55 protein-coding genes and 1 tRNA gene (1 of these 56 only partly in view) are annotated in these 53,128 nt (G+C 53.7%); 36 read left to right on the top strand and 20 right to left on the bottom strand.

Annotated elements, in window-relative coordinates; translation table 11 throughout:
- Nucleotides 1-220 precede the first annotated feature (220 nt).
- Complete coding sequence (locus J2I47_RS27080) at nucleotides 221-499, bottom strand: PF20097 family protein (RefSeq protein ID WP_510186167.1); 279 nt, start codon at nucleotides 497-499, stop codon at nucleotides 221-223.
- A 508-nt stretch (nucleotides 500-1,007) separates the two neighbouring features.
- On the opposite strand from J2I47_RS27080, the gene J2I47_RS03565 reads away from it, so the two are divergent.
- On the top strand, nucleotides 1,008-1,310 hold the full coding sequence (locus J2I47_RS03565; protein WP_207363156.1) for a type II toxin-antitoxin system RelE/ParE family toxin: 303 nt from the start codon (nucleotides 1,008-1,010) through the stop codon (nucleotides 1,308-1,310).
- Entirely contained in the window at nucleotides 1,310-1,654 is a 345-nt protein-coding gene (locus J2I47_RS03560; protein WP_207363155.1) for a HigA family addiction module antitoxin, read from the top strand. Before J2I47_RS03565 ends, J2I47_RS03560 begins: the two co-directional genes overlap by 1 nt.
- Before the next feature lie 175 nt (nucleotides 1,655-1,829).
- On the opposite strand, the gene J2I47_RS03555 is transcribed toward J2I47_RS03560, so the two are convergent.
- Both J2I47_RS03555 and J2I47_RS03550 read right to left on the bottom strand, forming a co-directional pair.
- Nucleotides 1,830-2,330: an SRPBCC family protein gene (locus J2I47_RS03555; RefSeq protein ID WP_207363193.1), complete on the bottom strand. Its 501-nt coding sequence runs from the start codon at nucleotides 2,328-2,330 to the stop codon at nucleotides 1,830-1,832.
- Entirely contained in the window at nucleotides 2,320-2,646 is a 327-nt protein-coding gene (locus J2I47_RS03550) for an ArsR/SmtB family transcription factor (RefSeq protein ID WP_207363154.1), read from the bottom strand. The genes J2I47_RS03555 and J2I47_RS03550 overlap by 11 nt, the downstream gene beginning before the upstream one ends.
- A 249-nt stretch (nucleotides 2,647-2,895) precedes the next feature.
- On the opposite strand from J2I47_RS03550, the gene J2I47_RS03540 reads away from it, so the two are divergent.
- Nucleotides 2,896-3,708: a class I SAM-dependent methyltransferase gene (locus J2I47_RS03540; protein WP_207363153.1), complete on the top strand. Its 813-nt coding sequence runs from the start codon at nucleotides 2,896-2,898 to the stop codon at nucleotides 3,706-3,708.
- 68 nt (nucleotides 3,709-3,776) lie between these two features.
- Here the strand turns inward: J2I47_RS03540 and J2I47_RS03535 are convergent, their stop codons facing one another.
- The gene (locus tag J2I47_RS03535; protein ID WP_207363152.1) at nucleotides 3,777-3,980 is read right to left on the bottom strand and encodes a hypothetical protein; all 204 of its coding nucleotides are present in this window, start codon (nucleotides 3,978-3,980) and stop codon (nucleotides 3,777-3,779) included.
- 131 nt (nucleotides 3,981-4,111) lie between these two features.
- Nucleotides 4,112-4,909, bottom strand: a complete 798-nt coding sequence (locus tag J2I47_RS03530) for an alpha-L-fucosidase (protein WP_207363151.1) — start codon at nucleotides 4,907-4,909, stop codon at nucleotides 4,112-4,114.
- Between the two features lie 173 nt (nucleotides 4,910-5,082).
- Between J2I47_RS03530 and J2I47_RS03525 the strand changes: the two genes are divergently transcribed.
- From J2I47_RS03525 to J2I47_RS03510, 4 genes are all read left to right on the top strand, one after another.
- Nucleotides 5,083-6,321 carry a cysteine desulfurase gene (locus J2I47_RS03525; protein WP_207363150.1) on the top strand — a complete coding sequence of 413 codons (1,239 nt, stop codon included), beginning with the start codon at nucleotides 5,083-5,085 and terminating at the stop codon, nucleotides 6,319-6,321.
- 153 nt (nucleotides 6,322-6,474) lie between these two features.
- The gene (locus J2I47_RS03520) at nucleotides 6,475-6,894 is read left to right on the top strand and encodes a SufE family protein (RefSeq protein WP_207363149.1); all 420 of its coding nucleotides are present in this window, start codon (nucleotides 6,475-6,477) and stop codon (nucleotides 6,892-6,894) included.
- Between the two features lie 11 nt (nucleotides 6,895-6,905).
- On the top strand, nucleotides 6,906-7,217 hold the full coding sequence (locus J2I47_RS03515) for an SUF system Fe-S cluster assembly protein (protein ID WP_207334154.1): 312 nt from the start codon (nucleotides 6,906-6,908) through the stop codon (nucleotides 7,215-7,217).
- A gap of 96 nt (nucleotides 7,218-7,313) precedes the next feature.
- Nucleotides 7,314-7,739, top strand: coding sequence for a BrxA/BrxB family bacilliredoxin (locus tag J2I47_RS03510; RefSeq protein WP_207363148.1), 426 nt, complete (start codon nucleotides 7,314-7,316; stop codon nucleotides 7,737-7,739).
- A 105-nt stretch (nucleotides 7,740-7,844) separates the two neighbouring features.
- On the opposite strand, the gene J2I47_RS03505 is transcribed toward J2I47_RS03510, so the two are convergent.
- Both J2I47_RS03505 and J2I47_RS03500 read right to left on the bottom strand, forming a co-directional pair.
- Nucleotides 7,845-8,759: a TIM barrel protein gene (locus J2I47_RS03505; protein WP_207363147.1), complete on the bottom strand. Its 915-nt coding sequence runs from the start codon at nucleotides 8,757-8,759 to the stop codon at nucleotides 7,845-7,847.
- Between the two features lie 393 nt (nucleotides 8,760-9,152).
- Nucleotides 9,153-10,145, bottom strand: coding sequence for a cation diffusion facilitator family transporter (locus J2I47_RS03500; protein ID WP_207363146.1), 993 nt, complete (start codon nucleotides 10,143-10,145; stop codon nucleotides 9,153-9,155).
- Between the two features lie 51 nt (nucleotides 10,146-10,196).
- Between J2I47_RS03500 and J2I47_RS03495 the strand changes: the two genes are divergently transcribed.
- The 3 genes from J2I47_RS03495 to J2I47_RS03485 are packed head-to-tail and all read left to right on the top strand — an operon-like array spanning nucleotide 10,197 to nucleotide 12,069.
- Complete coding sequence (locus J2I47_RS03495) at nucleotides 10,197-10,745, top strand: NUDIX domain-containing protein (protein ID WP_207363145.1); 549 nt, start codon at nucleotides 10,197-10,199, stop codon at nucleotides 10,743-10,745.
- 33 nt (nucleotides 10,746-10,778) lie between these two features.
- Nucleotides 10,779-11,420 (top strand): LysE family translocator, encoded by a 642-nt coding sequence (locus J2I47_RS03490; protein ID WP_207363144.1) that lies wholly within the window; start codon nucleotides 10,779-10,781, stop codon nucleotides 11,418-11,420.
- A gap of 13 nt (nucleotides 11,421-11,433) precedes the next feature.
- Entirely contained in the window at nucleotides 11,434-12,069 is a 636-nt protein-coding gene (locus J2I47_RS03485; protein WP_207363143.1) for a LysE family translocator, read from the top strand.
- 60 nt (nucleotides 12,070-12,129) lie between these two features.
- Here J2I47_RS03485 and J2I47_RS03480 read toward each other — a convergent pair whose 3' ends face one another.
- Both J2I47_RS03480 and J2I47_RS03475 read right to left on the bottom strand, forming a co-directional pair.
- The gene (locus J2I47_RS03480; RefSeq protein ID WP_207363142.1) at nucleotides 12,130-12,285 is read right to left on the bottom strand and encodes a hypothetical protein; all 156 of its coding nucleotides are present in this window, start codon (nucleotides 12,283-12,285) and stop codon (nucleotides 12,130-12,132) included.
- Nucleotides 12,286-12,295: 10 nt separating this feature from the next.
- Nucleotides 12,296-12,526, bottom strand: a complete 231-nt coding sequence (locus tag J2I47_RS03475) for an adhesin (RefSeq protein ID WP_207363141.1) — start codon at nucleotides 12,524-12,526, stop codon at nucleotides 12,296-12,298.
- A gap of 176 nt (nucleotides 12,527-12,702) precedes the next feature.
- On the opposite strand from J2I47_RS03475, the gene J2I47_RS03470 reads away from it, so the two are divergent.
- Both J2I47_RS03470 and J2I47_RS03465 read left to right on the top strand, forming a co-directional pair.
- On the top strand, nucleotides 12,703-13,740 hold the full coding sequence (locus tag J2I47_RS03470; RefSeq protein WP_207363140.1) for a glycoside hydrolase family 130 protein: 1,038 nt from the start codon (nucleotides 12,703-12,705) through the stop codon (nucleotides 13,738-13,740).
- A gap of 264 nt (nucleotides 13,741-14,004) precedes the next feature.
- Nucleotides 14,005-14,763, top strand: a complete 759-nt coding sequence (locus J2I47_RS03465; protein ID WP_207363139.1) for a DUF5602 domain-containing protein — start codon at nucleotides 14,005-14,007, stop codon at nucleotides 14,761-14,763.
- A gap of 120 nt (nucleotides 14,764-14,883) precedes the next feature.
- Here J2I47_RS03465 and J2I47_RS03460 read toward each other — a convergent pair whose 3' ends face one another.
- Nucleotides 14,884-15,918, bottom strand: a complete 1,035-nt coding sequence (locus tag J2I47_RS03460) for a hypothetical protein (RefSeq protein WP_207363138.1) — start codon at nucleotides 15,916-15,918, stop codon at nucleotides 14,884-14,886.
- A 202-nt stretch (nucleotides 15,919-16,120) separates the two neighbouring features.
- On the opposite strand from J2I47_RS03460, the gene J2I47_RS03455 reads away from it, so the two are divergent.
- Nucleotides 16,121-16,954 (top strand): OmpA family protein, encoded by an 834-nt coding sequence (locus J2I47_RS03455; protein ID WP_207363137.1) that lies wholly within the window; start codon nucleotides 16,121-16,123, stop codon nucleotides 16,952-16,954.
- A 173-nt stretch (nucleotides 16,955-17,127) separates the two neighbouring features.
- On the opposite strand, the gene J2I47_RS03450 is transcribed toward J2I47_RS03455, so the two are convergent.
- Both J2I47_RS03450 and nadE read right to left on the bottom strand, forming a co-directional pair.
- Complete coding sequence (locus J2I47_RS03450; RefSeq protein ID WP_207363136.1) at nucleotides 17,128-18,000, bottom strand: DMT family transporter; 873 nt, start codon at nucleotides 17,998-18,000, stop codon at nucleotides 17,128-17,130.
- Nucleotides 18,000-20,066, bottom strand: coding sequence for an NAD(+) synthase (gene nadE, locus J2I47_RS03445; RefSeq protein WP_207363135.1), 2,067 nt, complete (start codon nucleotides 20,064-20,066; stop codon nucleotides 18,000-18,002). Before nadE ends, J2I47_RS03450 begins: the two co-directional genes overlap by 1 nt.
- Nucleotides 20,067-20,237: 171 nt before the next feature.
- Here nadE and J2I47_RS03440 point away from each other — a divergent pair, with 171 nt between their 5' ends.
- Nucleotides 20,238-20,567: a hypothetical protein gene (locus J2I47_RS03440; RefSeq protein ID WP_207363134.1), complete on the top strand. Its 330-nt coding sequence runs from the start codon at nucleotides 20,238-20,240 to the stop codon at nucleotides 20,565-20,567.
- Between the two features lie 96 nt (nucleotides 20,568-20,663).
- Here the strand turns inward: J2I47_RS03440 and J2I47_RS03435 are convergent, their stop codons facing one another.
- A complete protein-coding gene (locus J2I47_RS03435; protein WP_229374231.1) occupies nucleotides 20,664-21,374 on the bottom strand; it encodes an HAD family hydrolase in 711 nt (236 codons plus the stop codon).
- Between the two features lie 351 nt (nucleotides 21,375-21,725).
- Between J2I47_RS03435 and rpoN the strand changes: the two genes are divergently transcribed.
- The 7 genes from rpoN to J2I47_RS03400 all read left to right on the top strand — a co-directional run bounded on the left by rpoN (nucleotide 21,726) and on the right by J2I47_RS03400 (nucleotide 28,908).
- Nucleotides 21,726-23,174 (top strand): RNA polymerase factor sigma-54, encoded by a 1,449-nt coding sequence (rpoN, locus tag J2I47_RS03430; RefSeq protein WP_207363133.1) that lies wholly within the window; start codon nucleotides 21,726-21,728, stop codon nucleotides 23,172-23,174.
- Between the two features lie 134 nt (nucleotides 23,175-23,308).
- Nucleotides 23,309-23,947, top strand: a complete 639-nt coding sequence (locus J2I47_RS03425; protein WP_229374230.1) for a hypothetical protein — start codon at nucleotides 23,309-23,311, stop codon at nucleotides 23,945-23,947.
- 55 nt (nucleotides 23,948-24,002) lie between these two features.
- On the top strand, nucleotides 24,003-25,220 hold the full coding sequence (locus J2I47_RS03420) for a helix-turn-helix domain-containing protein (protein ID WP_207363132.1): 1,218 nt from the start codon (nucleotides 24,003-24,005) through the stop codon (nucleotides 25,218-25,220).
- A gap of 69 nt (nucleotides 25,221-25,289) precedes the next feature.
- Complete coding sequence (locus J2I47_RS03415) at nucleotides 25,290-26,495, top strand: acyltransferase family protein (protein WP_207363131.1); 1,206 nt, start codon at nucleotides 25,290-25,292, stop codon at nucleotides 26,493-26,495.
- A 77-nt stretch (nucleotides 26,496-26,572) separates the two neighbouring features.
- Nucleotides 26,573-27,367, top strand: a complete 795-nt coding sequence (locus tag J2I47_RS03410; protein ID WP_207363130.1) for an enoyl-CoA hydratase/isomerase family protein — start codon at nucleotides 26,573-26,575, stop codon at nucleotides 27,365-27,367.
- 65 nt (nucleotides 27,368-27,432) lie between these two features.
- Nucleotides 27,433-27,506: transfer RNA gene (locus J2I47_RS03405), tRNA-Arg, on the top strand.
- A gap of 247 nt (nucleotides 27,507-27,753) precedes the next feature.
- A complete protein-coding gene (locus J2I47_RS03400) occupies nucleotides 27,754-28,908 on the top strand; it encodes an ATP-binding protein (protein ID WP_207363129.1) in 1,155 nt (384 codons plus the stop codon).
- Nucleotides 28,909-29,023: 115 nt separating this feature from the next.
- Here the strand turns inward: J2I47_RS03400 and J2I47_RS03395 are convergent, their stop codons facing one another.
- The 4 genes from J2I47_RS03395 to J2I47_RS03380 all read right to left on the bottom strand — a co-directional run bounded on the left by J2I47_RS03395 (nucleotide 29,024) and on the right by J2I47_RS03380 (nucleotide 32,801).
- Nucleotides 29,024-30,001 carry a formylglycine-generating enzyme family protein gene (locus J2I47_RS03395; protein WP_207363128.1) on the bottom strand — a complete coding sequence of 326 codons (978 nt, stop codon included), beginning with the start codon at nucleotides 29,999-30,001 and terminating at the stop codon, nucleotides 29,024-29,026.
- A gap of 35 nt (nucleotides 30,002-30,036) precedes the next feature.
- Nucleotides 30,037-31,143: a glycoside hydrolase family 18 protein gene (locus J2I47_RS03390; RefSeq protein WP_229374257.1), complete on the bottom strand. Its 1,107-nt coding sequence runs from the start codon at nucleotides 31,141-31,143 to the stop codon at nucleotides 30,037-30,039.
- Nucleotides 31,144-31,490: 347 nt separating this feature from the next.
- The gene (locus J2I47_RS03385) at nucleotides 31,491-32,141 is read right to left on the bottom strand and encodes a PepSY-like domain-containing protein (RefSeq protein WP_207363126.1); all 651 of its coding nucleotides are present in this window, start codon (nucleotides 32,139-32,141) and stop codon (nucleotides 31,491-31,493) included.
- A 51-nt stretch (nucleotides 32,142-32,192) separates the two neighbouring features.
- On the bottom strand, nucleotides 32,193-32,801 hold the full coding sequence (locus tag J2I47_RS03380) for a hypothetical protein (RefSeq protein WP_207363125.1): 609 nt from the start codon (nucleotides 32,799-32,801) through the stop codon (nucleotides 32,193-32,195).
- A gap of 164 nt (nucleotides 32,802-32,965) precedes the next feature.
- Between J2I47_RS03380 and J2I47_RS03375 the strand changes: the two genes are divergently transcribed.
- Both J2I47_RS03375 and J2I47_RS03370 read left to right on the top strand, forming a co-directional pair.
- Nucleotides 32,966-33,562 carry an RNA polymerase sigma factor gene (locus J2I47_RS03375; RefSeq protein ID WP_207363124.1) on the top strand — a complete coding sequence of 199 codons (597 nt, stop codon included), beginning with the start codon at nucleotides 32,966-32,968 and terminating at the stop codon, nucleotides 33,560-33,562.
- On the top strand, nucleotides 33,552-35,258 hold the full coding sequence (locus tag J2I47_RS03370) for a hypothetical protein (RefSeq protein WP_207363123.1): 1,707 nt from the start codon (nucleotides 33,552-33,554) through the stop codon (nucleotides 35,256-35,258). Before J2I47_RS03375 ends, J2I47_RS03370 begins: the two co-directional genes overlap by 11 nt.
- 10 nt (nucleotides 35,259-35,268) lie before the next feature.
- Here the strand turns inward: J2I47_RS03370 and J2I47_RS03365 are convergent, their stop codons facing one another.
- Nucleotides 35,269-35,766, bottom strand: a complete 498-nt coding sequence (locus tag J2I47_RS03365) for a DUF5946 family protein (protein ID WP_207363122.1) — start codon at nucleotides 35,764-35,766, stop codon at nucleotides 35,269-35,271.
- Between the two features lie 155 nt (nucleotides 35,767-35,921).
- Here J2I47_RS03365 and J2I47_RS03360 point away from each other — a divergent pair, with 155 nt between their 5' ends.
- From J2I47_RS03360 to J2I47_RS03335, 6 genes are all read left to right on the top strand, one after another.
- Nucleotides 35,922-36,110, top strand: coding sequence for a hypothetical protein (locus tag J2I47_RS03360; protein WP_207363121.1), 189 nt, complete (start codon nucleotides 35,922-35,924; stop codon nucleotides 36,108-36,110).
- Between the two features lie 3 nt (nucleotides 36,111-36,113).
- The gene (locus J2I47_RS03355) at nucleotides 36,114-37,265 is read left to right on the top strand and encodes a sensor histidine kinase (RefSeq protein ID WP_207363120.1); all 1,152 of its coding nucleotides are present in this window, start codon (nucleotides 36,114-36,116) and stop codon (nucleotides 37,263-37,265) included.
- Nucleotides 37,259-38,359 carry a histidine kinase gene (locus J2I47_RS03350; RefSeq protein ID WP_207363119.1) on the top strand — a complete coding sequence of 367 codons (1,101 nt, stop codon included), beginning with the start codon at nucleotides 37,259-37,261 and terminating at the stop codon, nucleotides 38,357-38,359. The genes J2I47_RS03355 and J2I47_RS03350 overlap by 7 nt, the downstream gene beginning before the upstream one ends.
- A gap of 13 nt (nucleotides 38,360-38,372) precedes the next feature.
- A complete protein-coding gene (locus J2I47_RS03345; protein WP_207363118.1) occupies nucleotides 38,373-39,089 on the top strand; it encodes a LytR/AlgR family response regulator transcription factor in 717 nt (238 codons plus the stop codon).
- 85 nt (nucleotides 39,090-39,174) lie between these two features.
- Entirely contained in the window at nucleotides 39,175-39,990 is an 816-nt protein-coding gene (locus J2I47_RS03340) for a mechanosensitive ion channel family protein (RefSeq protein ID WP_207363117.1), read from the top strand.
- Between the two features lie 124 nt (nucleotides 39,991-40,114).
- Nucleotides 40,115-40,582: an energy transducer TonB gene (locus J2I47_RS03335; RefSeq protein ID WP_207363116.1), complete on the top strand. Its 468-nt coding sequence runs from the start codon at nucleotides 40,115-40,117 to the stop codon at nucleotides 40,580-40,582.
- Between the two features lie 158 nt (nucleotides 40,583-40,740).
- Here the strand turns inward: J2I47_RS03335 and J2I47_RS03330 are convergent, their stop codons facing one another.
- On the bottom strand, nucleotides 40,741-42,123 hold the full coding sequence (locus J2I47_RS03330; protein ID WP_207363115.1) for a sensor histidine kinase: 1,383 nt from the start codon (nucleotides 42,121-42,123) through the stop codon (nucleotides 40,741-40,743).
- 18 nt (nucleotides 42,124-42,141) lie between these two features.
- Nucleotides 42,142-44,289: a sensor histidine kinase gene (locus J2I47_RS26455; RefSeq protein ID WP_229374228.1), complete on the bottom strand. Its 2,148-nt coding sequence runs from the start codon at nucleotides 44,287-44,289 to the stop codon at nucleotides 42,142-42,144.
- 885 nt (nucleotides 44,290-45,174) lie between these two features.
- On the opposite strand from J2I47_RS26455, the gene J2I47_RS03320 reads away from it, so the two are divergent.
- From J2I47_RS03320 to J2I47_RS03290, 7 genes are all read left to right on the top strand, one after another.
- On the top strand, nucleotides 45,175-45,651 hold the full coding sequence (locus tag J2I47_RS03320; RefSeq protein ID WP_207363114.1) for a response regulator transcription factor: 477 nt from the start codon (nucleotides 45,175-45,177) through the stop codon (nucleotides 45,649-45,651).
- A 118-nt stretch (nucleotides 45,652-45,769) separates the two neighbouring features.
- A complete protein-coding gene (locus tag J2I47_RS26745) occupies nucleotides 45,770-46,957 on the top strand; it encodes a sugar transferase (RefSeq protein ID WP_262898996.1) in 1,188 nt (395 codons plus the stop codon).
- A gap of 25 nt (nucleotides 46,958-46,982) precedes the next feature.
- A complete protein-coding gene (locus tag J2I47_RS03310) occupies nucleotides 46,983-47,204 on the top strand; it encodes a hypothetical protein (protein WP_207363113.1) in 222 nt (73 codons plus the stop codon).
- A gap of 23 nt (nucleotides 47,205-47,227) precedes the next feature.
- A complete protein-coding gene (locus tag J2I47_RS03305; RefSeq protein WP_207363112.1) occupies nucleotides 47,228-48,439 on the top strand; it encodes a glycosyltransferase family 2 protein in 1,212 nt (403 codons plus the stop codon).
- 309 nt (nucleotides 48,440-48,748) lie between these two features.
- Nucleotides 48,749-49,570, top strand: a complete 822-nt coding sequence (locus J2I47_RS03300; RefSeq protein ID WP_229374227.1) for a TolC family protein — start codon at nucleotides 48,749-48,751, stop codon at nucleotides 49,568-49,570.
- An 8-nt stretch (nucleotides 49,571-49,578) separates the two neighbouring features.
- A complete protein-coding gene (locus J2I47_RS03295) occupies nucleotides 49,579-51,768 on the top strand; it encodes a GumC family protein (RefSeq protein ID WP_207363111.1) in 2,190 nt (729 codons plus the stop codon).
- A 79-nt stretch (nucleotides 51,769-51,847) separates the two neighbouring features.
- Nucleotides 51,848-53,128: the beginning of a non-ribosomal peptide synthetase gene (locus tag J2I47_RS03290; protein ID WP_207363110.1), read on the top strand. It continues 4,128 nt past the right edge of the window; the window shows 1,281 of its 5,409 coding nt (coding positions 1-1,281); its start codon is at nucleotides 51,848-51,850; the stop codon falls past the right edge of the window.

Below are 53,128 nucleotides of genomic sequence, written 5' to 3'. Positions count from 1 at the left end.
TGGCGAGAAACTGGCTATGTAAGTATGTGTCAGATTAACTGGTTAAAAAGAGGCCCGCTACCAAATTAGTAGCGGGCCTCTTTTTAATTACGCATTTCATACAACGTTGGACGGCTTGATTTGTAGTAGTGTGCTTGATCAGGCTACCGGTCCGTGTCCAGATGTGCCGTGCTTATTTATAATACAGGTCGGCGGGTTCGCTTTGGGTGTGCAAGCCTAGTCATTTGACAGCAAATTCCGGGCGCGCATAGGATTCCAGAAAGCCGCACACCGAACACCGGAAGGTACCCACTGGAATACACTTGTCCTCTGGTACTTTCGTAACAGTCCAGAAAGCCTTATGCGGTGCTCCCTCAACCCAGTTGATGACACGACGCCCACCTCCATCTGCCCGGTCAAAGATGAATCCCTGCACCATAACGCCGTTGCACTTAGGACACCGAATCGCTTCCGTATTCTGACTCGAATCTCCGGAAAAGGAATTGGAAGAAGTTGTCATATGCTAAATATGTTATTCTACTGCCAATATCTGCATTAAGCCAAATTTACAATAGATTCCGGCACTTGCCTTATTAGCCAGGTCCAAACATGGGAGGCGAAAAAATTGCTTTGTCAGCCCTTGGATGAACTGACATATAATGTCCATTGACAAACCTGCATTGGGTAATTGTCGCAGGGTCTCCACCTACCGTTGCAGCGCAGGCTGCTTAACAGGGTCGACATAGGCCAGTACATCGTTGCTAGCTAAACCCAGGTCAAGGCCAAATTTGTACCGATAGATGGGGATATTAGGTACATACCATACCTCTTGAGTGGCCATCCAGCGAAGGCTCACATCAAAATTCAGCCCACCCGCGAGTACCTCAAAGGCATCATTGGCGAGAAACTGACCATGTAGTCGCCAACTAATTTATTGCTCCAGACAAAAGGGCTGTTACGAATTTGTAGTAGCCCTTTTGTCTGGAGCAATAATAAGCCTACGTAGTTTATTACTACATTTGAGTATTGTGGAGATCACGTTTGCCAACAACCAACTAAAAGACTGGGTAACAATGGAGTATGAAGGCCGCCAGCCTTTTGCAGAGCCTGTTCTGAAAGCATATCGTAAGACTATAGCTAAACTGGAGGCTGCTGCTTCGACGACTGCTTTGCGGCAAAATAAGTCGCTGGATTTTCACCCTTTAAAGCGCGACTTGGTCGGTAAATATGCTGTTAGGGTGAACATGCAGTATCGTGTGGTGTTTTCCATCGACAAACAGACGGGTGCGGCAGAGATTCTGCACATTGAACAATTAACTGACTACCATTGATGATACGTGATAATAACGGTAATGAGATTTTCTCTGGTGAACCAACGCATCCGGGTGAAATGTTGTCCGACGAACTAGAGGCGCGTGGCATGACGCAGAAGGAGTTAGCCAGGGCCATTGAGGTTAGTGCCACGTTTGTCAGTGAACTCGTGCGGGGCAAGAAAAGCGTATCACTACGCATCGCCTTGAAACTTGAAACTGCACTGGCCATAGACGCGGAATTTTGGGTCAATGCCCAACGGAATTACAATCGGGGTATAGCCTACCTGAAAGCAAAAAACGAGTTGAAACAACTGAATCTATCGCCTGCTAAACAAAAGTCTCTTCTACAGGCAGTTGCCTAAAAACATACTGGAAGAATCGGAGGACCACATCAAAATTCAGCCCATCCGCGAGTACCTCAAAGGCATCATTTGCGGGTGGGCTGGCCATGTAAGTATGTGTCAGATTAACTAGTTAAAAAGAAGACCGCTACTAATTTGGTAGCGGTCTTCTTTTTAACTACGTTTTCATTTTTTATTATCGTTGAGCTAAAATTGCCAGTAATTCTTCCAGATTTTTCATTGTCATAGTTGATCCTTCCTTGAAGCCCATCTCAAGCATTTTTTCTAAGCGGGCAAGTGATTCATTGTAGATAGTAATATCGACTTTTGTGGTTCCATTTTGCTGGCTGAAATTCAAATCCCATTCAGACCCCGGCAATTCAGGATTTTCATCTTTGTCGGCAAAAGCATTTAACATCTTAAAATTGCTTTTTGGGCTGATAGATGTAAACGTCTGAATGGACCATTTTTCCTGTCCTTCAGGGCTTACCATAGCATAGAATCGTTGCCCGCCAACTTCGAAATTCATGAATTTTGTTTTTGAAGCCCAAGGCTTAGGTGCCCACCATTGATCCAGGATTTCTGGCTTGGTGAATGCATCCCATACCAGCGAAAGTTCGGCAGCAAATTCTCTACTAAAGGATACCGTTTTTGTTGCTTTGTCAACGGTAAAATCAATCATCAAGTCATTTTTCATTCTTTTGTTGTCTAATTGTTGATAATACATCGTCAAGTTGATGAAATTGGATCTCCCAAATTTTCCTGAATTGATCTAACCAAATATCAACTTCTTTCATTCTGTCGATGGCAAGGGAATAATAAATTTCCCGGCCTTGCTGTTCCTGTTTTATTAGTTCGCATTCTGTAAGTATGCGAAGGTGTTTGGAGACCGCTTGTCGGGTCGTGTTGAAGTTGTCAGCAATGGCGTTTGGCGTCATTGCCTGCAAGGCAATCAGTGCAATAATTGCCCGCCTTGTAGGGTCAGCTATTGCCTGGAAGATGTCTCGTCTCATACTGTCTGGATTTGCATATGTGAAACCGAACGGTTGCAAATATATGCGCAACCATTCGGTTTCGCAAACTTTTTTAGTTTGATAGTTAGTAAGCGGTGATGTAACGTGTTCGCACGGCACTACCACGGGCAAGGTGAACGAGGAGCCCCTGTTCTACTACCTTTTACTAAGAACGCCACCGGACCCTAATGATAACTGGTGACCACGCTGCCTGATGGCTTATTTCGGTTTTCTAAAACCCGAACGATTATGAATCCGAACAAGGCATTATGGGAAAAAGGCGACTTCACCCAAATCGCCGAAACCATGCGGGAAAGCGGCACCGCGCTGGTGGCTACCCTGGGCATCAGCCCGGATATGACCGTGCTCGATCTGGGCTGCGGCGATGGTACCACGGCTATACCGGAAGCCAAACTGGGCGCTACGGTGCTGGGCGTCGACATTGCCCAAAACCTCGTTGCGGCAGGAAACAGGCGCACAGCAGCCGAAGGCCTGACCAACTGCCGTTTTCAGGAAGGTGATGCGGCTGACCTGCACGAATTGAACGACCATTCGTTCGACCTTGTCGTGAGCATCTTCGGGGCCATGTTTGCGCCAAGACCACTGGATGTAGCCAGGGAAATGGTACGCGTAACCAAACCCGGTGGCCGGATTGTGATGGGCAACTGGATACCCGGCGACCCTACGCTGGTGGCCCAGGTGCTGAAAGTCAGTTCAGCCTATACGCCTCCGCCACCAGAAGGGTTTGTCAGCCCGATGCTCTGGGGCGTGGAAGACCACGTCATCGACCGGTTTGGGCAGGCCGGGATAGCCAAAGACCACATCTCGTTTAGCCGGGATACGTTTACGTTCAACGCGCCTTATTCCCCTTCGGAGTTTGTCAACAAGTTCAAAAACTATTACGGCCCCACCATGAACGCCTTCGACGCCGCGAATGCAAACGGAAAATCCGCCGAATTAGCCCGTGAACTAGACAGTTTATTCAACAGTCAGAATAAAAGTACCACACCAGACACAACATCCATTTCAGCCACTTTTCTGCGGGTAACGGTACAATGTTGACATTGTATCAACGCACCCACATGTACTAACCACGCCACGAATGAACGTATCGGCAAAAGCGGCTAGAATCAATTTCTAATTCTTTTTTCTTCTTTAAGGGATTCGTTAAGTGTTTTTAACTGCTTTATAGTTTTTGCTCCTAAACGACCCTCCTGAAAAATACCAGCATTGAGCGTAACCGCACCACCAACTTTTGTAAAATCGGCAACGAATTTGATTAACTCTTTATCGGTGTAAACCGGCGGCTCCATTTCATTCTGAGCTTTCGGCATGACCGGGGTAAACGGAACCTTCTGCGAGGGATCCCAGGGAGTACCATGCTCCCAGCAGGCATCAATGGGTAGTAGTGCATGATAGAGGCATTGAGTGCCATCTACATAAGCCCCTTTAGGCATAAACAGGCTTATTCCATCTTTGCTTTCCTTCCGAGCCTAATTTTTCCATCGATCAATACTTCAACTTCACCGCTCAAATAATCCTGCGAAGCGACTATTGGTTTAGTACTATTGCTACAAAAACTTCCATCATTAAAGGTGATTACGGCATTTTTGTTTCCAGCCCGACTCGCTGCATACCAGTCTTCCCACTTCATGTATTTATTAGGAAAGGCATCCCAGGTATAACAGCCATCAAACCACCAACCGTCAAGATTAGGGCCGAACCTAATGGCCCATTCACGAATTGCTTTGAGGTATTTTTTTTGAAATTCTGCCTGATCAGTTCCCGATTGTGTATTCCAGCCAAAGCCCTGATGCATCGCTTTATTTGCTCTTACTTCACAGGGCAGATAGGCTATAAATTGTTTACCCCGCTTTTTCACAGCCTTGGCAATATCGAGTACTAAATCGCGGCGGGGGGTGTGACCGGATCCTGCCAGTGAATCGATCACTACATTGGGGCTTGCATAAAAACCGGTGTTCTGACCTATGGTGAAAATAAGCCAGTCAGCGCCGGTCTTATCGAAATCAGCCATAAAGCCATCTACATCAAACTTGGTAGTCGCCTTATTCAAGTCATTTACGTGCACACCTTTTTGCGGCGGTGGACCAGGTGCCAGCCAATGCACCATTAACCCATATTTTCCCTTCATCCAGTAGGCTCTTGGCTCATCGGGAGCTAACCTATTCCTGATTGGTAGTGCTGATGTCAGAAAAAAGCCCAGTAGCAGAAAGTAGCACGAAATAGATGCATTTATTTTCATTCGTCTTTTTCTTGTTTGTATGCCCGCATGAAGCCTTCGCTCCACAAAACGAAGTAAAGATGCTAAAAATGGGTTACGCCCAATCATTGAGTGTCACCTGCCAGGCGAGTTAACCGACGTGCATTCTTCGCCACGAAGCCAACTTTTTTGGCCCGTTTTACTGTTCTATTCGTATGCAGACTGCCACGTACCCAACCCTCGATCTGGCCCAAATTCGGGCTGATTTCCCGATTCTGGACCAGCTTGTCAACGGGCGGCCCCTGGTGTATTTCGACAATGCCGCCACCACGCAGAAGCCCCGCGCCGTACTCGACGCGCTGGCCCATTATTACGAACACGACAACGCCAACATACACCGGGGTATCCACGCCCTGGCCGAGCGGGCTACGTCGGCGTTTGAAGCGTCACGGAAGGCAGTACAATCCTTTTTGAATGCCCGCGAGGCCGAAGAAATCATTTTCACCTACGGCACCACCGACGCCATCAACCTGGTGGCTAAGACCTATGGCCGCACCTTTCTGGGTAAAGGCGACGAGATCCTGATCTCGACGATGGAGCACCATTCCAATATTGTACCCTGGCAGATGCTCTGCGAAGAGCGTGGCTGTGTGCTGAAAGTGATCCCGATTAATGACGAGGGCGAACTGCTGCTGGACGAGTACGAAAAGCTGCTGACCGAACGCACCAAAATCGTGTCTGTTGTGCATGTATCCAACGCGCTCGGTACCATCAACCCGGTCAAATACCTTATCGACAAAGCTCATGCCGTGGGCGCGGTGGTGCTCATCGACGGGGCGCAGGCTACAACCCATATCGAGATCGACGTGCAGGCGCTGGATTGTGATTTCTATGTCTTCTCGGCCCACAAGCTCTTCGGCCCCACCGGTATGGGTGTGCTCTATGGCAAGCGGGCGTTGCTCGAAACCATGCCACCCTGGCGCGGCGGCGGCGAGATGATCAAAGAGGTGACGTTCGAGAAAACAACGTACAACGATATCCCATACAAGTTCGAGGCCGGTACGCCCAACATCGCCGACGTAATTGCGGTGCGCAATGCGCTCGAATACGTCAACACGCTGGGGAAAGACACCATCGCTGCCCACGAACATGAGTTGCTCACCTATGCCACCGATGCGCTGCAAACCATTGACGGCCTGCGCATTATCGGTCAGGCGAAGGAGAAAGTAAGCGTGATCTCGTTTGTGCTGGATGGTATTCACCACGAAGACACGGGTGTAATTCTGGATCAGCAGGGTATTGCCGTACGGACGGGCCACCACTGTTGCCAGCCGCTGATGCGCCGCCTGGGTATTGCCGGAACCACGCGGGCTTCGTTTTCCGTTTACAACACAACCGACGAAATCGACCGCCTCGTTAAAGGTCTTCAGCGCGTAAAAACCATGATGGCGTAAGCAAATGAAGGAGCTACTTAGACGGATTACCGAAAACTTGCCCGATGGCATTCCAACCATCCGAGACGCTGGTTTTCCGGCTATGCAGGTCTACTTAGCCAAGGTAAGAGTGATGGCGGATCTTGCTAAGTGGCGAAAATAGAAATTAGCTAAATGACGATTAACGAGAAACAAGACGAAATCATTGAGGAGTTTGACCTCTTCGACGACCAGTTGGATAAAACGCAATACATCATCGACCTGGGTAAGAAATTGCCGCCGCTGCCCGACTATCTGCATGTCGATGCGAATCTGATTCCCGGTTGCCAGTCGAAGGTATGGTTGAATAGTGAACTAAAGGCCGACACCGTGCATTTTGAAGCTGATGCCGAGCCCACTGCGCAAATCAGCCGGGGGTTGGTCAGTTTGCTCATCCGGGTGCTGTCGGACCAGAAACCGGAGGATGTCGCTAATGCCGATCTGTACTTTATCGACCGCATTGGCCTTAGCAACCTGGTCACCTCGCGTCGCGCCGGGGGGATGGCCTCCATGATTCAGCGCATGAAATCATTTGCCAACGAGAATGCCTTATGACTGCTACCCTACTGAACGAAGCTGAATTGAAAGAGCAGGTCATTATGGCCCTCAAAAGTGTCTACGACCCCGAAATTCCGGTAGACGTGTATGAGCTTGGCCTGATCTATGACATCAAAATCTTTCCCGTCAACAACGTCTACGTGCTCATGACACTCACCTCACCCTCCTGCCCATCGGCAGGCGAAATTCCCGGCGAGATCGAGCAGAAGGTGCGCGATGTACCCGGCGTCAACGACGTCAGCGTCGAACTCACCTTCGATCCACCCTACACCTCCGACATGATGTCGGAAGTAGCCAAGTTAGAATTGGGCTTTATGTAGGGATTTACGAATGACGACTTACGATTTGTAGGTCATCAGCGTAACCCCGACTAATCCCTGAAATCGTAATTCGTAAATCATACATCGTAAATCAATATGTATCCTCCTCATTTAGTTGCCCCCATGCGGGAAGACCTCACCAGCGTAGGCTTCCAGGAATTGACCACCGCCGACGCCGTTGACGCGGCTATGGCCAATGCCGAAGGCACCGCCCTCGTGGTTGTAAACTCGGTATGTGGTTGCGCCGCCGGTGCTGCACGCCCTGGTGTGAAAGCTGCTTTGGCCCTTACCGACGTAAAGCCCGATCACCTCTACACCGTTTTCGCCGGTGCCGACCTCGACGCCACCGAGAAGATGCGCGAGTATCTGCTTCCCTACCCCCCATCGTCGCCTGCAATTGGCATTTTCAAAGACGGTGAGTTAGTCCACTTTATCGAGCGGCACCACATCGAAGGCCGGTCGGCGCAGATGATTGCCCAGCACCTGGAAATGGCCCTGGAAGAGTTCTGCGAGAAAGCGTAAAAACAGTTCAACGTTTAAGGTCTAAGGTATAAAGTTGCTTCGCATTCAAATACGTCGCGTGCGAAGCAACTTTATACCTTAGACCTTAAACGTTGAACTCATTTTTTACCCCACCCGCTCCAGCAGTTCCTTTGTTTTGCGGATGCCGGTGTATTCGTCTACTTTGTCGCCTTCGTATTCAATACCGATAATGCCTTTGAATTTGGCGTCCTTGGCAATCTTCATAATCTTGACATAGTCCGTTTCGACGCAGTTTCCCTGTTCGTCGAAATCATAGGTCTTGGCTGAGAGGCCCTTGGCGTAAGGAATAAGCTCCTGTACGCCCTTATAGCGGTCGTAGGACTCCTCGCAGGCAAACTGTCCGGGTACACGTTTGATGCAAAAATTGCCGAAATCGGGCAGGGTACCCACGTTCTTCATGCCCACCTGCTTGATTACCCCCGCCAGCCACTGACCGTTTGAGGTGATGCCGCCGTGGTTTTCCACGATCACGTTGATGCCCGCTGCCTTGCCAATTTCGCCCAGTTTGCTCAGGCCCTCCACCGCTGCTTTCGCTACGTCTTCCGGGCTACCATTGCCCTGTGCGTTGACCCGGATGGTCTTGCAGCCCAGCGTTTTGGCGCATTCAATCCACTTTTTGTGGTTCTCAATTGCCTGATTCCGGCGTGTGGCGTCCGTATCGGCCAGCGGCCCTTCGCCGTCTATCATGATGAGGTGGTTGCTCACCCCATTGTCGCGGCAGCGCATCAACAGTTCATCGAGGTAGGCTTTATCCTGGGCTTTGTCTTTGAAAAACTGGTTGACGTATTCGACAATGCTGATACCAAATTCTTTTTTGGCAATGCCCGGAAAATCAAGGTTCGTGAGCTTCTTGGCGAACAGAGCTTTGTGTAGCGACCATTCGGCCAGCGAGATGTCGAAAAATGGTTTGACCGGAGCAGCGTTGGCCCAGGCTGGCAAGGCGGTAGCAGCCATGAGGGCTGAGGTTGTTTTGAGAAACGAGCGTCGATCCAGGTTCATGATCGGGTGGGTGAAAAATGTGAGTACGCCGGCCAAAACTGGCCTTTCTTCTGAAAGATTCAGGGTTAATGAGCTTACTGACAGGGCATAAAAAAAGGCGGGTTGTAGCGCAACCCACCTTTCCAGTTCAGAATACAACCTGAGTATCAGCTTGGTGGCGGTGCGATTCGCCCCGTGCAGCAAATTGATACAGTCGAAAGGTACAATTTTTTCCGCGAATATGTCAAGAAAAAAATAGTGGTATTCCCTCCGAGGGCTATGCCCCCGGCAAGGATATACAACCCCTTCAGGGTTGAACATGGTATTTTAATGCTCAGCAGCCAGCGACTAATAACCCTGAAAGGGTTGCCTCTCCTTGCCGGGGGCATAGCCCTCGGAGGAAAGGTGTTCCCCTTACATCGGCACGAAGTGCTTCTGATTCAGGGGCAGGTTCTCGGCAGTCCAGATTACGTCGCGGACAAACTCGTGGGCGCGGACGGGGCAGTTAGCGACGTGGCAGTAGTGGCAGCACTCCTGTAGACAGGGGTCGGCGTGGACGAAAATTTCCACTTCGCTGGCAAAACCCGTTTGCAGGGTCTCTTCAAACCGGTGGACTTCTTCGTGGGTTTTGGCCAGGTCCCAGTAGTAAGGCAAGGTAAGGTGGCAGTCGATGTGGAGGTCGGCGCCGTATTTCTGTACCCGCAGGTTGTGCACGTCGATCCAGTTGGGCTGGCGGTCGGCGTTGAGCACCGTCACTACCCGGTCTATAGTCGGTGCGTCGGTTTCGTCGAGCAGCCGCCCCACCGACTGCCGTACCAGCGACCAGCCATTGTAGATGATGAACAGGGCCAGTACCAGGGCCAGCGCCCGGTCGAGCCAGAGCCAGCCCGTAAGCAGCACCAACCCCACGCCAACGACCACCACAATACTACTGACGCTGTCGATGAGCAGGTGATGCCCGTCGGCGGCCAGGGCTGCCGATTCCATCTTTTTGCCCTGTCGCACCAGCGCATAGCCCAGCAGCGCGTTGGCCGCCGTGGTAAACGCCACCAGCCCTACGCCCCAGCCGAGGTCATTGAGGGGATGCGGTTCCAGAAAACTCAGCACCGCTTCGTAGATAATCACCAGCCCCGCCGACAGGATCAGTGCGCCCTCAAAACCCGACGACAGGTATTCGACTTTGCCGTGCCCGTAGGGGTGATTCTGATCACGTGGGAGGCCTGCCAGGTAGAGACTGTAGAGCGCAAACGCACTGGCAATTACGTTCACGATAGACTCCAGCGCATCGGTCAAAATGGCGGTGGAGTTGGTGAGGGCAAACGCGGTGAATTTGAGTATCAGCAAAATGATACTGACCCCCAGTGAAAGGGCCATCCAGCGTGTTTTTGGTTGCTTTAATAGTGTCATTCTATTACTAAAGGTACGGCTTACAGGCCAAAACGTTTGTATTTTCGAGCCATGAACACAACAGAAAACCCCTGGCAAACGCTCGATTCGGCTGTTAAATACGAAAACAACTGGCTCGCTGTCAGGCACGAAAATGTGATTACGCCCACCGGCACGGCGGGTGTGTATGGGGTAGTAAGTTTTAAAAATAAAGCCGTTGGCGTTGTACCCATCGACCAGGATGGCCACACGTATCTGGTTGGGCAGTACCGGTATCCGTTAGACGAATATTCGTGGGAGATACCCGAAGGTGGCGCGCCCATCGGCACCGATCTGCTGGCCTCGGCCCAGCGCGAGTTGCAGGAAGAGACCGGCTTTGTTGCCGCCCGCTGGACTAAAATAGCCCGGATTCACACCTCCAACTCAGCCACCGACGAAGAGGGCTTTATTTACATCGCCGAAGACCTGACGCCCGGCCCCCACGCCCCCGAAGAAACCGAAGACCTGGCCCTGCTGAAAGTACCCCTGTCTGAGGCCGTGCAGATGGTCATGGATGGCCGCATCACCGACGCCATCAGCATGGCGGGGCTACTGCTGGTAGCCCGGTTGCGGGGAGTCTGAAACAATTAGTGGCAGTTGGCAGTAGCTATCCCTATGTTCTTACCCATTCTCATTGGCTTTCTGACGGGTGTTGCTCTTTGCCTCACGTTTGGCACCGTCTTCTTTTCACTTATTCAGAACAGCGTAGATAACGGCTATAAGGCGGGATTGACAATCACCCTCGGCGTGGTCCTGGGCGATGCCATCTATGTCACCTTTGCCCTGCTGGGTACGTCGATGATTCCCCATTCCAAAGAACTGGAGCCTATTCTGGCCCTGGTGGGTGTGATTTTTCTGGTGGTATTGGGGCTGTTTAACATTATCAAAGGCACGCCGCGCATTGCCTACCCCAAGACCAAATTTGGCAACTACGCCTACTATTTCACGACGGGCTTTCTGCTCAACGCGCTCAACCCCATCAATTTCGTCTCGTGGGTGACCATTGCCGCCTATATCCGGCATTCATTGAATTATGATGTGGTGCAGCAAACGGTATTCATGGGATTTGCCCTGGTGGGTGTGGCTACGGCGGAGTCGGCACTGGCCATTTATGCCCACAAGCTGAAGCGCTTTTTTACACCCCGGGTGGCCTTGATTTTCAACCGCGTCACAGGCATCGTTTTCATTGTGGTAGCTGCCCGTCTGGCCTGGGTTAAACTCTACGACCCCATAATGCATTTGGTGGACCGATGGTGAACGACCACAGCCCATGATCCTACCCCTTCTTTACGGCTTTCTGACGGGCATTGGCCAATGCCTCACGGTAGGTGCCATTTTCTTTTCCATTATTCAGAACAGCGTGGCAAACGGCTACCGGGCCGGACTTACCGTGGCACTGGGCGTGGTGGCAGGCGACGCTATTTTTGTAACGATTGCGCTGTTGGGAACCACAACAATTCCCTATTCGGGCGAATTGGGGCCTATAATGACCCTGGTGGGAGTGGTTTTCCTGGTCGTGATGGGGATAACTAATCTGACTAAGGGCACCCCTAGCGTTGCTTATCCAGCGGCAAGATTGGGCAACTATGCCTATTATTTCACTACGGGTTTCGTGCTCAATGCCTTCAATCCCTTCAATTTCCTGTCTTGGGTAACTATTGCGGGCTATATCCGCCATTCGCTGGCCTACGATACCACTCAACAAACCGTGTTTATGATCTTTTCCGTGCTGGGCGTGGCAGCTACAGAATCAGCACTGGCGGTGTACGCTTATAAGCTAAAGCCTTATTTCACACCCCGCGTAGCCCGCATCTTCAACCAACTAACGGGCGTTGTTTTCCTGGTTTTGGCCCTCCGCCTGGCCTGGGTTAAGTTGTATAACCCGCTGATGGCGCTTTTACAATAGGAAGTTTAATGTAAGTTGAGTTCAATGCGGTCCGCCGCGGCGGACCGCATTGAACTCAACTTACCCTTCCGCCGGGTCGTTTTCGCGTGAGCCGGTTTTCTCCTCGTTTATTTCCGGGTTATTACGCTCACCCTGAGCGCTGTCGGCCGACGATTGGGTTTCGCTATCGGGGGCGGTGCCATCATCCTGGCCGGGCTTTTCGGGTGCTGGTTGCATCGTGTTTTGGTTAAATGTCGTCATCGTCGTCTATATCGTCGCCCAGCAGGTCGTCATCCGGGTCAGTCTCCAGCACGTCGTCGCCGATGTCGTCGTCTTCAGAAATATCGTCTTCGGTTAAGTCGCCATAGCCGCTGGTGGCGCCCGACCCCTCATCGCCGAATTCGGCACCACCCCGGTCGGGGGTCATCATCAGTACATCGTCCTGATCGTCCTCTAATAGGTTGTGTGTGTAAGCCATGTTGCTGTATGGGATTATGTTCCGCCCAGATAACATCTGGGCGGGCGGTTGGTTAATGAATTGAGTTAACGGAACAAAAAAAAGCAGTAGCAGTGAGCAGTAGGCAGGCTTCGCGCTGGAACTGCTCCGCCTACGAAGTCCGCTGACTGCTACAGCCACTATCTCCCTTCCTCGCTATGAAAAACTACACCATGCGCCGCCACGGCGATAAACCTGTGCTGGTTACAGCCGATGTGACGCCTTCGGAACCCGGATTTGCCGTACTGGGTGCGTTTAACCCCGCCGCCTGCCGATTTAACGACGAAATCCTGCTGCTGCTCCGCGTGGCCGAAGCCCCCCTTCCCGACCCGGCTCAGCCCAACACCATTGCCGTACCCATTGTGCAGTTCGACCCCAAAACGGGCGAAACCGAGTTGATGGTCAAGCGCTTTTCTGAACCCGATGGCCCCTACGACCCACGCGTATTGACCATCGACGGGCAGGCTTACCTTACCTCGCTGAGTCACCTGCGCCTGGCGCGCAGCTACGATGGCGTCCAGTTCATTATCGACCCGCACCCGTTTCTGTTTCCCGCCCGCCCCGACGAGTCGTTTGGCATTGAAGACGCCCGGATTACAAAAATCGACGATACCTACTGGATCACCTACACGGCCGTGTCGGAAAATGGGCCGGGCGTAGGGCTGGCCAAAACCACCGATTTTGTGCATGTAGAGCGTGTGGGCCTGGTGTTGCCGCCGCCCAACAAAGACGCCTGCCTGTTTCCCCAGCGCATCAACGGCAAGCTGATGATGTTACACCGACCCATGGTATCAGACATCGGTAAGCCGTCGGTCTGGATCTGCGAATCAAACGATGGGGTGCACTGGGGCAATCACCGGTTCATCTTTGGCGCATCGGGTGAGGCGTGGGAGTTTCTGAAGATAGGCGCCGGTCCCGAACCCGTGTTGACCGATGACGGCTGGCTGCTGCTGTATCACGGGGCCAGCCAAAACCACGAGTACGCCCTTGCCCTGGCCCTCCTCGACCGCAACGACCCCAGCCAGTTGCTCGACCGGTCAGCCGCGCCGCTGCTCACGCCCGAACTGATCTGGGAACGCGAAGGCTTCTTCCCCAATGTGGTCTTCAGCAACGGCTGGGTACCGCGGCCCGAAGGGGGTTGGCTGGTCTACTACGGTGCCGCTGATTCGGGCGTGGGTCTGGCCATACTGGAGTAAGCACAAGTAACTATTGTATGGGTTAGTATCTCAACTACCGCTACCCACCGCTCGCTTTATTTACCCACCGCTCGCTCATTACCAGATTTGGCCGGACGCATCAATACGGTTTAAGCAACTTGCTTGTAGTCAACGTATTACATCTTAATCAACGCATATTAAGAGCGTTGGTTGTGCCGCGCTGACGTTTTCATTTCGACATGGTATTTACGTGTTTTGGCCTGTGGTTCATAGCCACCTGCTACCATTATACACGTAAACATCATGAAAACGTTACTGCTTTCTATTCTGGCGGCCAGCCTGCTCTTTGGTTGTGCGTCAACAGACACCGGCAGCGGCGCGCAGCCCAGTCGAATTTTTGGTCCGTCAGTTCCGATGGGCAACGGAACTGCCAAGTCATGGATCTCACTCGACGCGCAGGGTAACCCCTCGTCGCTGGGGTTCACGCTCTCTAAAACGGCTTTCGACAACCTGCCCGCCACCCTGCCCGGCACCGACTACATGTTGGCGCTGCCCAACGAAGCCACGGCCAAAACGCCCTACCAGCACATCATGGTCAACTGGAACCCCCAGGGGCACGAGCCGGATAAAATCTACACGGTGCCTCACTTCGATTTTCACTTCTACATTCAACCCATGGCCGAAGTAATGGCGATCCCACCTTATCCGCAGGCTGCTGCCAAGTTTGACAATGTGCCCGCGGCAAAATTCCTTCATGCCGATTTTGCCAAAGGCCCCGGCGGCGTGCCTGGCATGGGTGCTCACTGGTCTGATGTGACCAGTCCTGAATTCAAAGGGCAGCCATTTACGGAGACATTTATCTACGGATCTTATGATGGAAAAGTGACGTTCTGGGAGCAGATGGTTGCCTTAAGCTACCTGAAAACATCGCCCACTCTGGACAAAGCCATCAAGCTACCAGCCAGTTACGAAAAGCCAGGCTATTACCCCACCCGCTACAGCATCAAAACCAACACTGACGGCAGCCAGGACATCGCCCTCGACGGATTCACGTTGCGCTGAATCAGCGGTATCCTTAGTGAGCTTAGCTTGAATCTATGGTTTCGGTCACAGTGACCCCGAAACGAGAAAACCCCGCCGTGTAAAGCACAGCGGGGTTTTTCTATATAACCAAAGGAGCATCTACGCCTGGGCGGCGGCCAGCATCGGCTCAATGACGGTGTTGAGGCGTTCGCGCACAAAGCTCTCCTGTAAGTAGGTAGGTAACTTGGCAATCAACTGACGGTACGCTTCGATGCCCAGCGCCTTGGCCACGTAGGCCTCATGCACCGAGTTGACATGCGAAACGATATTGACCAGGCTCTGGTGGAACAACCGCACGTCTACCTCCGAGTCGACAAACCGCTCGATCTCGCGGTTGGTCGATGAGATGCGCAGGCGGCTGAGCATATCGAAATAGGTGGTGTAGCCAATCTGCTTGGCCAGTTGCTTATACTGCTCGGGGCCAAACTTCTGCAAAATCTCGCCCGTGCGCGCCGACCGGAGCGCCGTTTTGGGGTTCTTCTGCACGGCATTGCGCAGGGCCTTGATGCGCTGATCACGCGTGGTTTTCAGAAACTGCGCTACCTCAATCTGCGCCGACGTGTGGCGCGAAGGCAGCATCAGGTCACGGCCCGAATCGGCAATGCGCTTAGCCATGGGCAGGCGCTGAATGCGGTAGCTGTTGATGGGGCCAAGGGCATAGTAACCCACCGAAGCGGGGTAATGACCGCGCACCACCATGTTGCCAATCCGCTTCCGGATTAACTCTTCGTTGCTCACGTTGATACCCTGCACCGCCAGAAACGCGCGGGCACTAAACAGGCAGCTGTAATAGGCCTGTGGGAAGGTCCAGTGCAGTGAACTTTGCAGGTACTGCTCATCATTGACCACGGGCGTAATGCGCAAGGCGTACTCGGCACTCCAGCTATTGAGGAGCAACTTTTCCAGCGCCTTATTGTCGGCCGCACCGAGGCCACCAAACTGACGGAAGATGGGAAACTTAGCCAGATCGAACAGGTCGTTCTGATGCTGGATATGGTAATCCATCGCAAAAAAGTGATTCAAAAACACCTGCGCAGGGATCGACTTCCGCCAGGTTTCGTCTGCCTGCTGTACGGGCTGAACGGGAGCCTGCATGGGCATGGTAGTCATCGACACGTTGGTTATTTCTCTCATACTCTACTAACAAAAGAGGCTTTCTGAGCGTTCATTTTCGCACCTACCAAACCCATGTATAACCTGCTGTATTTCAATACGTTGTAAACTATTTTTTGGGCTTGTGGAACCCGGTTTTTGCGCCCTGTTGCAGTGGTCCTAAAACTGGGATATCAAGGGGTTCGGTGTACTTTTGCGGTTCGCTTTATCGTTGCCTTTCTGTATGAATAGAATCAGTTGGTGTTTGCTTGTGGGCCTGTTTTTATGCGTAACCCAGCTCAGTGTTGGACAAACCAAACCGACCAAAGCGTCGCTTGAAGGGTTGGTGCTCGATGCGGCTACCCGCCAGCCCATTGTGGGGGCTACGGTGATGGCTACTACCGAAAGCGGCGGCAAGCCACAGTCGAAATTCGCCGCGCAGGACGGCAGTTTTAAGCTGGAACTGAACCCCCGCGAATCGTATAAAGTGACGGCACAAGCCAAGGGCTACATTCCAAGCGAAGAGCGGTTTGCCTACACCGAAGGGCGGGCGGTGAGTGTGCTGGGTAAGATCATTTTACTCACCAGAGCCATTATCCCGAATCAGACGGGCGTGGCATCGGGACCAATGAAAACAGCGGAAGGCAGTTATGCGTCACCGCCTAAAATCGGAGCCGCCAGCAAAGCTCCTGCGCCAGTGGTCACGCCACCCAAACCGCCGCTCACCATCACCGACCAACCCGTTGAGCTACGGGCCATTCAGTTTAACCAAAGCACCGCCGAGATGCTGCCCGAAGCCAAATCGGACCTTGACCGGGTGCTGGTATTTATGTCGCAGAACCCCGGTATCGTGGTCGAATTGGCGGGGCACACCGACAACCAGGGCGATTTCGACCAGAATGTGGTCCTGTCGCGCCAACGGGCCGAAACCGTAAAAGCCTATTTGGTCAGTAAGGGCATTGCCGCCAATCGCATCCAGACGCGCGGTTATGGCGGCACCCGCCCCGTAGCGACCAACAACGACGAAAAACGCCGCCAGCTTAACCGCCGGGTGGAAATGACGATTTTGAAGCAATAAGGAGTTTAAGGTTCAAGGTCTAAGGTTTAAAGTTGCTTCGCCAGCTGGCGTATACCCGGACGCGGGACCGCCCCCGCCCTGAAGGGTGCCTTACTGGCGCATGTGTAAAAAGCGGTCCCGCGTCCGGGTATACGCCAACTGGCGAAGCAACTTTAAACCTTAGACCTTGAACCTTAAACTCCCCTCCTGGCTAAACCCAGCCCGCCAATAACCAGCGCGGTGCCGACTACGGTAAGCCAGGTGATGGGTTCGCCCAGGAGGGCAGCCGAATAGGCAAAGCCGAAGATAGGGCACAAAAACAGCCACAGCGACGCCCGGACGGCATCGGCCCGCACCAGCCGGAACCACAGTTGCAACGCCACCACCGACACCGGGATGATGAGCCAGCCTACCGATGTCCAGAAACGCAGGTCGTAGTGTTGGGTGGCAAAATCGGTAGTGAGCAGGGTGAATGGGAGCAGCAACAAGCCACCAAGAAACACCTGCCACCCGTTGATCACCAGCGGGGGCAGTCGCCAGTCGTAGCGGGCGTAGTAGACCGTAGCGGCTGATACCGAGATCATGCTGCCCAGCAAAATCAGCAGCCCCTGCACCGTGGCGTGGGCATCGGCAAGGAGCGGAATAGTGGCTACAACTACGCCCAGCAGCCCCAGTGCCAGACCTGCCCCCTCCTGCCAGCGCAGTTTTCGCCGCAGCCAGACGGCCGACATCAGCGTGATAAACAGCGGGTTTGTAGCCGTAGACAAACTCCCGATCCCCGCCGACACCTGCTTGAGCGCCAGCACAAACCCACCCAGATAGATGGTCGTGTTCAGCAGGGCGAAGATGGTTAGGCGACCGAATTCAGTCCGGTTGGGCACCGGGCTCTCTTTTTGCACCAGGTACGCATAGCCCAGCATCCCCACGCCCGCAATCATAAACCGCACCTGCGCCAACACCAGCGGCGACACCGACAGTACCCCAAACTTCGTAGCCGCCGATGCCGACGCCCACAGCATGGCAAAGACAATACCGGCAAGAAGTTGGTTGGTTCGGGAGGTAGTCATCAAAACCCGATCTTACCTTTCCGGTTGCCGTTTTTGCCGCTTTGTTCACCCGCCCAGTCGCGCATTTGGGCGAGTTCTTTTTCGAAGCCGCCAGAGAGGATCGGGAAGCGCATCCAGGTGCGGGGGTCCAGGCTATGGTCGTCGAGGTGGAAACTGGGGGCATAACGTTCACGCTTCCACTGGTTACGGCTCCAGAGCTTGAAAAACCGTTCGACCCAGATCAGCAACTTGTCGCGGTCATAGGTCGGTCCACCGTCGCGACCAGCGAAGCGAACTTCCATCAACTTCAGCACGTCGAGCGGGGATTGCTTGTCGCGGATGGCGGCGTTTTCAATCTCGTTCAGCACGTCGTAGGGCATCAGGTCGTCCTCGTCGGTTTGGTTGCGTTCCAGAGGACGCAGTTCGGCGGTGGGTTGCAGCGTATTGACCCGGTGCAGACCCGTGAGTTTGATTCGGTCATCAGAACTGGGCGTGTTGACGACATTAAGGCCCTCGTTTTCGAGCCAGCGAAGCCACTGCCGCAGGAAATGCTTGTCGATGCCGGTAATGGGCGAAATGCTGCCCGCGGTGTCGCCATCCATCGTGGCGTAGCCCACGGCTGCCTCCGACCGGTTGGATGTACTCAGCAGCAGGGCATTTTTCAGGTTCGCCAGCATCCAGATGCCCGGTGCCCGCACCCGCGCCTGAATGTTTTGCAGGGCCAGATCGTCGGTATCCCACGACAGTTCGCGACCCAGTTGCGCCTCGATCAGGCCCCGGTAGGTACCCACCAGCCCGTCGATGTTGATGTTCATAAACGTGGCCCCGATGCTCTCGGCGAGTTCTTTGGCTGAATTGAACGTGTCGTCCGACGAGTTTTGGGTGCCCTGGTACATAGTTGTCAGCAGCTTACCCACCATCGCCTCGGCACTGTCACAATCCTGAACGGCGGGCAGGTAATAAAGCTTTTTCTTCACACCCGCCAGACCAATATTTTCTACGGCCATCCGCACCATGAGGTAAACCGTGGCCGCAATGGCCGACGAATCGGCCCCGCCCGACAGGCTTAGCACATACCCCTGCGAACGGCTTTTGCGGAGATAATCGAACAGGCCGAGGGCCACGGCGCGGGCAAATTCTTCTTCCTTGATGCTGCCAAACCGCTCCCAGGGTTCCAGTTCAGCTTTGTGAATGACGGGCACAGTCTCCGGCCAGTCGAAGCGGTCCGTCACGCGGAGGTTGGGCAGGGCAAAGGCCAGGTTGACCCGGTTTTGGGTCTGGTTCAGGCGGGTCATGTCTACATCCACGGTGGCCGACACGATGTGCATGTCTTCGTAGCTCAGGCGTGGACCCGACACCAGCAGTTCGCCGTTGGAGGCTACCATTGCATCACCGTCGTAGATGGCGCGGCCGGCCTCATTGCCCAGCATATTGGTATACACGTAGCTGATGCCAAACGCCCGCGACGCGTCGATGACAAATCGTTCGCGCACCACCGACTTGCCGAACGCAAAATGGCTGGCCGTGGGGTTCAGGATGATGTCGATCCCCCGCTCATACAACGCCCGCCCCGGACGACCGGCCACCCAGGCATCTTCGCAAATTTCGAACCCGATGCGGACACCGCTCAAATCGAACACCAGGTCGCCAATGGGGTAGCTGAACTCACCAATCTTAATCTCGTCGCGCACGCCCAAATTCCAGGGCTGAAACCAGCGCGTTTCGTAGTGGATGCCGTTGTTGGCCAGGTACTGTTTCACCGGAAAACCAATGATGCGCTTATTGGCCATCAGGCAGGCCACGTCGTAGGTGCGGTTGTTGTAGCGCAGGGGCAGGCCCACCGCCACCACAATGCCAGCAGTGTGGTCTACGATCTCCAGCAGCGACGCAATAGACTGATCGATAGTGTTTTGCGCGAAAAACATGTCTTCGCAGTTGTAGCCCGATATGCAGAGTTCGGGCAAACACAGCAGGCTAACGCCCTGTTCACGAGCCGCATCAATGGCCGCAATGATATTTTGCCGATTGTGATCCCAGGCCAGGGGAGTCTGGTTGAGCACACCAGCAGCTACTTTAAGGAGTTTCAAGGTCGAATGAGCAAGTTTGATACCTGACTAACAAAGATGGAGCAGGAAAGGGTTTGCCACCGAATGGCTTCTTCATTCCCGTTCCCAGTCAATCCGTTCACAAAAAAATAATAAACAAAACAGACATACAGTCTATTTGTCCTGTAGTCTTTAACTACAAAAAACGTAATCATGACTTCGCAATCACCAAACGCATCGGCCCTGGCCGAGCAGACTGTACAGGCCCTCAGCGGCAATCCAGCCAGCGTATCACCCACCGACGGCGCATCGCTCATCGACAGTTGGATTAGCAGCCTGGGCAGCAACCCATTAGCCAATGATTTGTCATCGTTGAAAAGTGCCCTCCAAAGCAGCAACCCGGACGGACAGGAAATCTCATCGCTGCTTATGAGCCTCTCGCAGCAGACAGCGGCGGCAGCTTCACAGGCGGGCGGCAGCGCTCAGGGCTCACTGCAGCAACTGGCTTCAGCACTCGAAAGCTTCGGCAACCAGATTAAGTAGTCTACCGTAAGCCTCTCGGCCTACTAAGCCCTGCCTAACCAGCGGGGCTTTTTTTGTGACTGGATGGGTCCGCAACGGCAGGCCCATCAAATCCATCTAAAGCCTCAACAAGGCCGGCAGGTCACGGACCACCAGTCCCGCGTGGGTCGATTCGGCGTTGCCCGTGATCAGGATGGCCGATAGGCCAACGGCTTCGGCACCTTGTACATCGCGCTCCAGGCTGTCGCCCACAAACAGGGTGCGGTACGGGTCGGCCTTTAGTTCGTTCAGGGCTATTTCAAAGAGTTGGGGCGCGGGTTTTATGATGCTATGGTCCGACGAAAACACCAGCGTGTCGAAAAGATGCAGAATACCCTGCTCCCGAAACGCCGTTACGAAAGGCGTTTTTTCTGACCACAGATTGCTCACCAAACCCAGCCGATGGGTAGTAGCCAAGGTGCGCAGTGCCCGGCAATGACCATCGGGAATGCCCCCCATTTCGTGGTAGGCAAACACATCATGGAGACAATCCAGATCAGCCTGTGGCAGGTCGAGGTCGGTGAGGCTTTCGGTGAGATAGGCCGTGGCCGGGCGGAAATTTTCGTAGTAAGCCGGATCGCCGTAATGGGCGTTCATGGTGTCGTAGGTATGCTCAATTACCCGTTGGGCGTCCTCATCGGAATGATAGGTACCACCCAGTTGCCGGTACGTCTGGGCGTAGTCTTCGCGGTCCGAAAATCGGTTTCCCCCAAACATCAGGGTATCCATTAAATCCAGCAAAATCAGGTCATACTGATCAACAAAGCGGGTAGCAGCGGTCATATGCATCAAACGGGAACAGGGGGTGAATGTTACCGGGTTTCTGGCGGTGCAGGCGATACTTTCTCCTGAATCACCGTCAAAGCAGGGGAGCACAACAGCCCTGGTTACGGTGACAGATATAACAAACGATACCTGTTTTTCTGGCGGAAGTCACTTGTTTGTAACAGACCATCTGCTGGACTATATCAAAATTATGTAACTGATAATCAGCTACATAATTTGCCTGTGACGTCTGTTAGCTAATTTTTTTGTTGACAAGCTCGACAAACCTGAGTTAAATTGGTCTGATAATTGAGGGGCCGCTATCATCAAGCGCTCACATCCATCTATCATTTGCCCTAATCCTACCACCCTGTTATGCAGAAACTTAGTCTAAGCCAGTCGCTACAACAAAAGTTGTCGCCGCAACAGATCCAGTTCATTAAGCTTCTGCAAATACCAACGGCCGAACTCGAGAATCGTATCGAAGAAGAACTTGAGATCAATCCCGCCCTTGAAGAAGGCATGGATGAGGAGTTTGAGGCGAAAGATGAGTATGACGATGACTTTGATGATAAAGACGATTTCAGCGAGCGCAACGACGATATTGACATAGATACCTACCTGGCCAACGACGATTTTGCCGGCTACAAAATGCAGGGCGACGGTGGCTTTGAAGAAGAACGCGAAATGCCGCTGGCGATGGGGTCGAGCCTAATCGACTCGCTCATGCAGCAGTTCGGTTACCTCCGCCTCACCGAAGAACAACGCATCATTGGTCTTCAACTGCTGGGCAGCATTGAAAGTGACGGCTACATCCGCCGGTCGATGCAGGCCATTGTCAACGACCTGGCGTTTTCGCAGAATGTCTTCGTCGACGCTGATGAGATTGAAGAAGTCCTTCACAAAATCCAGACGTTCGACCCGCCCGGCATTGCCGCCCGCGATCTGCAGGAGTGTCTGTTGTTGCAGCTGCGCCGCAAAGACACCACCGACTCCTGCGTTCAACTGGCCATCCGGATCATCGAGGAGTTCTTCGATGAGTTTTCCAAAAAGCACTACGATAAAATTCAGCGGCGGCTCAACGTTTCTGACGAATCGTTGAAGAAAGTGGTGCAGATCATTATCAAGCTGAACCCCAAACCCGGCTCGGTAGAAGGCGATGACAACGCCGCCCCCTACCTGACACCCGATTTTTTGCTCACCAACGTAGGCGGCAAGCTCGAACTAACCCTCAACTCGCGCAATGCCCCCGAACTGCGCATCAGCCGGTCCTTTGCCGACATGCTCGATACGTATGACAAGAGCAACAAAACTAACAAGGCGCTGAAGGAAACCGTCAGTTTCGTCAAGCAAAAACTCGACGCCGCCAAGTGGTTTATCGACGCCATCAAGCAGCGGCAGCAGACCCTGCTCCGCACCATGAACGCCATTGTGCAGTATCAGTACGATTTTTTCCTCAACGGCGACGAGACCAAGCTGCGGCCCATGATTCTGAAAGACATCGCCCAGATGATCGACATGGACGTATCGACCATTTCGCGGGTGGCCAACAGCAAGGCCGTGCAGACCGAATTTGGTATTTACCCGCTCAAATATTTCTTCTCGGAAGGCATTGCCACCGATTCGGGCGAGGATGTCAGCAGCCGCGAGGTGAAGAACATCCTGAAAGACATGATCGACAGCGAAACGAAGGTCAACCCCCTCTCAGACGACAAGCTGGAGAAGATGCTCAACGACAAGGGCTACAACATTGCCCGCCGCACCGTGGCCAAATACCGCGAGCAGTTAAACATTCCCGTAGCCCGGTTGCGGAAACAGCTTTAGGGAGTTCAACGTTTAATGGCTAAAGTCTACAGTTGCGCTCCCGCGTCCCGGCTGACATAGGCGTATTGCTCTTGCGTCAGCCCGGGCGCGGGAACGCAACTGTAGACTTTAGCCATTAAACGTTGAACTCCCTTTTGAACCCCCGCCTCGCTTACGTCCTTTCGGTCATTTTTCATCCGCTACTGATGCCTACCTATTTGTTTGGTATGCTCATGTACGCCACTCCAAACCGGCTCAACGTCGACACGTATTCGGTGAAGGCGCAGGCCAGCATTCTGCTGTTACTGTTCATCGGCACGTTTATGGTGCCCAGCCTGGTCATCTATTACCTCTACCGCACCGGCCGTCTGCAGGACATGGCTATGCCGGAGCGTACCGACCGCAAGTGGCCGCTGTTTCTGACGGGCCTGATCTACACCGGCGTCACTTACCTGTTTGCCTTTCGGATGAACCTGCTCTCCGACACCTCGCCGCAACTGGCCGTGGTGCTGGCTGCCATCACCCTGTCTATCCTGCTGGTGGCGTTCATTAGTCTTTACTGGAAAATCAGCGCCCACACCGTTGGCGTGGGTGGCGTACTGGGCGTGGTCCTGGCACTGATGACCAAATACGGCGACACCGACCTGTTTCTACCGCTGGTGGGCCTGCTGGCCATCAGCGGGCTGGTAGCCACGGCCCGGCTGCAGCTGAACGCTCACACGCTGGAGCAGGTACTGGCCGGCTGGGGGCTGGGTGTGTTTGTCAGCAGCCTCACTGTTTTCGGGTTGCTCTGAGGGCAGCAGCGGGGGCATTGAGCATGGTCATAGACAATGCTGTATCTTTAAACTGATGCAACAATTACCGCTCCACCTCGATTTCTTCGCCCTCATTATGCTGCTGGGCGTGGCACAGGGCCTTTTTCTGGGCGTTTTCTTTCTGTCGGGAGCGCGGGGACAACAGGTAGCCAACCGGTGCCTGGGTTGGTTTTTGCTTGCCCTGACGGCCGTTTCCACCGAAATTCTGCTCAACTACACCAACTACATCACCCGCCTGCCCGCCCTGGTCGATTTTTCGGAGCCGCTTAACTTTGTACTGGGGCCACTGTTTTTTTTGTTCACTACGGCCAAGTTGCATAACCAACTGCCCCGGCGCTGGGGCTGGCACCTGTTGCCGCTGGTATTTTGGGCGCTTTATTCCATCTCCTGGCAGTTTCAGCCGGTTGAGGTCAAATACAATAATTTCCTGAGTGCCAATCATCCCGACCAACGGCCGCTTCCGGAACCTACCCACTGGTTGCCCGAAGACATCCTGGGCGACCTGCGCCACTACATCAACGAGCTAACCCTACTGAGCCTGCTTGCCTACGCCGTGCTGGGCATCTATGTGCTGACCAAAACCTACCGGCGGCAGGGCTATTCATTCTGGCAGGTGCCGCCGGGTCAATATCGGCAACTGCGTAACCTGGGGCTGTTGAGCCTGACATTTCCCCTGCTGATTGCCGTGGTCAAACCACAGTTCGACGAAGATCTGGGCGACTACATCCTGGTGTGCTACATCACGGCGATGCTGTACCTGGCCAATTTCCTGACCATGCGTTACCCTGCTTTTTTCACTACCAACCTACCACCGGCACCAGTCATGGCGGATGAACCGAAAAAGAAGTATGAAAAATCGACCCTGACCACCGACGTAGAAACGGCTGTGCTGACCCGCCTCGATCAGTTGCTCATGACCGAAAAACCGCACCTCGACAGTACGCTGTCGCTGCCCAAATTAGCTGCCCAGCTCCGCGTTAGTCCGCACCACCTGTCGCAGCTGCTCAACGACCGGCTGGGGCAAACCTTCTTCGACTGGCTGGCTACGCATCGGGTGGCCGAAGCCCGGCGGCTGCTGACAGACGAGGCTACGGCCCACCTCAAAATAGATGATATTGCCGAACGTGTGGGTTACAACGCTACCTCGGCCTTCCATACGGCGTTTAAGCGAATTACCAACCAGACGCCGGCCCAGTTTCGCGACGCCAACCGAACGGCAACGGGTTCGTCCCGGTCGGCACGAAGTTCGTAGTTATCGGCAAATAGGGCATTGGCGGGCCTACAGGGCACTTTTGCACTGGTCAAACCAACGCAACGACTCATGCAGCCAACACCCGCTTCTGCCCCGGCAGTCGCCTCGCCCCTACCCACGTCTACCCGCCGCTACGACCTCGATTGGCTGCGGATCATCGCCATTCTGACCCTGATTTTTTACCATACCGGCATGATCTACGTGTCGTGGGGCTGGCATATTAAAAGTGCCGAACGCAGCCTGCCCATGGAAACCGTTATGCGGTGGCTACACCTCTGGCGCATGCCGCTGCTATTCTTCATCGCTGGCGCAGGCACGTTTTTCGCCCTCAGCAAACGGAGCTACGGAGCCTACGCCGGTGAGCGGGTACGGCGGCTGTTTGTGCCCCTTATCTTTGGCATGTTCGTTATCGTACCGCCGCAGATTTACATCGAATGGCTCTTTCGTGGTGGTACGGCATCCCGGCGTTTTTCGGGCAGCTATTTGGCTTTTTATCCCAACGTATTCAGGTTTCAGCCCTATCAGGACGGCGGCACGGGCGGAGCCTTTAGCTGGCATCACCTGTGGTTTATCTGTTACCTGTTTTTCTATTCGCTGCTGAGCATACCTGTTTTTCGGTGGCTGAAAAGCTCAGGCGGTCAGCGCTTCACCGACCGCCTGAGCAGGTTATTATCCCGGCGGGGCGGGGCATTGTGGCTGGTGATACCCTTGTGGCTCAACGACCTAGTGCTGGGTGGTTTCTTTCCCAACGAGACCCACGCGCTGGTGAACGACTGGGCCTATTTTGTTAAAAACCTGCTGCTTTTCTGGGGTGGCTATCTGCTCATCAGCCGCCGTGACTGTTGGCAGTACCTGGCCGATGGACGACGCCATTTTCTGGTGGCCACGCTGATTTGCACCGCGCTACTCTATGGATCCCGTTATTTGCTGACTGATAGCCAATACGATAGTTCGGTGCTGATCAGAACGCTGGTTAGTTTCAACAGATTGGCCCTGACGTGGTTTGCGGTGCTCATGACCGTTGGCTATGGCTATATGTACCTGAACAAAACCCATCCGTGGCTACCCACCCTAAACGCCGCAGTGTACCCATTCTACATCCTGCACCAAACGGTCATCGTCCTCATTGGCTACTACGTGCTAACTCACACCGCACTGGGCGTGTACACTGGCTTTCTGACCATCAGTGCCGCCACTCTTTTGAGTTGTGCGGCCCTTTACTGGCTACTCATTCGTCCGTTCTGGATGATGCGGCTATTTTTTGGGGTTAAATAATGAGAGGTGACCGGATCAAATCAGCCAAAAAATTAGTATGCTTGCATACTAATGTAGCTAGTGTATAGCCCATCTCCATGTACGAAAATCTTCTCTACAGCACCGACAGTGGCGTTTGCCGCATCACGCTCAACCGGCCGCAGGTGTATAACGCCCTCAACCCCGGCCTTATCGCCGATATCACCGCTGCTATCGGGGCCGCCGGGGCCGATGCATCCGTGCGGGTAGTGGTATTGACCGGCGCGGGCGACAAGGCCTTCTGTTCGGGTGCTGACCTGAAAGCGGGCTTTGCCAATGTGCAGAACGGCGCGGGTCTCTCTCTGGGTAAGTCACTGCGCGAGGGGTACAATCCCATGATCATGGCCATGCGCAACCTGCCGAAGCCAATCGTCGGGCGGGTTAATGGCGTAGCTGCCGGGGCGGGTTGTTCACTGGCCCTTGCCTGCGACGTGCTCGTCTGCGCCGACGAAGCCTATTTTAGCCAGATTTTCGTCAACATTGGCCTCCTGCCCGACGCCGGGTCAACCTTCTTTCTGCCCCGCCTGGTTGGCTCCCTAAAAGCGTTCGAGTTGTGCAGCACGGGTCGGCGGGTGTACGGTCCGGAGGCTGCCACCCTGGGGCTGGTTAACCGTTCGGTACCGGCGGCGGATCTGGACGGGGCAGTGGCGGAACTAGTGGCATATTACGCTTCGGCCCCCACGGCTGCCATTGGGGCAATGAAAAAAGTTATGAACCAGTCACTCTATTCGGACCTGCCAACAATGCTGGAACAGGAGGCTGACAATCAGGATAGTTTGGGTAAAACGACGGATGTGGCCGAGGGTATTGGGGCTTTTTTAATGAAACGCTCCGCAAAATTTCAGGGTCGATAACTTGACAAACGCCTTTTTTACCCTACTTTTGCAGTCCCAACACGGGGGAACGCAGTTTGCGTAACGCATTCGTAGCTCAACTGGATAGAGCACCTCACTACGGATGAGGAGGTTTGGGGTTCGAATCCCTACGAGTGCACGAAAAGTTAACAGCAAAAAGGCTCGCAATTCCATGAATTGCGAGCCTTTTTGCTGTTAACTAGTGCGTTACAAACCCTCCATTTGCTCATTTATCACTGTTGGGATACTACTGGGCCTATCCTCTGTGACACAGGATTGATATAAGAATTGGTAAGGTGAACCAAGTGTACATCTGTGTTGCGATAATCGGCGCATTTCTAACAATTTAGGAATTAAATTCCTAAATTGTTAGAAATGCGCCGATTATGATTCCTCGTCAGTTAACAGAACGGGCCTCTGCCCTGCTTCAGAAGTACCCCATCATTACCATTACCGGGCCTCGGCAGTCGGGAAAGACAACGCTGGCTAAGTTGCTGCGGCCCAACTACCGATATGTGAGTTTGGAAAGCCTGACTGAGCGCGAATTTGCCCGCCAGGATCCCAAAGGTTTTCTGGAAACGTATCAGGACGGGGTCATTCTGGACGAAGTACAATATGTACCGGAATTGTTTTCGCAGCTGCAGGTCGTCACCGACGAGCGACAGCGCATAGGTGAATATATCCTGACGGGATCGCAGAATTTTTTGCTGATGGAACAAATCACCCAATCATTGGCCGGGCGGGTGGCGGTGTTCAACTTGCTGCCATTGTCGTGGAGTGAACTGGCAAACACACCCTATGCGCCTACGTCGTGGGAGAGCTACATGGTGGGTGGTTCCTATCCGCGCAAGTTGGTGCAAGACATCGACGCGGTTGGTTTCTATGACAGCTACCTGCAAACGTATGTGGAGCGTGATGTCCGGCAGGTAAAGAACATCCTGAATCTGGGCCTGTTTCAGCGGTTTATTTACCTGCTGGCCGGGCGGATTGGCCAATTGTTCAATCAGCAAAGTCTGGCTGTGGAACTGGGGGTCGACAACAAGACTGTTAACGCCTGGCTAACGGTACTCGAAACGTCATTTATTGCGTACCGGCTGCAACCCTATTACCAGAACTTCAGTAAGCGGATCGTGAAAACGCCTAAGGTTTATTTCTACGATACAGGCCTGGCGGCTTACCTGCTGGGTATTCGTTCGGAAGCCGATCTGGCCGTACATTTTGCCAGGGGTTCCCTGTTCGAGAACCTAGTGATCAACGAACTGACCAAAAACTGGCTGAACCAGGGTAAACGACCCGCCTTTTATTTCTGGTCCGATCAGTCGAGTCACGAAGTTGACCTGGTAATTGACCGGGGCGTGAAACTGACGGCCATAGAAATAAAATCGGGCAAGACGATTCAACCCGATTTTTTCAAAGGCTTACAGTATTTCGGCAAATTAGCCTCCAGCCCAGACGCATTTCTGATCTACGGCGGCAACGACGTACAACACCGGACAGGAGTTAATATACTGACTATAAATGCGTTATCTAAATTAAATTGAATACCAACATTCAGCTACACGGGAATTCACAACAGACAAGCAGGCTTAGAGGGGTAGTTGATTTTGGTCAGCCGTGTATCGGCCATGACAAAGCGCACCCACGAACGGCCTGGCATTATACATCTTTCACGCAGCGGAAGCCGGTGTGCATCAGCGACGTTTCGGCGGTACTGCCCGACCGACCTGAGACCCGGTATCCGTGGCACCAGCCTGGTTCGCAGAGGTACGACCCGCCCCGTTGTGCCCGCTCGGTAGAGGCCGTAATCGCGACCGGAATGCCCTGGATAAGATCAGAATAGGCCATTTTGGGATTATCGCACCACTCCCAGACATTGCCCGCCATGTCGGCCAGGCCAAGCGGTGACTTACCAAATGTGCCCACGGGTGCCGCCCGGTGGAATCCGTCGCTTACCTGGTCATAGTCGGGAAACTTGCCGTTCCAGGTGTTGGCCAGAAACCGGCCGTTGCGCTCCAGTTCATTACCAAAGGGATACATTGCCCGGCTGTTGGTGGCATTGCGGGCGGCATGTTCCCACTCAATCTCGTGGGGCAGGCGCTTACCGGCCCATTTGGCGTAGGCTCGTGCATCGTTCCACGACACCTGCGTTACGGGCATAGTGTCAGCGGCAGGTCCTGCCTGGGGTCCGTAGGGGTACCGCCAGTTGGTACCTTTTATCAGGTTCCATTCGTGGGTGGCATCGTCGAATACGGCGGCATCACCGAAGGTTTCGGCCTCGGTTTTGAAACCCGTTGCCTGCACAAACGCCCTGAATTGCCCCACCGTTACTTCGTGCTGATCCATCAAAAAAGGCTTCACCTGCACCCAAAATACGGGTTGCTCCTGCGTCAGCCCCTCCTCCGACCCAATCTGCGTGTAGCCACCGGGTACGTACACCATGCCGGCGGGCAGGCGGGCGGGCAGCTGGTGGGCGGGCGTAGTTTTCTCAGGCGGCTCAGACGCAAACAGGGTAAGGGTGGGCGAAACCACCACCTGTTTGGGCGCGTCGGGCTGGCAGGCTACTGATAGCGCAATCAGCAGACCAACCGCAACAGCCCGACAAACGAAGCGATAAGATAGGAGCAAATAAGTCATAACGGAACGGTGCTGGTTGACGTGCCGGGTAACGGTCAGCGAAGGCCCTGCACCAGCACGTCGAGCAGTTTTTTCTGCCGCAGGTCGTACTTGTATTCCCAAAACATCACCCCGGCCAGCCCCTTGGCTTTGACCCAGGCTACGCGTGCGGCCAGCGATTCGGGGTCGGCATACGAAATGAACATGCGCGAGGTGGGGTTCCACAAATACGGCGACTGGGCGTCGGTATCCCAATAACGGGTAAACCCATTCTTGTTGATGTATTTATCGACCAGTTCGTCGTGGCTGATGAAGAGGTGCTTTCCGGTAGCGGCCTGGGGCTGATACAAACCATTGTCTTTGTCGGTTACGTTGGTCCAACCCCGCCCGTAGAACGGCAATCCCAGCACGATTTTACCGATGGGTACCCCCGCCTGCACGTGGCCTTCCACCGCCGAAATAGAGCTGTTGCGCGACTGGTTGCCCTTTTTCGATTGACCAAGCGGGCTGTGGTGACCCGTTACCCTGTCGTTGCCGTGGTAGAGGTCGTAGGTCATGATGTTCACATAATCCAGGTATCGCTGCGCCTTACCCAGCTCGGTATGGCTCACAAACGCGGTGTCGCCACCGGTGGCCGCCGTAAGCAGGTAGTGGCGGGCGGCGGGGCGGTTGTCCTGTTTACCCTGCTGGTCCAGCCGGTCGCGGAGGGCTTTCAGAAAGAGCGTGAACGTCTGCTTGTCTTCGGGACGAAATAGGTTGCCCGCCCCAATCTGCGCGGGGTATTCCCAGTCAATATCCAGGCCGTCGAGCTGGTATTTTTTAAGGAAAGCCACCGCATTGTCGGCAAACCGTTGCCGCGAAGCGTCTGTCAGGGCCACGTCGGAAAAATACTTGCAGCCGCCCCAGCCCCCAATCGAGATCAGGATGTTGAGATCTTTGTTCACCTGTCGCAGAGCCGTCAGCTTGGCCAGATTGGCCGAATCGTTGGCCGAAATTGGCGCCAGCAGGCCACTGGCAGTGGGCACGGCAAAGGCATAGTTGATATGGGTAAGCTTCTGCGCTTCGATCTGCTCTTTTGTCCAGCCTCCGCCACTCACATAGCCAATAATAACAGACTTTCTGGGTGCCGACTGCGCCAGGCACGGCATGCGCAAACTACTCATCAACAGGCTAATACAAACAAAACCGAGCGAAACAAACGGGTTCTTCATGCGTGGTAAAAATGAAAATCTGCGTTGTTAGTAAGCAATCAAATCCATAACCTTACCCGTGGCTTCTTTGGCATCCATTCACCGCTGATTGGCTTCTGCCAGTTCAGTCAATGCAAACGTTTGGTCTAGCAGTATCAACGGCTCTAAAGAGAATTACCCTGCTTTCATGGGCACGTGCTAACGGACCAGACCAGTCGATAGTGAGCCTGTTTACGGTTGGCCCGAACTTAAAGCTCAGGCAACAAAAAAGGCCATTCCTAAGCAGGGATGGCCTTTTTTGTTATTCGAAGACGGTTCAATCAACCTGGTCCGTGACCACCCTTGTGGGGTGCCTGTAGGTTACCGTTCACGTCGAAATGCACTTCAGCGGTTTTGCCATCGAGGGTATAGCGCACATCGTAGAAAAGCACGGCTGCCGTAGTGGCGTCCGTGACGACTTCGGCCTTCACGATCGTGTATCCTTTAAAATTGGCGGCCATGTAATCCGTAATGGGTTTGGGCAGCTTGTCGGCGGCAATATCTGTTTTCAGGGGCGGCGTTCCCTTGGGGCCATGTCCACCGGGGCCTTTCGGACCATTGCCCGGACCAGCCAGCACAACGCCAGCCGCATCAAAATGGAGTTGCCGCTTCTTACCGTCGAGCGTAAACTGAATCTCGTAGAACGTCTTTCCATCGCGGTCGGTACCCTGTTCGGCCTGCACGAACACGTAGGCAGGGTACGTCTTGGCCAAATAATCGTAAACTGCCTGCGGCACTTTTTCTTTGGCGATAACCGTTTCGCTGCACGGTTTACCCGTGATAGCCGTCGCGTTGTTGGGGTTACCTAACCGCGCCAGTGAACTGATTACCGCTGTCGATTCGTCGTCTTGCGGGTCTGTAGCCACATTTTGCTGGGTACAGGCGGCCACTGCTGCCAGCAATGCCGCACCGAGTAAGAGTTTTTGGAACATGGGATGTAGTAAATGAACGGTTTATAAATCAACATAAAAGTACGCAACACCTTACCGCCAAGCAGCGGTAAAATAGCGCCGCCAGGCAGGCACTTCGGCTGGCAGCACGACAGCGAGCGATGGGCCGCTGGGATCGTGCAGACCATGGTAGGCCTGATACAGTTCACTACCAAGCAACTCGTGCGCAACCGCGCTGAGGTCCTCCCGGGCATCGGCCTGAAAAAACTCTTCACCCGACCCCAGAATGTCGGTGGTGTCGAAGCAGGGAATACCCCACACCCGGGCCACGGCGAGACAGATGGTTCGCTGTCTGATACGCCTGAAGTACCGGTTGCGTTGCGGCAGGGGAGTGAGTAAAAAGGTGCGGTTTCGAACCGGATGCAGATGGCCCAGTACAACAGACAACTGCTGACGAAGCTTACGGGCTAGCAGTTTGCCAAAGTCAGGCTGGAAAATAACCAGGTCATAGCGCATCAGCGGCTGCTTGGCCAGCCACGCACTGACTTCGTCCAGATTAAAAGGACGGAACAGATGCACTACCGGCTCCAGCCCATCGGCCTGTAGCCGGCGGGTTAGCTGGGCTATATAACTTGACCCCGCTGCCAAACCGGGTCCATTGGCCTGTCGGCCGGCAATCAGTAAAATTGTTATCATGTTCACGAACAAATGCTGTTAATCATGGGTGCATAAACCCAAATACGTATGGACATTGGCAAACGTTGCGCCGGAGTAGAAGACAAAAATGAGCGATGTTGCAACAACCGGTCTATCTGACACGTATGCTAGTGTATTGCCAGCATCAACGTTTTAACCGCCTCAGCATCTTGTTCTTCCGCCGACGATCTTCTTTTACCGACAGCGACCTACTCAGTGTTATCGAGGCGTGCCAGGCCAACGATCCGCAGGCGCAACGAACTCTGTTCAGGCAGTTCTACAGCTACGCCAAAAGCGTTTGTATGCGCTATATGGCCAATGCCGACGAAGCAGATGATGTGCTGAACGAAAGCTTTCTGAAAGTGTTTCAGCACCTGCACTCCTACGACACTACCTTGCCCTTTAAAGCCTGGCTACGCACTATTGTGGTCAATACGGCGATCAGTTACCACCGCAAATACCACAAGCTCGATACCGTTACCAACCAGTCGAGCCTAACAGGGACAGTACCCGACGTGCCCGTTCCCGACACGGTTGTCGACCAGATTTCGGCCGACGATATCCTGGCGCTTGTGCAGCAACTTCCGCCGGTGCAACGCACCGTATTCGTGATGCACGTAGTTGATGGTTATTCGCTGCGGGAAGTGGCCGATACCCTCAACGCCAACGAAGCCACGATCCGGTCCCATTTTCTGCGGGCACGCCTTCGGCTTCAGGAACTTGTTAGCAACGCCTTTTCAACGAAACAACATCATCATGAAAACTGACGAGTTTAGCGACGCCATTCGCCGAAAACTGGACAGCGTTTCGCCCCCGTTTCAGGAAAAAAAATGGGTCCAGTTTCAGCAATTTATGTACCGGTCGGGTTTCCCCCCTTCCGTATGGCAAAGCCCCCGGCAATGGTGGCAACCCGCCCTCAGTGCCGCTACCGTGGCTGGCCTGGTGGTGGCATCGGTATGGCAATATCAGGCTAACAAAACGCTGAACCAGCATGTGCAAACGCTCACCCAGAGTATCGAGCGGCTGGAAAAAGCCCAGACGTCGTTGCAGCAGTCGGTCATGCAACTGAGCCAGGTGCCCGCCCGGCCCGATACGGTCTATGTAGTGCAGCAACGCGACCGCAATGGCACTACATCGCTGACTTACACGGCCAAACCACCTCGTACACCAACCACTGGCTACTCGGCTCAGCCCAGCCCGCAGTTGGTGCAAGCTGAACCGCGGTTGGCGCAACCCACACCGCAGCTAATTCCATCTGCGCCGCAGTTGGCCCGGCAAACGGTACCTCGATACGGTAAGACCCGTGATGCCGATGGCACAGGTGTATCTGCCACAGGCAATCTCAATCCAGCTGGCCAGCCTGCTCCCAACTGGCGGCCTGCTGCGCAGGCCGCCACACCCAGCCCAGTACCAGGGGCTACCGGCATGCCTGCTTCGCCAACCGAGACCCGCGTTGCCAGTAGCCAACGAACAGGCCAGCCACCCGTGGCTGCACCAACAATTCAATCACCGCGCCAAACAAACTCACCCAGTTCAGCAAACAACACGCCTGCCTATGACAACACGCGCTACGTTCCATCAACGGCTTCATCGGCAGCAACCGCTAAGCCAACCACCTCACAACCCGATACTTACGCGACAACAGATGCTACGCGGCAGCCTGTTGCCGAGCCTGTACCGCAGGCTGTACCTCAGGTAGTTCAATCCCTCAATCCGGTGGGAATCACGCTCAACACAGAGGCGCTCGAAACGAGTTGGGCCAGCCGGTTGCGGCGCGTACGCTACCGGTCGCCCTATGCTCCGGCAGCCGAAGCAGCAGCGGCGCCAGCCAACAGGCCTACGCCTTCGGGCATTCAGTGGCGGTTGGGGATTGGCGGCGATGTCGGCACCGAGCAGTCGGCATTGAGTGTCAACACCGAAGCCGTGCTTGGTCACTGGACCTTTAGTGCCGGGATTGGGCAGGCCGTTTGGCGGGGCGACGCTTTTCAGACCGAAGCTCAGTTTACCGAAAAAACCCGGCGCGATTTCCGAAATCAGTATCCCTACCAGGTCCCTGCCCCCCCCACACCCGAACGCCCCCGCGCTGCCGTTGACATCAACCGGTCGGGGCGGGCACTGTTAATTCCATTGCAGGTTGGCTACCGGCTGGCAGTGGGCAAACAGGTGCAGCTAACCCCTTTTGCAGGACTTAACCTCAGCCTGAACGCCTTAGAAACAATTCATTTCGACTACGAACGAACCATGCTTCGTCCCCGAGACAAGGATGATGCACGCCAAAACTTAATCGTAGACAGACCACTCAACTGGTATAGTAGCTGGACGGTAGGCTTCAGCGCCGAACGGCAATGGGGTCATTTCGTGGGGCAGTTAAGCCCGTTTGCTGCCGTGCCTCTGTCGATCAGCGAAACCAGTCTGAATACCGCCTCGGTGGGGTTGCGGGCGCGCGTTTATTACCAGTTCTAGGATAGACGCATCACAACTGGTATCGGTTCACGCAGTCTCGTGTCCAGTTGTGCCAGGGTGCCCAACGTTGCCAGACCGATTCGGCCCACTCGTGTATGCGCCCATGTCGGGGTTCACCCGCCCCGGCCAATAGCCCATGCGACACGGTCAGGGTACCTGTTTGGTCAGGCATAGTCAGCCGGGGCCAGTTTTTTTGTTGTAGGGCCAGGGCCATGTGTGCCTGTTGCACCTGACGACCCGTATAGCCTTTCTCGATGGCTAGTTGCAGACCTATCAGTGCAAAGGCGGTAGTGATGGGCCTGGTTTGTGGGCCTGTGTGCTGCGCTCCGTACGTATCAACAACCAGTTGATGGATGAAATAAGGGTCAGCCAGCGAGAGCGTGTAATACTCCAGTTCGTTAATTAACTGCCAGCACGCCCCCGACGCCAGGTAGCGCGACGGAGGCTCGGCTATACTTTGCGGCAGCAGGATACCACAGCCGGGGCATTTGTCAACATGTGGGTTCACGGCCATTTATCGGTTTGGCACTGGGCATTTATATCCCAAAGTTTAGGCAGTTCCTCCCAAAGTTCAGGGTGCTCATCCCATCTGATTTGCCGCATAAGCGGGTGTACGTAGGTTTGGTTCATCAAGCAACCACAACTACTAAACGCCAACGTTTTATGCGCCGCAAATCAACGTCTAAAATGGGCCTCTGGATCGTTATTTTTCTGGGCTCTGCGTTTTCGGTAAACACCATCCGACGCAACGTGAACAGCCGTACAGATCAGGCTCTTGCCAAAATAACCCGTACGCTCTCTACCGATGCCCTCATCGTCTCAAACGTGTTACGCACCCTGTTACTTCGTTAATCTATGCCTTTTCCTTTACGGGTAACCCAGCGCTTCTGGGTATTCTGGCAGAAGTACTGGCCGGTGCTGGTAGGGCTAACTGGCCTGATTTGGCTCAGTGTAGCTGCCTGGATGGCCCCGCTCAACGAGTGGTTTGCTGCTTATGCCAACTCACAGCAGGCAGCCGGTCCCACCCCGTTTACGAACGAACTTATGCGCGGCTGGCAAGCGCAGGGCAAACCAGTACCAGACCTGTCTACTTTTTTTCTTTCCTGGCGGCTGGCTTTTACCGTTTTTCTGCCGCTCCTGCTGCTCCTTGCCGGAACGGGTTATTACGTTTACTGGTACTTTGCCCGTAAAACCCTCTTCGACAGCCGGCTGGGTAGCAAGCTTATCTTTTTTGCAGCCCTGCTTTTTAGCTGGTTCATCTGGTATTCGCTGGCCAGTACCCTGCTCTACATTAGCCCGGCAACGAGCAGGGCGGGTTTCGATGCGGCCCTGCCCACGCTCACCATGAGCTTCTGGACCATGCAGACGCTGATCATGCATTTGTCGGTGCGCCAACAAGAAGACCGTCTACTGGCGCAGGCCACCCGCGAAGCCGAGCTGGCTGCCTTGACCGCACAGGTAAACCCACCGTTTATTTTCCACGCCCTGCAACAGCTACAGAGGTTGGCCAAAGCCGAGCACCTGCCCCGCACCGAGCAGAGCCTGGCGCAGTTGGCGGGTATCATGCAGTATGTGCTGGAAGAATCGCGGAAGCAGCTAACCGACGTCTCACGCGAGATCGACTTCATCCGCGACTACCTACGGTTGCAACGACTGCGCCTGCCCCAGCGCGACACCATCCAGATCAGCACCGACGTGGTCTGGGACGGCAAACCCGCCCCCATTGTACCGCTATTGCTGAATCCATTGATCGAGAATGCGTTCAAGTACGGCATCAGTATCCAGCAACCCTGCTTTGTCCGTATCCAGTTGCATGTGACCGATGGCGTACTGACGTTTAAATCGGAGAACAGTATTTTGCCCCGCACCGATCTGGAGAAGGGTACCGGCCTGGGGCTGGCCAACGTGCGCAAACGCCTGAAACTGGCCTACCCGAAGCTGCACAAACTTACCACTGCCGAAGCCGATCATACTTACACCGTCCTGCTCAGGATAGCGCTATGCTGAACCGGCTACATCAACTTAAAGAGCGTATTCCGCTGCCTGTCAGTCAGTTCTGGCACAGATACGGCGTGTTCATTGTGCTGATTCTGTCGCTGACGGGGTTTTGGCTGGGCCATGGCGAACGGTATATCAACGCTTACCTGGAATCGACAGCGCAGTTGGTACCCGACGTGCAGCGGCGGCTCAATTCAGGGGGCTACAGGTTTGGCTATACCCTGGCCTACATCGTGGTTCGATTTGGCTATGCTCCCGAACAGGCCTTCCCGTGGGTGGGTTTGCTGTGGAGCCTGGCGGTGATTAACTACCGTTTCTGGCTGAAACCGTTCGTTTTTCTGGGCAGCTGGGTTGGGCGTGTCATCTACGTCATTGCCGCCCCTACCCTGCTGGCCAGCGGGCTAACCAGCCTGCTAACGCTGGCCACCGGCCCCAACCAGGTGAATAGCAGCGTGATATACTGGGTACTGGGGTGGTTTGTGCTCTATGGCGTATGGCATTATTTCCGCGAAATCAACCGAACCCGGCACGCCCTGACCGAGACCGGTACGCAGGCCGAACTCACAGCCCTGAAAGCGCAGGTGAACCCCCATTTTCTCTTCAACTCCCTCAACAACATTTTCGGCACAGCCCTCACCGAAGGCGGCCAACGCACCCCCGACGGTGTCCAGCAACTCTCGCGGCTGATACGCTACCCACTGGAACAAACTCAGGCTACCCAGGTAGATATGGGCGACGAGCTTCGGTTTGTGGATGAGTATGTGCAATTTCACCGGCAGTTTCTGCCCAACGAGCACGCCATTTCGTTTAGCTATGACTGGGATGAGCAACCCACTACCCTGCCTCCTCTCCTGCTCACCCCCCTGATCGATCATGCGCTCCAACAGGCGGGTAATGCGTTGATTGTTGGCCGGGTAAACGTTCGGCAGCAGCAATTGCATCTTCAGCTGACGTATCCCGCAGCGGCATTGAGTACCGAAAGCGAGGCAATGTACAACGTTCGGCAGCGCCTTGCTTTCCTGTACCCAGATCGTTACGCACTTACCGAACAGGTGTTGGACAGGCAAGCCACCCTAGATTTAATGTTGCAGTTAAGTAATTGATAGATACCTGCTTATGCTCACCTGTATTGCCATCGACGACGAACCCATTGCGCTGGACGTGGTTCGGTTTCACGCCAATAAAGTACCGTTTCTGGAACTGAAACAGACGTTTGTTAACGCCGTGGAGGCCCTTGCCTACCTGCACGAACACCCCGTTGATCTCGTCTTTTCCGACATTAACATGCCCGACATAACCGGCCTCGACGTGGCACGGCTGTTACCACCGGGCATGATGTTCATTTTCACCACCGCCTATGCCGAGCATGCCGTGAAAGGCTTTGAGCTCAACGCTGTCGATTATCTGGTGAAACCCATTGATTTTGGGCGCTTTCTGCAAGCAGTCAACCGCGCTAACGACCGCCACACCGCCGACCAGAAACAGGCCAACGGCCAATCTGCAGAAACGGCCAAAGCCGCCCAAAAAACGCTGTTTGTGAAAGATGGCTACGATTACGTTCGTATCGACCTGGACGAGTTGCTGTTTGTGGAGTCGGAGGGTAATTACCTCATGTTCTATGAGGGAGATAAAAAAGTAGTTACCCGTATGACCATTGCCGAAGGCCTTGCCCAGTTGCCCGCCACCGATTTTATGCGGGTCCATAAATCGTATATCGTCAACCTGAAACACATCGACAAAATAGAACGGCATCAGGTACTCGTCGGCGACAAGCTGCCCATTCCCCTCAGCCCCGGCTACCGCGACGAGTTGTTGGCACGGTTTAAACAGTGACGGACAGTATGCAGTACTACAAGTGGGCAACAGACAATCTCTCGGGATAACGCTGCCTACTGTTCTTCACTGTCTGCTGTAAAAGATGGACCTATATAAAGCAACACTCGTTATTTACGCCGAATTGATCAGCTGGGGCCGGCAGGGGCTGCGGCTCATACCCCGAATCGTGGTGGCAGTACTGCTACTGTTACTGTTTACTATCCTGTCGCGGTGGGTGAAACGGTGGATAGCGGCGGGGCTAAACCGGGTGAGTAACAACCAGTCGCTGGTGAACCTGACCGGGGCAATTGTCCGGTCTGTGGTGCTGGCCGTAGGCGTGTTTGTGGCATTGGGCGTGGTGGGCCTCGAAAAAACAGTTACGTCACTGCTGGCCGGAGCCGGCGTGATTGCACTGGCCATCGGTTTCGCTTTTCAGGACCTGACCGCCAACTTTATTTCGGGCATTGTCATTGCGCTATCCCGGCCCATCCAGGTAGGTGATACCGTAGAAACCAATGGATTTCAGGGGCGTGTGCTCGACATTAAACTCCGGTCTATCATGCTCGACAATGGACAGGGGCAAACCGTGGAGATTCCGAGTAAAGACGTGTTTCAGAAACCCATCATCAACTTTTCGCGAAGTGGGCAGCGCCGGATCGACGTAGTGGCGGGCGTGGCCTACCCCGACGATCTGGTCAGAGCGCAACAGGCGGCCCAGGCAGCGGTGCGGCAGTTGCCGTTTGTGTTGCCCCACCAGCCTGTCGATTTATTGTACCGGAATTTCAGCGATACCCAGATTCAGTTTGTGCTCAGCTGCTGGATCAATCCCACGCATACCGAGCCGCTTGCTGCTCAGAGTGAAGTCATTAAAGCCATTAAGCGCGCTTTTGATCAGCAGCAGATTCGGTTCAGAGCGTAGGCGAATTATCAAATATCACGGAGTTCTGCCTCCTAAACCACGGAGTTCCGTGATTGACCAGCCATAGGTGCATTGCGAGTTTTGCGTCGGCAATAACAGCCCGATAGACACAAAACACGGCACTATGAAACGCAACGTCTTTATGCTTGTCTGCACCGTCCTGCTACGTTCATCTGCGCTGGGCCAGTGCCCAGCCACATTAACATCAGCCAAGGCAGAAAACCCGTCTCGGTTAGTATCGACAGAGCTAGGCAAATCAATTGAAAATGAGTCAGTTGACGAATACGTACCGCTCAACAACATACCCTTCTTTCCGGGTGGAAAACCAGCGCTGGACGCTTATTTCCTCGACCCCGATCTGTACCCATATTCGGCCCGGACAACTGGTATTGAAGGGGTTGTGGAGGTAAGTTTTCGGGTGCAACCCACAGGGTTCCTGACCAATATTCGGGTTGTAAAGTCGCAGGGCCCACTGCTCGACAAGGCCGCGCTTCGGGCCGTAGTGCAGATGCCCCGCTGGTATCCGGCTCACCAGGCAGGCATGGCCGTTAGTTGCCCCATGAGCCTGGCAATCCGATTTGAGGGAGATTGAACAAGGAGAAGCAAGAGATAAGAGTCAAGAGATAAGAAATAAGAGGCAAGAAATAAACGTCAGCTGGCGTTAGCCCCTTTCTCTTATTTCTTGTTTCTTGCCTCTTGTTTCCTGTTTCTTACCTCTTGTCTCTTGCCTCTTATCTCTTGCTTTTCCCTTCAATGAGGCAGCAAGATCACAAACGTGGTGCCTTTGCCCTCTTCCGACTGCACCTCCAGCGAACCGCCATGGCCTTTGGTGATGATGTCGTAGCTCAGGCTTAGGCCCAGACCCGTACCACTACCGCTGGGTTTGGTCGTGAAAAACGGCTGAAAAATCTTTCCTTCCAGTTCGTCGGGAATGCCAATGCCATTGTCGGCTACCCGTATTTCCACGCCAACGGGCGTCTGTTTGGTCGACACCTTCACGGCAGGGCGGTAGGCGTAACCCGCCAGCGTACCCGTTTCCCGCTCCTGTTTCTGGCGTTGTTGCACGGCATAGAAGGCATTGTTGAACAAGTTGAGCAATACCCGGCCAATATCCTGCGCCACCACGCTGATTGGAGCCACGTCGGGGTCGAGATCGGCCACAAAACTGGCATTAAACGTCTTATCCTTGGCGCGCAGGCCGTGATAGCTCAGGCGCAGATATTCGTCGGCCAGCGCGTTGAGGTCAGTAAGTTCGCGCTGCCCTGTGCTGGTACGGCTGTGTTGAAGCATGTTGCGCACAATAGCAGAGGCCCGCTGCCCGTGATGCCCAATCTTTTCCAGATTCTGAATCAGATCAGCCAGAATCTCGGCTTCCAGTTCAGTGTCACGGGCGGCCCCTTTCTCACGCTCTTCGGCCAGTTCTTTCACCAGTTCGGTGCTCACTTCCGAGAAGTTATTGACAAAGTTGAGCGGGTTCTGTATTTCGTGGGCAATGCCCGCCGTTAGCTCACCCAGGCTGGCTAGCTTTTCGCGTTGCACCAGTTGATCCTGCGTTGCCTGAAGTTCGTTGAGGGTAGCTTGCAGAGCCTCCTTTTGGTGGGTTAGTTCGGCCGTCCGTTCCTGCACCAGGCCTTCCAGCAGGTGGCGCTCACGCTGTTCAGCCTCCTCGCGGTCAATGCGGGCCTGGTGTTCTTTGGTATATGTTTTTCGCTGTCGGGCGGCAATGAGATACAAGCCACCTACCCAAAAGTAGAAGAAGCCCAGCGCACTCTCGAACCAGGTGTGGTTTGGCCAGTAAACCGACTTGGGCAGGATGTTTTTGATGAGGTAAATCACCAGATGGACCGCAATAAATGGCAATAACCCGAACAGCAATACCCGCGCGGGTGGGTACCGTTGTGACCGCCTGTAGGTTACGTAGGCAGCAAAGGCCAGCGCCACATAACACAGCCAGGTAACTAGCAGGTTATAGCCCAGGTTATCGACAAGGCTATCAAGCGGAACCAGGGCAATTAACCCATAAGCCGACCACAGTAGCCAGCGATCCCAGACGGGTGTACGCTCTTTTGTTTCCAGAAACACACGAATCCGGAAAAGCAGAAAGATAGTGACGGAGAAAACGGTTAAGTCCATAAGCAACTGATATACAGGCTAACGCGCGTTCGGAATCATAACGATAAATGTAGCCCCTTCGCCCTCGACACTCTCTACCCGAAGGCTGCCGCCATGGCCTTTGGTGATGATATCGTAGCTTAGGCTGAGACCCAGGCCTGTGCCACTGCCAGCGGGCTTCGTGGTGAAGAAGGGTTGAAACAGTTTCTGTGCCACGTCCTCATTCATACCCACGCCATTGTCGGCAACCCGTATTTCTATGCCCCCTTTCACGGCCCGCGTCTGCACCCGCACTCTGGGTTGATACCCCGACCCACCCTGCCCGCTGAGGTGCTTTTGCTGCACGGCATAGAAGGCATTGTTGAACAGGTTGAGCAATACCCGGCCAATGTCTTGCCCCACTACCGATATGAGCGGCAAATCAGCGGCAAAGTCAGCGTCCATAGCGGCGTTGAAAGCTTTTTCCTTCGCCCGCAGGCCATGATAACTGAGGCGCAGGTATTCATCAGCCAGCGCGTTGATATCCGTGGGTTCACGCTGTCCCGTGCTGGTGCGGCTATGCTGCAACATGCTCCGCACAATGGCCGAAGCCCGCTGCCCGTGGTGCCCGATCTTTTCCAGGTTCTGATTTAGATCGGCCAAAATCTCGGCTTCCAGTTCGGTATCCCGCTCCACCCCTTTGGCCCGTTCCTCTTCCAGCTCTCTCACCAACTCAGTGCTCACTTCCGAGAAGTTATTGACAAAGTTGAGCGGATTCTGAATTTCGTGGGCAATGCCTGCTGTTAGCTCACCCAAACTGGCCATTTTCTCTTTTTGCACCAGCTGGTCCTGCGTAGTACGTAGCTCATCGAGCGACGCCTGCAACTGCGCCGTGCGCTCGGATACCTGTTGGGCCAGGATGTCTTTTTGCCTCATCAGCATTTGCTGCCGATCCTGCTCCTGCTCAAATGACTGCTTCGATAGCCGCTGAATTTCAAGTAGTTGACCCGTCAATCGCCGTTGGGTAGCCACAAACGTGCGAGCCAGATAAAGCGACATGGCAATGGGTACGCAACAGACGCCGACAATGTAGAACAGATGCACATCGGCCTGGTCCAGTTTTAGCAAACCGTCCCTCTCAAGCCGGTCGTAGGCAAAGAAGAGCAGAAAGCAAAACAAGGCCCCACCCATGCCAAAACCAATAATGTTGGCTCCGCGCTGTCGCCACGACAACGCCGTAACCCGAACCAGTTCTGTTAACGCCACCACTTCCGAACCCGTTTCGGCCCATGACGCGCCATTAATGCGATCAGTCAGGCCCAGCACGGCAAACGTAGCCAGGGCTACCAAACAACCATAATAGATAGCTCCCTGTGACCGGTCGAAAATACGATACAGGGCAGTAAGCAGACACCCATACCCCAGGGGATAACACAGTACGTTGACCAAGCTCCACGACTCATAGCTGCTCAGTTCATCAATTAACAAAAAGCTAACCCCCACCGATAGGGACGCGACACCCAAAAAAAACGTAGCCAGGGCCACAAACAGGTTTGCCCGCTGGGTGGTGTCATAGGCATAAAAGGCCGCGTGCAAAATGGCCATCATCAGCAGCAGCCCCGCTACCAGCGTCTGTGTCAGCGATTGCCAGCGGTTGTAGTAGGGTTGGGTGGTTTCTTGCCCGTTAGGCAACAGGTTCATATTGAGCAGATAATTAACCCGCTGCCCGTATTGTGCGCGGTAGCCCGTTGGTGCTACAACAAACCGTACAGCCAGCACCAGGTTACCCATTGAGTCGGGTAGGGCAGCGGCAAAATAGTCATGCATACCGTGTACGGCTTTAGCCATGCTGGAGTCAGAACTAACGATACCCGTAGCTCGTACCAAGTGTCCGTTGGCGAAAACTTCGGTAGCCGCCGACTGCCGCCAGCGTAACAGCACTGGCTGTCGGCGAAAAGATGAATCGAGTTTCAGCCGAAGCCGGAGCCAGCCAATACGCTGAGGAAGACGCGGCAACAGATCAGGGACGGGCTGAGCGGGGTTAAGTAGCTGCCAGGGCTTGCCAGGGCCGGTTTGGTCGTCAAGCTCAGGGCGACTCCAGTCACGATCGTCACCTGCCCGAAACGCCCAGTTCACCGCCAGTGATTCGCCCAGGTCCGAGAGATTTTCCACGCGTCTTACCTGCCCGACGGCGGAAACGGACCTCATCAGGAGGTAACTAATTAACAGGAACAGCAAACGGTGCATAGTGGGCAGATTCAGGTGTGTGAAGAAACAGCATTCGCCGCACTTCGTCAAACACTTGGTAGATCTACCTGCTCAACATAAGCTTCTTTATTTGTTAGTTGAAGCGTATACGGCCCAGGTGGGGAAGTGTGTACTGGGAATTATAACATATCAGCGCAAGAGGCGCCGTTGGCTAAACGAGTTGCTCATAGTAACATCTATTGGTATTTAAGTCGGCGAGACCACTAATTGCCAGCTAATTCATGACAGATGTACTTCGTATAAACTACTCAATTAGATGGCTTTTGCAGCTTCATATGATTTTTTAGGTATAGCGAAACCGTGCACTACTAGGACTAATCTAATAATTTAAAAAAAATACCAACCTATCAACAAGCTAACTTAACTAGCTGATTATCAATAATATAGATAATATTTATAAACAAAAGTACGCCTTTTAATAACAATATTGGCTATTATATACTCAGTAAACCGCTGTGACGGGATTTCATTCAATGGTTCTAAACAGCAATAATGTGCCCAAGAATCGTACAAACGATTTTGGGAACACCATAGTGAACCGGTCAAATTCGCAGAGCAACTGGCCTCGAGGATTGAAAGGCAGTAGCTGTGCAAATTCAAGCTGTGTATGTAAGCGTTCTGCAGTCGTAACGGATTACGAGTACACCGAATTAGTATCAATTACCATGCCATTCTCAGTTTTCAAGTTGCCAATGTTATTGCTCAACGAAAAAAAAGTTTAAACCCGAGTTGATGCCCGTGTACTTGACAAATAAATTGGTGTAGTACGCTGTGCATCGATACGTAACAAACTTCGTGCCACAACGCCCCGAATAATTTTTTTTTATGAGAAAGCCTGCCAAACGTCTGCTCATCATCGATGAAAACCCACACATCATCTCTGTGCTTCAGCAAACGCTGAAAGCAGATTTTGACTGTGTAGTTGCCCGTACAGGGCGTGACGCGGTTCGACTGCTCGTGCAGGGAAACCGGTTCGACGCTATTATGACAGAGTTGAATCTAACGGCGTTTAGCGGGCTGGAGCTTATTCGTTTTGTGCGTGCCAATCAGTTGATTGGGCAAACCCCCATTATTGTGCTTTCTGGCGCCACTGACAGCGCCACTCGCATTGATTGCCTGGATGCCGGTGCAGACAGCTACTTGCCGAAGCCATTTAACCCGCTTGAGGCCAGAGCTAAACTTCAATCATTGCTGCGGCGCACAGCCGCACTGCCAGAGGTTTACCAACTACCCGTTACCTCACAGAAAACCAATCGTCAAAGGGTTTCTTGGTCACTCAACACCCTGTTCAACCTGTTTTGATGCCCAACCGGCATAAACGTACTTAAGATACCGGCAGGGCTGGCACCAAGTCTCGCTATTCCTAAACTCAAAGCCCATACCATGGGCGTTTTCCCGCGTTCAACCACCCCCTCTACTGATGAGTAGCTTAACCACTACCTATATCCTCTTAGTTGAACGGGAAGAAGCCGTATTTAACCGGATTACTAGTGCATTAGGCAAAACGCAGTATGTGATATGGCACAAACAGGTCGATGACGCCATTGCCTGGCTTACCAACCAACGGCCCGCGGATATAATCCTGGTTGGCCAATCGGCCAATTATGCAGAGGTGCTGCAAAGCCTGCACCCCTTTAGCGCACGTCGCGGCCTTCCTCTTCTGCTACTTTGCTCCTCTATCACACGCTCTGTATTGCAGTTGGCCAGCGAAGGTGGGGCAACCGACATTATTTCATTCTTTCCCGTTGAAGGCCCATCGTTTCGTGAACGGCTTCAGGCCTATTGCTCACTGCTGCCGCGCATTGGCCAAACAGTAAATGAACCTATCCAGCCGGAAGATGCCAGTTTTCAGCTACCACTCTGGAAACGCGGTCTCGATATGCTGGTAGCTATGGGTGCCTGCCTCACGCTTAGCCCGCTTCTGCTGATCACCACCGTGCTGATTAAACTAGACTCTAAAGGGCCGGTTTTTTATCGCTCTAAACGGGTGGGAGCTAATTATCGGGTTTTTAGCATGATCAAGTTCCGCACGATGTCGACGCAGGCCGACAAGATGCTGAGCACTATGGCCGCTCAAAACCTGTACGACACCAACCCGGTATCCTATTCCTGGGACGATGCTGACCACAGAAATGCGCTCTGTGAAACTTGCGCTCTTGCCGGTTCATGTCAACGGCTGCTTTTTGATGAAGATCATTATGTCTGCGAACGGCGCTACCAGCTAAGTCACGAAGGTGGCACGTTTCTGAAGTTCCGTGATGACCCACGGGTGACGCGCCTGGGCCGCTTTCTGCGTAACAGCAGCATTGACGAGTTGCCTCAGTTGGTCAATATCCTGGTGGGCGACATGTCGCTGGTGGGTAACCGGCCACTACCCCTCTACGAAGCCGAAAAACTCACCACCGACTATGCTGTACGGCGGTTTGCTGGTCCTGCTGGACTGACAGGACTCTGGCAGGTAAAAAAACGCGCCAAAGGTGAGGGCAAAATGAGCGAACAGGAACGCATTGACCTCGACATCGAGTATGCCCGAACGTTCTCGTTTGGGCGGGATATGAGTCTGATCTACCAAACGCTGTTTAGCCTTTGGCAGAAGGAAAATGTATAAACGTCCACCCTACCCTATCATCCCTATGCGCATCACCGATAAAATTACGTATCAACCGGTTAAGCGGGAGAAACCGCTGGCCGTATCGCTGGTAAACCTGGCTTTTACCAACAAGCAAACAGAGCGCTACACCACTCAGGTACTACCATTTATTGATCAGGATGAGATCGCGATCCAGTACTCCCTGAGCCCAGCGCAACCAGCGGCGGCAACCTATCTGGTTCGCTACCAGCTGACGGTCAACTGATAAGTATTTTTCACCTTAGTTTCATGCCAATTCCCTCTGTTTTACTTTTTGTGCTGCTGGCGGGGCTGATCGCCTATACGTATGTAGGCTACGGCTTCGTGATCTACGGTCTGGTGAAACTGCGCCGCTTATTGGGCTATACCAATCAGCTTGACCTTCCCTCTCTGCCTACCCTTGACGTGACACTCATTATACCAGCTTATAATGAGATTGACTATTTACCCGCCAAATTGCAGAATTGCCTGGCGCAGAATTATCCCGCCCAGCACGTCCGCCTGTTGTTTGTGGTTGAAGGATCTACCGATGGCTCCGCCGAATACCTGGAAACCATGAAAGCGCAGGTGCCTAACCTCACAGTTGTGTCGGGAACACGTCGGCTAGGCAAGATTGAGGCCATGAATAATGCCATGCCTCTGGTGCAAACGCCTATTGCTCTTTTCACCGACGCTAATACCCTGCTGAATCCCGAAGCTGTAAGCCGAATTATGCATCGCTTTGCGAATGCCAGCGTGGGCGCAGTAACCGGCGAAAAACGAATCAGCACCGAAGCCACAGAAGCGGCTTCGGGCAGTGGCGAAGGACTCTACTGGCGTTACGAATCTCTTTTAAAACGCCTCGACGCTGAACTACATACCATTGTTGGTGCGGCCGGTGAACTCTTCGCCATCCGCACGGCTCTCTATGAACCTGTCGAGGCCGATACGTTGCTGGACGACTTTATGATTTCGTTGCGCATTGCTGGACGTGGATATCGCGTAGACTATGCGCCTGATGCCTATGCCATGGAACGGCCATCGCATTCGATCCGGGAGGAAAAGAAACGAAAAGTGCGGATTGCAGCGGGTGGTTTTCAGTCGATGGGGCGTTTGCTGCCTTTGCTGAACCCGTTTCGCTACGGTTGGCTCAGTTTTCAGTACATATCACACCGGGTGTTACGCTGGGCAGTCGCTCCGTTTTGTCTTCCTTTATTGCTATTACTCAATGCCCTGATCGTATCTGACTTGTCTGCGGGTAGCGCACAGTGGCTTTTCTGGTGCATCATGCTGGCTGGCCAGGCACTCTTCTACACAATGGCGGGCGTTGGCTATTACCTCGAAAACCGCCAAACCCGCTGGAAGGCTACGTTTGTCCCCTACTATTTTGTGTTCATGAACTGGTGTGTTATGCTGGGCCTGGTGCGCTTCTGGAATGGCGGGCTATCTGGCATTTGGGAGAAGGCCGTTCGGGCGGCATAACGTGCCATCTGGCACAGCCGACGATTTCGGCAACAACCTTTAACATGTACCGTTCGACATATTTCAGCACCGTACTTCCCAAATCACCTTGAATAGCCGATAAACAATCCAACGGGTTGTTTATCTTTGTTTAGAAACACTTATCACATTAACTCCACAGAACCTGTAAGCTATGTTGCGCAGGTCTGTTACATGCCTCAGGAGCTTGTTGTGACATTACTATCAAGTAAAAGTCAAAATAACCAGGATGATGTTTGCACACGAGTCAGTTAAGGCCAGGTGCGCATTATATCAACACGCGCTTTGGGAATGAACCGAGTACCGACGCTGACGAACGAAACGCTTCGTCGGCTCAGTTTGCTGTCTACACTATGTTTGCTGTGCACCATGGTCAGTTTTGGGCAGGGTGGCGCGCGGGGTATGGTTGCCTTTGGTAAGGCAACGGGATTATCGGGCGACACGCTCTATCTGGATGTCAACCAGGATATTGGTTCACAGTTGTTACCCTTTGACCAGATCGTGAAAATTGCGGCAGCCAATTCGCCTTTGTTAAAATACCAAGACGAGGTAATCAACTCGCTGAATGCCGCCACTGCCGTAACCCGTTCGCAACTTCTGCAGAACCTGACTGGTTTTGGCAACTACTCAGGAGGCAACCAGACATTACTGGCCACCGGCGTACCTGATGCCAATGGCCGCACAGGAAGTATCGGTCAATTGACAAATGGCTGGCGGGTAGGTATTGATGCTCGCATATCGCTATACGATCTTTTTGGCCGTAAGCACCAAATTCGGCAAGCCGAAGCCACGCAACAAGCCGGTGAGCGCCAAAAAGATGTGGTACTATTGCAACTGAAGCGTGAACTGATCACTATTTACCAGGATATGCTTACGGCCCAGCAGGTACTGAAAATACGGCTGCTCGACGAACAGGCTTCACTCACAGCCTACCGCATTGCTGAAGTAGAATTGCAAAAAGGACGCCTATCGGCCGAATTGATGGCTAACGCTACTACACGCTACGTGGAAACAAAGTCGATTTCGGAGCAGGTGAAAGGCGAGTTTTTAAAAAATGTACACACCTTTGAGGCATTGGTGGGTGTACCTATTCAACGGTTGAAACGAAACTGATCTGGCGTATGTCTATCTCTGTCTTCCTGCGATTACTGAGGCAGCACCTACTTTGGTTTGCGCTAATCCCGTGCCTGACAGCAGCCACGGCTTTCTACGTTACGCGCAACGAACTAAAGATCTATAAATCGCAGACCTCGCTCTACACGGGTTTGGCATCGGGCTATTCGCTGATGACCGACCGGATGGGTGCCGTGATGGACCGGTCAGTGAGTGCTTTTGATAACCTGCTAAGCACGTTGGGGTCTAAGGAAACCCTGCTTCAGGTTGGCGTAAATCTACTGGCCGACCATCTTGAGCTTGCTCATCCCGACAGCATGGTATTAGGCTGGAATGGCTTCTATGATCTGCAAAAGGCAGTGCCGGCCAGTTTTCGCGCCGAATTACCCATCTACGGCGACCCAAAGGTGTTGCGCCGGGCACTCGATAGCCTTGTTCGGTCGCCAACGCCCAACCCCATCAAAACGCTGGTGCTGCAGGAGAATTCGATTTACTCATTCCGGCTGTTGAGCGAGAAAATTAAGGGCTCAGCCCGGAAGAATACCAACGACGTGCTGCTGATGGAATACGAGGCCAACGACCCCGCCGTAGCCCAGCAGACGCTGAAATACGCCATCGACGTATTGAACAAACGTAATTCGTATTTCAAGACGTCGGAAACAGACTCGGTAGTAAGCTATTACGAAGGTCGACTAAAACGAGCGAAAGAGGCGCTGGACAGAGCAGAGGGCAATTTGCGGGCGTTCAATACCAATCATAACGTACTGGATTATGATGAAGAAGCCCGCAACATGGCTACCTCACGCGAGGCACTGACCAATGAGTATAATCAGGAGCTAATGCGCAAGAATGCGGCGAAAGCCTCATTAGATGCACTCAATAAGCGCATGGGTCAGCAAAGCAGCATCCGGTCGGCCAATACGGATTTGAACGAAAAACAGCGGAAGCTCGCTGAGGCCGAAAACCAATTGTCGAACGCCCGTGCCTATGGTCAACCAAAAACAGTACTTACCCGGTTACAGGCGGCTGTGGCGGCGGCGCAGGAAGACCTGAAAGCATCGGCGCAGGATTATGATGCCACGACCAATGCATCGGATGCATTGCCACAGCAAACGCTGGCCGCCGACCGGCTTGCTAAGTCGCTGGAATATGAAGAGTCATCGTCCAAGCTGGAATTGTACCAAAAGCGTATTGGCGAATACAAGGCCAAAACAAGTGAATATGAGCCGCTGGGGTCACAACTGCGCCAGTTAGAGCGAGATTTGAGCGTGGCGGAGAAAGAATATTTCGCCCTGCTTCAGCAAGTAGATCAGTCACGTACCCGGCAACAGGACGTGGCGGTAGGTGGCAAACTGGATGTGCTCGACGCACCCGATTTTCCGCTTGAACCGCAGCCTTCCAAGCGGAAACAACTCGTGATTGTGGGCATTGGCGTAGGCATTTTTTTGGCCCTCCTGCTGATGGCGCTACGGTTCTGGCTTGACAAGCGTATCCAGTCCCCTGAGCAGGCCGAAGCGTTGATAGGCCGGCCCATTACGGCATTTTTCCCAACCGTCACGAATCCACTCTCAACGGGTAGGGCCAATCGGGCAGCCACCAGCATGTTCGAGCAGTTGTTCAACGCGCTCAACATCGAAATTGCGCAGGTAACGGCCAAACCATTTCCGCCCGTTATTAACCTGTTTAGCATGCAACCCAAACAGGGTAAAAGCTGGGTAGCGCACGGCCTGGTGCGGCTGTATACCGCTGCCGACCACCGGGTTGCCTATTGCTACCCCCGCCACACAGGTAGCGAAGTGCGCGAATTTGAGCGAAACGTGAGCTACCTGCCCTATACCGTTCAGCCCGACTTTATGAACGTGACAAGCATAGATTACCTGCTCGACCATAGCTACGATTTCGACGCGGCGCAGTTTGACCGGATCATAGTGGAACTGCCCGCCCTGGCTAATAACCAGATGCCGGTTTACCTGCTCAAGAACAGCGCGCTGTCATTGCTCATCATCGATGCAAACAGCTCGTGGGCGCGGGCCGAGAAGCAATTGCTCTCTCTTTACGAACGCGTTACCCAACAGCCTATTTTAACGGTATTAAACCGGGTAGGCAACAATTATATTGGCGACGTGGGTGCCGCTGCGCCAGAACCGAAGCAGGACAGTAATGGCCCGCGCCTTCAGGCTCAGCGAACCAGCCGGTAAGTTACCAACTCTGTTATCGTGTAGAAACTGGCAGATTACCACATACTTTTAATACAGCCGTAGTAGATTTGGCTATCCGATGAAGCGTGCCACCCAACCTGCCCTTACTGTCGTTGACTTTGATCCATTCGCTGGTCCCGAACTGGTAAGGGTATCGCCCATAACCGATGCGCAGGCTGAAATATGGACGGCCTGCCAATTTGGCGGGGCTGATGCCAATCGAGCCTACAACGAATCGGTATCATTGCGGCTGGTTGGACAGTTGGACAAAGATGCCTTTGAGCAAGCCTGGCTGGCCCTGGTGCAACGTCACGAAGCTCTGCGCACGGCTTTCAGCGCCGACGGGCAACAAAGCTGCCTTTTTCGTGAACTAACCGGGTCACTCACCTATCTGGATAGCAGCGCTCTTTTGCCCGAAAAGCGGGAACAGTCGGTAACGGATCTGGCGCTGGCGGATGCGCAACATCAGTTTGATCTGACCAACGGACCACTGGTGAAAGCTACGCTGATTAAACTGGATGATACCACGCATCACTTCACCCTGACGGCACATCATATTATCTGTGACGGCTGGTCGACGGGCATTTTGTTGCAGGACATGGGGCAGTTGTATAGCGCACTGGTTCAGGGAATAGCTCCTCAATTAGCCCCTGCACCACAGCTTGGCGACTACGCCCTGGCGCAACAGGCTTACACGGAAAGCAATGAATATCGTCAGCACGAAGCTTACTGGCTGAACCTCTACGGCGACGGCGTCCCCCTGGTTGACCTGCCCACCGATGCCCCCCGCCCCGTGCCGCGCACCTTTGCAGGTAACCGCGTGGATGTGGCACTGGAAAAGGAACTTGTGCAGGCTCTGAAGCAGTCAGGTATACGGGCGGGATGTAGTCTGGTGACCACCCTCACGGCCGCATTTGAACTCTGGCTCATGCGCCTCACGCACCAGCGTGACCTGGTGCTGGGCCTACCCGCCGCTGGTCAGGCCGTAACTGATTTATATGGTTTGGTAGGCCATTGCGTGAACCTGCTACCGCTACGCAGCCATTATACCCCCGAAAAATCGTTTTATACCCATCTCCGCGAACGTCGTGCCACCTGGATGGATGCGTTTGAGCATCAGCGCATTACGTTTGGTGGCTTGCTACGGAAACTTCAGATCCGGCGTGATCCGGCGCGGGTGTCGTTTGTGCCGGTGGTGTTCAACGTTGACATGGGGCTTGACGAGGGGGTGGCTTTTGTTGGGCTGTCACACACATTAATCAGCAATCCCCGCGCCTACGAAAACTTCGAACTGTCGCTCAATGCAACAGGATCGGAGCAGACGCTGATTCTGGAATGGTCCTATAACGTAGGGCTGTTT

The sequence above is a fragment of the Fibrella rubiginis genome (genome assembly GCF_017353185.1).
Classification (GTDB): domain Bacteria; phylum Bacteroidota; class Bacteroidia; order Cytophagales; family Spirosomataceae; genus Fibrella; species Fibrella rubiginis.
This window is presented reverse-complemented; position numbering and strand designations above follow the sequence as displayed.

Excerpts from the sequence above, each read along its gene's own strand:
- J2I47_RS27080 (WP_510186167.1), bottom strand. The coding sequence starts at position 499 with ATGACAACTTCTTCCAATTCCTTTTCCGGAGATTCGAGTCAGAATACG.
- J2I47_RS03560 (WP_207363155.1), top strand. The coding sequence starts at position 1,310 with ATGATACGTGATAATAACGGTAATGAGATTTTCTCTGGTGAACCAACG.
- J2I47_RS03555 (WP_207363193.1), bottom strand. The coding sequence starts at position 2,330 with ATGAAAAATGACTTGATGATTGATTTTACCGTTGACAAAGCAACAAAA.
- J2I47_RS03550 (WP_207363154.1), bottom strand. The coding sequence starts at position 2,646 with ATGAGACGAGACATCTTCCAGGCAATAGCTGACCCTACAAGGCGGGCA.
- J2I47_RS03540 (WP_207363153.1), top strand. The coding sequence starts at position 2,896 with ATGAATCCGAACAAGGCATTATGGGAAAAAGGCGACTTCACCCAAATC.
- J2I47_RS03535 (WP_207363152.1), bottom strand. The coding sequence starts at position 3,980 with ATGCCGAAAGCTCAGAATGAAATGGAGCCGCCGGTTTACACCGATAAA.
- J2I47_RS03530 (WP_207363151.1), bottom strand. The coding sequence starts at position 4,909 with ATGAAAATAAATGCATCTATTTCGTGCTACTTTCTGCTACTGGGCTTT.
- J2I47_RS03525 (WP_207363150.1), top strand. The coding sequence starts at position 5,083 with ATGCAGACTGCCACGTACCCAACCCTCGATCTGGCCCAAATTCGGGCT.
- J2I47_RS03520 (WP_207363149.1), top strand. The coding sequence starts at position 6,475 with ATGACGATTAACGAGAAACAAGACGAAATCATTGAGGAGTTTGACCTC.
- J2I47_RS03510 (WP_207363148.1), top strand. The coding sequence starts at position 7,314 with ATGTATCCTCCTCATTTAGTTGCCCCCATGCGGGAAGACCTCACCAGC.
- J2I47_RS03505 (WP_207363147.1), bottom strand. The coding sequence starts at position 8,759 with ATGAACCTGGATCGACGCTCGTTTCTCAAAACAACCTCAGCCCTCATG.
- J2I47_RS03500 (WP_207363146.1), bottom strand. The coding sequence starts at position 10,145 with ATGACACTATTAAAGCAACCAAAAACACGCTGGATGGCCCTTTCACTG.
- J2I47_RS03495 (WP_207363145.1), top strand. The coding sequence starts at position 10,197 with ATGAACACAACAGAAAACCCCTGGCAAACGCTCGATTCGGCTGTTAAA.
- J2I47_RS03490 (WP_207363144.1), top strand. The coding sequence starts at position 10,779 with ATGTTCTTACCCATTCTCATTGGCTTTCTGACGGGTGTTGCTCTTTGC.
- J2I47_RS03485 (WP_207363143.1), top strand. The coding sequence starts at position 11,434 with ATGATCCTACCCCTTCTTTACGGCTTTCTGACGGGCATTGGCCAATGC.
- J2I47_RS03480 (WP_207363142.1), bottom strand. The coding sequence starts at position 12,285 with ATGCAACCAGCACCCGAAAAGCCCGGCCAGGATGATGGCACCGCCCCC.
- J2I47_RS03475 (WP_207363141.1), bottom strand. The coding sequence starts at position 12,526 with ATGGCTTACACACACAACCTATTAGAGGACGATCAGGACGATGTACTG.
- J2I47_RS03470 (WP_207363140.1), top strand. The coding sequence starts at position 12,703 with ATGAAAAACTACACCATGCGCCGCCACGGCGATAAACCTGTGCTGGTT.
- J2I47_RS03465 (WP_207363139.1), top strand. The coding sequence starts at position 14,005 with ATGAAAACGTTACTGCTTTCTATTCTGGCGGCCAGCCTGCTCTTTGGT.
- J2I47_RS03460 (WP_207363138.1), bottom strand. The coding sequence starts at position 15,918 with ATGAGAGAAATAACCAACGTGTCGATGACTACCATGCCCATGCAGGCT.
- J2I47_RS03455 (WP_207363137.1), top strand. The coding sequence starts at position 16,121 with ATGAATAGAATCAGTTGGTGTTTGCTTGTGGGCCTGTTTTTATGCGTA.
- J2I47_RS03450 (WP_207363136.1), bottom strand. The coding sequence starts at position 18,000 with ATGACTACCTCCCGAACCAACCAACTTCTTGCCGGTATTGTCTTTGCC.
- J2I47_RS03440 (WP_207363134.1), top strand. The coding sequence starts at position 20,238 with ATGACTTCGCAATCACCAAACGCATCGGCCCTGGCCGAGCAGACTGTA.
- J2I47_RS03435 (WP_229374231.1), bottom strand. The coding sequence starts at position 21,374 with ATGCATATGACCGCTGCTACCCGCTTTGTTGATCAGTATGACCTGATT.
- rpoN (WP_207363133.1), top strand. The coding sequence starts at position 21,726 with ATGCAGAAACTTAGTCTAAGCCAGTCGCTACAACAAAAGTTGTCGCCG.
- J2I47_RS03420 (WP_207363132.1), top strand. The coding sequence starts at position 24,003 with ATGCAACAATTACCGCTCCACCTCGATTTCTTCGCCCTCATTATGCTG.
- J2I47_RS03415 (WP_207363131.1), top strand. The coding sequence starts at position 25,290 with ATGCAGCCAACACCCGCTTCTGCCCCGGCAGTCGCCTCGCCCCTACCC.
- J2I47_RS03410 (WP_207363130.1), top strand. The coding sequence starts at position 26,573 with ATGTACGAAAATCTTCTCTACAGCACCGACAGTGGCGTTTGCCGCATC.
- J2I47_RS03400 (WP_207363129.1), top strand. The coding sequence starts at position 27,754 with ATGATTCCTCGTCAGTTAACAGAACGGGCCTCTGCCCTGCTTCAGAAG.
- J2I47_RS03395 (WP_207363128.1), bottom strand. The coding sequence starts at position 30,001 with ATGACTTATTTGCTCCTATCTTATCGCTTCGTTTGTCGGGCTGTTGCG.
- J2I47_RS03390 (WP_229374257.1), bottom strand. The coding sequence starts at position 31,143 with ATGAGTAGTTTGCGCATGCCGTGCCTGGCGCAGTCGGCACCCAGAAAG.
- J2I47_RS03385 (WP_207363126.1), bottom strand. The coding sequence starts at position 32,141 with ATGTTCCAAAAACTCTTACTCGGTGCGGCATTGCTGGCAGCAGTGGCC.
- J2I47_RS03370 (WP_207363123.1), top strand. The coding sequence starts at position 33,552 with ATGAAAACTGACGAGTTTAGCGACGCCATTCGCCGAAAACTGGACAGC.
- J2I47_RS03360 (WP_207363121.1), top strand. The coding sequence starts at position 35,922 with ATGCGCCGCAAATCAACGTCTAAAATGGGCCTCTGGATCGTTATTTTT.
- J2I47_RS03355 (WP_207363120.1), top strand. The coding sequence starts at position 36,114 with ATGCCTTTTCCTTTACGGGTAACCCAGCGCTTCTGGGTATTCTGGCAG.
- J2I47_RS03350 (WP_207363119.1), top strand. The coding sequence starts at position 37,259 with ATGCTGAACCGGCTACATCAACTTAAAGAGCGTATTCCGCTGCCTGTC.
- J2I47_RS03345 (WP_207363118.1), top strand. The coding sequence starts at position 38,373 with ATGCTCACCTGTATTGCCATCGACGACGAACCCATTGCGCTGGACGTG.
- J2I47_RS03340 (WP_207363117.1), top strand. The coding sequence starts at position 39,175 with ATGGACCTATATAAAGCAACACTCGTTATTTACGCCGAATTGATCAGC.
- J2I47_RS03335 (WP_207363116.1), top strand. The coding sequence starts at position 40,115 with ATGAAACGCAACGTCTTTATGCTTGTCTGCACCGTCCTGCTACGTTCA.
- J2I47_RS03330 (WP_207363115.1), bottom strand. The coding sequence starts at position 42,123 with ATGGACTTAACCGTTTTCTCCGTCACTATCTTTCTGCTTTTCCGGATT.
- J2I47_RS26455 (WP_229374228.1), bottom strand. The coding sequence starts at position 44,289 with ATGAGGTCCGTTTCCGCCGTCGGGCAGGTAAGACGCGTGGAAAATCTC.
- J2I47_RS03320 (WP_207363114.1), top strand. The coding sequence starts at position 45,175 with ATGAGAAAGCCTGCCAAACGTCTGCTCATCATCGATGAAAACCCACAC.
- J2I47_RS26745 (WP_262898996.1), top strand. The coding sequence starts at position 45,770 with ATGAGTAGCTTAACCACTACCTATATCCTCTTAGTTGAACGGGAAGAA.
- J2I47_RS03310 (WP_207363113.1), top strand. The coding sequence starts at position 46,983 with ATGCGCATCACCGATAAAATTACGTATCAACCGGTTAAGCGGGAGAAA.
- J2I47_RS03305 (WP_207363112.1), top strand. The coding sequence starts at position 47,228 with ATGCCAATTCCCTCTGTTTTACTTTTTGTGCTGCTGGCGGGGCTGATC.
- J2I47_RS03300 (WP_229374227.1), top strand. The coding sequence starts at position 48,749 with ATGAACCGAGTACCGACGCTGACGAACGAAACGCTTCGTCGGCTCAGT.
- J2I47_RS03295 (WP_207363111.1), top strand. The coding sequence starts at position 49,579 with ATGTCTATCTCTGTCTTCCTGCGATTACTGAGGCAGCACCTACTTTGG.